This window comes from Paraburkholderia sp. SECH2 (assembly GCF_030464795.1).
GTDB lineage: Bacteria > Pseudomonadota > Gammaproteobacteria > Burkholderiales > Burkholderiaceae > Paraburkholderia > Paraburkholderia aspalathi.
In genome coordinates, this window is record NZ_JALPRH010000039.1 from 1 (window position 1) to 48,908 (window position 48,908).

General features: G+C 61.0%; 43 protein-coding genes and 1 tRNA gene. 25 read left to right on the forward strand and 19 right to left on the reverse strand.

What is annotated here, in order from left to right:
• Window positions 1-564: 564 nt before the first annotated feature.
• The 3 genes from imuA to M0D66_RS35475 are packed head-to-tail and all read left to right on the forward strand — an operon-like array spanning window position 565 to window position 6,723.
• A complete protein-coding gene (gene imuA, locus M0D66_RS35465) occupies window positions 565-1,404 on the forward strand; it encodes a translesion DNA synthesis-associated protein ImuA (protein WP_200620831.1) in 840 nt (279 codons plus the stop codon).
• Window positions 1,304-3,088 (forward strand): DNA polymerase Y family protein, encoded by a 1,785-nt coding sequence (locus tag M0D66_RS35470; protein ID WP_200653537.1) that lies wholly within the window; start codon window positions 1,304-1,306, stop codon window positions 3,086-3,088. The genes imuA and M0D66_RS35470 overlap by 101 nt, the downstream gene beginning before the upstream one ends.
• Window positions 3,089-3,093: 5 nt before the next feature.
• Complete coding sequence (locus tag M0D66_RS35475) at window positions 3,094-6,723, forward strand: error-prone DNA polymerase (protein ID WP_200653538.1); 3,630 nt, start codon at window positions 3,094-3,096, stop codon at window positions 6,721-6,723.
• On the opposite strand, the gene M0D66_RS35480 is transcribed toward M0D66_RS35475, so the two are convergent.
• Window positions 6,717-7,649, reverse strand: coding sequence for an SDR family oxidoreductase (locus tag M0D66_RS35480; RefSeq protein WP_093646577.1), 933 nt, complete (start codon window positions 7,647-7,649; stop codon window positions 6,717-6,719). The two genes, M0D66_RS35475 and M0D66_RS35480, sit on opposite strands and share 7 nt — an antisense overlap.
• Before the next feature lie 13 nt (window positions 7,650-7,662).
• Window positions 7,663-7,881 (reverse strand): heavy-metal-associated domain-containing protein, encoded by a 219-nt coding sequence (locus M0D66_RS35485; RefSeq protein ID WP_200567737.1) that lies wholly within the window; start codon window positions 7,879-7,881, stop codon window positions 7,663-7,665.
• A 123-nt stretch (window positions 7,882-8,004) separates the two neighbouring features.
• Between M0D66_RS35485 and cueR the strand changes: the two genes are divergently transcribed.
• The 4 genes from cueR to M0D66_RS35505 all read left to right on the forward strand — a co-directional run bounded on the left by cueR (window position 8,005) and on the right by M0D66_RS35505 (window position 10,780).
• Entirely contained in the window at window positions 8,005-8,427 is a 423-nt protein-coding gene (gene cueR / locus M0D66_RS35490; protein ID WP_054042147.1) for a Cu(I)-responsive transcriptional regulator, read from the forward strand.
• 294 nt (window positions 8,428-8,721) lie between these two features.
• Complete coding sequence (locus M0D66_RS35495; protein ID WP_012432419.1) at window positions 8,722-8,868, forward strand: DUF3563 family protein; 147 nt, start codon at window positions 8,722-8,724, stop codon at window positions 8,866-8,868.
• Between the two features lie 228 nt (window positions 8,869-9,096).
• Window positions 9,097-9,450 (forward strand): hypothetical protein, encoded by a 354-nt coding sequence (locus tag M0D66_RS35500; protein ID WP_093646582.1) that lies wholly within the window; start codon window positions 9,097-9,099, stop codon window positions 9,448-9,450.
• A 280-nt stretch (window positions 9,451-9,730) separates the two neighbouring features.
• Window positions 9,731-10,780, forward strand: a complete 1,050-nt coding sequence (locus M0D66_RS35505; RefSeq protein ID WP_200653539.1) for an ABC transporter substrate-binding protein — start codon at window positions 9,731-9,733, stop codon at window positions 10,778-10,780.
• 81 nt (window positions 10,781-10,861) lie between these two features.
• On the opposite strand, the gene M0D66_RS35510 is transcribed toward M0D66_RS35505, so the two are convergent.
• Both M0D66_RS35510 and M0D66_RS35515 read right to left on the reverse strand, forming a co-directional pair.
• Window positions 10,862-11,707: a 23S rRNA (adenine(2030)-N(6))-methyltransferase RlmJ gene (locus tag M0D66_RS35510; RefSeq protein ID WP_054042170.1), complete on the reverse strand. Its 846-nt coding sequence runs from the start codon at window positions 11,705-11,707 to the stop codon at window positions 10,862-10,864.
• 222 nt (window positions 11,708-11,929) lie between these two features.
• The gene (locus M0D66_RS35515; protein ID WP_200653540.1) at window positions 11,930-12,901 is read right to left on the reverse strand and encodes an aldo/keto reductase; all 972 of its coding nucleotides are present in this window, start codon (window positions 12,899-12,901) and stop codon (window positions 11,930-11,932) included.
• A gap of 222 nt (window positions 12,902-13,123) precedes the next feature.
• Between M0D66_RS35515 and M0D66_RS35520 the strand changes: the two genes are divergently transcribed.
• Both M0D66_RS35520 and M0D66_RS35525 read left to right on the forward strand, forming a co-directional pair.
• Window positions 13,124-13,921: a 3-hydroxybutyrate dehydrogenase gene (locus M0D66_RS35520; protein WP_093646589.1), complete on the forward strand. Its 798-nt coding sequence runs from the start codon at window positions 13,124-13,126 to the stop codon at window positions 13,919-13,921.
• A gap of 10 nt (window positions 13,922-13,931) precedes the next feature.
• The gene (locus M0D66_RS35525; protein ID WP_200653541.1) at window positions 13,932-15,170 is read left to right on the forward strand and encodes a patatin-like phospholipase family protein; all 1,239 of its coding nucleotides are present in this window, start codon (window positions 13,932-13,934) and stop codon (window positions 15,168-15,170) included.
• 182 nt (window positions 15,171-15,352) lie between these two features.
• Here M0D66_RS35525 and M0D66_RS35530 read toward each other — a convergent pair whose 3' ends face one another.
• Window positions 15,353-16,552, reverse strand: coding sequence for an amino acid aminotransferase (locus M0D66_RS35530; protein ID WP_200653542.1), 1,200 nt, complete (start codon window positions 16,550-16,552; stop codon window positions 15,353-15,355).
• Window positions 16,553-16,956: 404 nt separating this feature from the next.
• Between M0D66_RS35530 and uvrB the strand changes: the two genes are divergently transcribed.
• The 5 genes from uvrB to M0D66_RS35555 all read left to right on the forward strand — a co-directional run bounded on the left by uvrB (window position 16,957) and on the right by M0D66_RS35555 (window position 22,730).
• Window positions 16,957-19,050, forward strand: coding sequence for an excinuclease ABC subunit UvrB (uvrB, locus tag M0D66_RS35535; protein WP_093646596.1), 2,094 nt, complete (start codon window positions 16,957-16,959; stop codon window positions 19,048-19,050).
• Between the two features lie 340 nt (window positions 19,051-19,390).
• Complete coding sequence (locus tag M0D66_RS35540) at window positions 19,391-19,939, forward strand: iron transporter (protein ID WP_054042141.1); 549 nt, start codon at window positions 19,391-19,393, stop codon at window positions 19,937-19,939.
• A 121-nt stretch (window positions 19,940-20,060) separates the two neighbouring features.
• Window positions 20,061-20,393 (forward strand): cupredoxin domain-containing protein, encoded by a 333-nt coding sequence (locus M0D66_RS35545; protein ID WP_200653543.1) that lies wholly within the window; start codon window positions 20,061-20,063, stop codon window positions 20,391-20,393.
• A gap of 88 nt (window positions 20,394-20,481) precedes the next feature.
• Complete coding sequence (locus tag M0D66_RS35550) at window positions 20,482-21,327, forward strand: FTR1 family protein (RefSeq protein ID WP_200653544.1); 846 nt, start codon at window positions 20,482-20,484, stop codon at window positions 21,325-21,327.
• Window positions 21,324-22,730 carry a 4Fe-4S binding protein gene (locus tag M0D66_RS35555; protein WP_093646604.1) on the forward strand — a complete coding sequence of 469 codons (1,407 nt, stop codon included), beginning with the start codon at window positions 21,324-21,326 and terminating at the stop codon, window positions 22,728-22,730. The genes M0D66_RS35550 and M0D66_RS35555 overlap by 4 nt, the downstream gene beginning before the upstream one ends.
• 301 nt (window positions 22,731-23,031) lie before the next feature.
• On the opposite strand, the gene hemP is transcribed toward M0D66_RS35555, so the two are convergent.
• From hemP to M0D66_RS35575, 4 genes are all read right to left on the reverse strand, one after another.
• Complete coding sequence (gene hemP / locus M0D66_RS35560) at window positions 23,032-23,292, reverse strand: hemin uptake protein HemP (RefSeq protein WP_200620857.1); 261 nt, start codon at window positions 23,290-23,292, stop codon at window positions 23,032-23,034.
• Between the two features lie 129 nt (window positions 23,293-23,421).
• Window positions 23,422-23,904 carry an SRPBCC family protein gene (locus M0D66_RS35565; RefSeq protein WP_200620843.1) on the reverse strand — a complete coding sequence of 161 codons (483 nt, stop codon included), beginning with the start codon at window positions 23,902-23,904 and terminating at the stop codon, window positions 23,422-23,424.
• A gap of 125 nt (window positions 23,905-24,029) precedes the next feature.
• Window positions 24,030-24,428 carry an OsmC family protein gene (locus M0D66_RS35570; RefSeq protein WP_054042165.1) on the reverse strand — a complete coding sequence of 133 codons (399 nt, stop codon included), beginning with the start codon at window positions 24,426-24,428 and terminating at the stop codon, window positions 24,030-24,032.
• A gap of 193 nt (window positions 24,429-24,621) precedes the next feature.
• Complete coding sequence (locus tag M0D66_RS35575; protein WP_200620844.1) at window positions 24,622-25,500, reverse strand: pirin family protein; 879 nt, start codon at window positions 25,498-25,500, stop codon at window positions 24,622-24,624.
• A 123-nt stretch (window positions 25,501-25,623) separates the two neighbouring features.
• Between M0D66_RS35575 and M0D66_RS35580 the strand changes: the two genes are divergently transcribed.
• Complete coding sequence (locus M0D66_RS35580; protein ID WP_093646614.1) at window positions 25,624-26,613, forward strand: LysR family transcriptional regulator; 990 nt, start codon at window positions 25,624-25,626, stop codon at window positions 26,611-26,613.
• A gap of 403 nt (window positions 26,614-27,016) precedes the next feature.
• Here the strand turns inward: M0D66_RS35580 and M0D66_RS35585 are convergent, their stop codons facing one another.
• From M0D66_RS35585 to M0D66_RS35620, 8 genes are all read right to left on the reverse strand, one after another.
• Window positions 27,017-27,436, reverse strand: coding sequence for a biopolymer transporter ExbD (locus M0D66_RS35585; RefSeq protein ID WP_093646616.1), 420 nt, complete (start codon window positions 27,434-27,436; stop codon window positions 27,017-27,019).
• A gap of 16 nt (window positions 27,437-27,452) precedes the next feature.
• Window positions 27,453-28,181 carry a MotA/TolQ/ExbB proton channel family protein gene (locus M0D66_RS35590; protein ID WP_093646618.1) on the reverse strand — a complete coding sequence of 243 codons (729 nt, stop codon included), beginning with the start codon at window positions 28,179-28,181 and terminating at the stop codon, window positions 27,453-27,455.
• 27 nt (window positions 28,182-28,208) lie between these two features.
• Window positions 28,209-28,934: an energy transducer TonB gene (locus M0D66_RS35595; protein ID WP_200653545.1), complete on the reverse strand. Its 726-nt coding sequence runs from the start codon at window positions 28,932-28,934 to the stop codon at window positions 28,209-28,211.
• A 288-nt stretch (window positions 28,935-29,222) separates the two neighbouring features.
• On the reverse strand, window positions 29,223-29,459 hold the full coding sequence (locus M0D66_RS35600; RefSeq protein ID WP_054042125.1) for a bacterioferritin-associated ferredoxin: 237 nt from the start codon (window positions 29,457-29,459) through the stop codon (window positions 29,223-29,225).
• Between the two features lie 216 nt (window positions 29,460-29,675).
• Window positions 29,676-30,563 carry a glutamate racemase gene (gene murI, locus M0D66_RS35605; RefSeq protein WP_200653546.1) on the reverse strand — a complete coding sequence of 296 codons (888 nt, stop codon included), beginning with the start codon at window positions 30,561-30,563 and terminating at the stop codon, window positions 29,676-29,678.
• A gap of 101 nt (window positions 30,564-30,664) precedes the next feature.
• A complete protein-coding gene (bfr, locus tag M0D66_RS35610) occupies window positions 30,665-31,144 on the reverse strand; it encodes a bacterioferritin (RefSeq protein WP_054042121.1) in 480 nt (159 codons plus the stop codon).
• A gap of 198 nt (window positions 31,145-31,342) precedes the next feature.
• Window positions 31,343-32,866 carry a fumarate hydratase gene (locus M0D66_RS35615; RefSeq protein WP_154565531.1) on the reverse strand — a complete coding sequence of 508 codons (1,524 nt, stop codon included), beginning with the start codon at window positions 32,864-32,866 and terminating at the stop codon, window positions 31,343-31,345.
• 57 nt (window positions 32,867-32,923) lie between these two features.
• Window positions 32,924-33,532, reverse strand: coding sequence for a TIGR00645 family protein (locus M0D66_RS35620; protein WP_200620848.1), 609 nt, complete (start codon window positions 33,530-33,532; stop codon window positions 32,924-32,926).
• An 803-nt stretch (window positions 33,533-34,335) separates the two neighbouring features.
• Between M0D66_RS35620 and acs the strand changes: the two genes are divergently transcribed.
• The 8 genes from acs (at window position 34,336) to M0D66_RS35660 (ending at window position 44,622) form a co-directional block, all read left to right on the forward strand.
• Window positions 34,336-36,318, forward strand: coding sequence for an acetate--CoA ligase (gene acs / locus M0D66_RS35625; protein WP_200653549.1), 1,983 nt, complete (start codon window positions 34,336-34,338; stop codon window positions 36,316-36,318).
• Between the two features lie 148 nt (window positions 36,319-36,466).
• Window positions 36,467-36,859, forward strand: a complete 393-nt coding sequence (locus M0D66_RS35630) for a DUF4212 domain-containing protein (RefSeq protein WP_200653547.1) — start codon at window positions 36,467-36,469, stop codon at window positions 36,857-36,859.
• 4 nt (window positions 36,860-36,863) lie between these two features.
• The gene (locus M0D66_RS35635; protein ID WP_200653548.1) at window positions 36,864-38,882 is read left to right on the forward strand and encodes a sodium:solute symporter family protein; all 2,019 of its coding nucleotides are present in this window, start codon (window positions 36,864-36,866) and stop codon (window positions 38,880-38,882) included.
• 60 nt (window positions 38,883-38,942) lie between these two features.
• Window positions 38,943-39,033 (forward strand) — tRNA-Ser (locus tag M0D66_RS35640).
• A gap of 450 nt (window positions 39,034-39,483) precedes the next feature.
• Window positions 39,484-40,746 (forward strand): MFS transporter, encoded by a 1,263-nt coding sequence (locus tag M0D66_RS35645; RefSeq protein ID WP_200655058.1) that lies wholly within the window; start codon window positions 39,484-39,486, stop codon window positions 40,744-40,746.
• A gap of 109 nt (window positions 40,747-40,855) precedes the next feature.
• Window positions 40,856-41,800, forward strand: coding sequence for a LysR substrate-binding domain-containing protein (locus M0D66_RS35650; protein WP_200655059.1), 945 nt, complete (start codon window positions 40,856-40,858; stop codon window positions 41,798-41,800).
• A 204-nt stretch (window positions 41,801-42,004) separates the two neighbouring features.
• A complete protein-coding gene (locus M0D66_RS35655) occupies window positions 42,005-43,312 on the forward strand; it encodes an MFS transporter (RefSeq protein WP_266212720.1) in 1,308 nt (435 codons plus the stop codon).
• 62 nt (window positions 43,313-43,374) lie between these two features.
• Window positions 43,375-44,622 carry an amidohydrolase family protein gene (locus tag M0D66_RS35660; protein ID WP_200655061.1) on the forward strand — a complete coding sequence of 416 codons (1,248 nt, stop codon included), beginning with the start codon at window positions 43,375-43,377 and terminating at the stop codon, window positions 44,620-44,622.
• A 45-nt stretch (window positions 44,623-44,667) separates the two neighbouring features.
• On the opposite strand, the gene M0D66_RS35665 is transcribed toward M0D66_RS35660, so the two are convergent.
• Entirely contained in the window at window positions 44,668-45,579 is a 912-nt protein-coding gene (locus M0D66_RS35665) for a DMT family transporter (RefSeq protein WP_200655062.1), read from the reverse strand.
• Between the two features lie 124 nt (window positions 45,580-45,703).
• Between M0D66_RS35665 and M0D66_RS35670 the strand changes: the two genes are divergently transcribed.
• Together M0D66_RS35670 and M0D66_RS35675 are read left to right on the forward strand one after the other, a co-directional pair.
• Window positions 45,704-46,624: a LysR family transcriptional regulator gene (locus M0D66_RS35670; RefSeq protein WP_200655063.1), complete on the forward strand. Its 921-nt coding sequence runs from the start codon at window positions 45,704-45,706 to the stop codon at window positions 46,622-46,624.
• A gap of 148 nt (window positions 46,625-46,772) precedes the next feature.
• Window positions 46,773-47,882: an asparaginase gene (locus M0D66_RS35675; protein WP_266212721.1), complete on the forward strand. Its 1,110-nt coding sequence runs from the start codon at window positions 46,773-46,775 to the stop codon at window positions 47,880-47,882.
• 24 nt (window positions 47,883-47,906) lie between these two features.
• Here M0D66_RS35675 and M0D66_RS35680 read toward each other — a convergent pair whose 3' ends face one another.
• Window positions 47,907-48,686, reverse strand: a complete 780-nt coding sequence (locus M0D66_RS35680) for a hypothetical protein (RefSeq protein ID WP_200655065.1) — start codon at window positions 48,684-48,686, stop codon at window positions 47,907-47,909.
• Window positions 48,687-48,908 lie beyond the last annotated feature (222 nt).

A 48,908-nucleotide genomic window follows, 5' to 3' on the forward strand; every position in this document is an offset into this window, starting at 1 on the left:
CCAGCAGCATCAGAAACCCCACCCCGCAAAGGTGGGGTTTCTGCGTTTACGGCGCAGAACGCAGAGGCAGAAAGAGCCTTCGCCTCCAGTCGAGTCATCACGACGACGATGGCATGCTCACGCCGGGACTTAGTCCGGGCGTCTGTCCGTCCATCACAATGGTCGGATCTGAAAACATCATTCCGCGCAGCTTTGCCCAATGCGCCTCAGTTCTCCTTGCCTTACTTCTCCCCGATCCGCAGCACGATCGCGTAACCGTTGGCTCTTATCAATTCCGCGACATACATGCGCAGGCTCTCTGCTCTTCTCATTCCTCCCAGAGCACGTGAGATTACCCTGCTTGCTGAGCGACAGCGCCAAAAAGTAGCTCTCGCGCAGGCGAAAAATCTGCAACAAAAACAGCTTCACCGCCCCTTTTTATTTCCTTCCTGCGCGCGCTTCGTCGCATCGCGTTGCCTTAACATCCACTACAAAATACTGTATAAACATACAGTGAAAACTCGTCGCCCCATGCGCGTCCGATGCCGGGCAGGGTGGAGTATTCCCTATTGAACGAGCGTGTCTATGGCAGCAGCGATTCATCTGGCGACGACAGCGTTGTCGTCGAGATTGCGGCGTCAGGTGTGGCAGGGCAATGAGCTTGCCGAGGCGGACTCGCGGGTGATTTCCAGCGGCTATGCTGCGCTGGATCAACTGCTGCCTGGGCAGGGCTGGTCGGCCGGCGGCCTGACAGAGTTATTGATTGAGCACGAAGGAGTCGGCGAACTGCGCCTGCTGGCCCGCGCGCTTCGGCATCTTACGACACAAGCCGAACGGCACGTCATGCTTGTGGCGCCCCCTTGCCAGCCCTGTGCTTCGGCATTGAGGTCGTGGGGTATCGATGTCGAACGCGTCTTATGGGTGCGTTCGAGTGAAGACCAGTCTCTGTGGGCTGCTGCTCAGGCATTGAAGCAGGATGGCATCGGCGCTGTGCTGGTATGGCTACCGAATGCGCGCGCCGATAAGGTTCGGCGTCTGCAGGTGGCGGCTCAGGAATCGGGATCGCTGGCATTTTTGATCCGGCCTGTCGAGGCAGCCACGCAATCTTCACCGGCGCCATTACGAATGATCTGCGAGCCGCTCTTGCCGGCCAATGCGCAGACGATCAACCGTCGTGAATGGTTGCAGGAGATTGGTATTTCGATCGACATCTTCAAGCGTCGCGGCCCGCCGTTAGCGGAGCCTCTGCGTCTCATTTTGCCGTTACAAAGCGTCTTGTTGCCGGAAAGCGGAGTCGGTAGCAATCAAGGACGAGAGATCAAACATGTTGTGGATCGCAGTCACATTGCCACTCTTATCGCTGGAAGCGGTGAAGCCTCTCGAGCCGCTTCCGGATGGTTCGCTCGCGAAGCCGAATCGGTGTGAGTCCGGCGAGACAAGCCAACCTCCGGGTGCCGACAGCGTTACCGAGGCGCGCTGCTATGCGTTGGCCGATCACGCGCACATCGTGATGCCGGATTTCGACGCATTGCGTGCCGGGGTGTACGTGGGGCAATCGCGCTCGTACGCATTGGCCTTGGCGCCCGGTCTCAAGATGCTTGCCGCAGACACAGTCCGCGAAACGCAGGCGTTCGAAGCGATGGCGCTCGCTTTGCTGACGTACACCCCGAAGGTGTCGCTCGGGCACGCGCATACCTTGTTGCTGGAAGTCGGCTCCGGCTTGCGGTTGTTTGGCGGCTTGCGGGCGTTGTTGTCGCAGGTGTCCACGACGGTGGCTGAATTCGGCTATACGGCGCGCATCGCGTGTGCACCGACAGCCTGGGGCGCGTGGTTGTTGGCTCAGGCGCACGCCGATCGGCAGGGGCATCGTTGGCATGTGATAAAGGAGACGTCGCTTGCTCGGGTCCTCGACCGCTTATCCGTGTTGTTGTTGCCGGTTTCGCAGGCGGATCGCGATGCGTTTACGCATGTTGGTTGCGCGACACTGGCCGATTTGCGTCAGTTGCCAAGGTCGGGTGTCGTGCGGCGTTTCGGCAGCGGAATTCTGGATCTGCTGGCGCAGGCATATGGTGCGCGTCCGGATCCGCGCGAATCGTTTCGCGCGCCGGCATCGTTTCATGCTCAGTTGGAGTTGCCGTCGCGGGTCGACAATGCCGATGCATTACTGTTCGCCGCGCGTCGGCTGATTGTGCAACTGGCCGGATGGTTGAGCGCGCATCATGCAGCGCTCAGTGGTTATACGTTGTTGCTCGAACATGAATTGGCATCCCGTCATGCGCCGAAAACGTCGAGTCTGAAGGTCGCTTGGGCCATACCGTCGCGCGATGCCGAGCATCTGATCTGGCTGTTGCGTGAGAAGTTGAATCAGACGGTTCTGGTGGCGCCCGTGATCGAGTTGAAGCTGGTCGCGGATCAGATCGGCGACCATGCAGGGCGGTCGGACACTTTGTTTCCAATGCCCGAATCAGACGGCGATTCGATCGCACGTCTGCTCGAACGCTTGAGCGCGCGTTTGGGGCCGGAGAACGTGTTGCAGATGTCGGTGCAGGACGATCATCGGCCCGAGCGGGCAATGCGCGTCGAGGCCTATCAGGCGCAAGCGTTTTCGCGCAAGAAGCGCTCATCTGCGAAGACTAAGACAAAAATCAAAGCGGATAAAACCTGGCTGACCGATGAGTTGCAGCACGCTGCATTGGAGAGCGTGGGTGCAGACGACGATGGGGCGAGACACGCGGAACGCACAGCACACCCAGAGCACATATCCCGAGAGCCCGAAGAAGCGAGCGACGCTAAAAGCAGCCACCTATTCGTAACACAAGCGGCCGATGCTCAAGCCTCACTCGATCTGCCCGACAGTGCATTGCCATCACAGCCTCGCCCCGTCTGGATGCTCGACAAACCGCTGCACCTGATGATGCGCGACCAGCGGCCGATCTATCGTCGGCCACTGAAAATGCTCACGCGTACCGAACGGATTGAAGCAGGGTGGTGGGACGGTAACCTCGTCGAGCGGGATTACTACGTTGCGGCAGACGATCGTGGGCATATGTTCTGGGTGTACCGGGAACGCCTTGGCGGCGAGTGGTATCTGCAGGGTTTATTCGGCTGAGCATCATGGCAGATTCCCAAGTCTCAGGTTCATTGGAGCAGGCGCTTGTGCCCCAATTGCCTCCGTATGCGGAGTTGCACTGCCTGACTAATTTTTCGTTTCTGCGTGGCGCTTCGCACCCGCATGAACTGGTCGAGCAGGCGATGTCGTGCGGTTATAGCGCGCTCGCGATCACCGATGAATGCTCGCTGGCGGGCGTCGTGCGCGCGCACACGGCGGTGAAAGAAATCGAACAGGAGCGGGAGCGCCAACGGAAGGAGCGCGATGACAAGGCGAAAACCGCGCAGGCAGGAGCGGCTTTGGAAGAAGCAGTAGAGCCGGCGGCCGCGAAGCCAACGTGCACCCCACAAGCAACCACCCAACAAGCAACCACCCAACAAGCAACCACCGAGCCAGAAACCCCTGACCAAGAGAAGCTAAAACCCATCCCCCACCTCATCATCGGCAGCGAACTCAATCTAACCGACGATGCAGGCGAGCCATTCTGCACACTGGTTGCGCTCGCAACCAATCGCAATGGTTACGGCAACCTTTCCGAACTGATCACGCTGGCCCGTTCGCGTGCAGACAAAGGCAGCTATCGCCTCGGTCCATCCGACTTCACCGACTCGCTACCGCATCTCGAGCATCTCAAAGCCTTGCCCGATTGCCTCCTGATCCTCGTGCCGCAGCGCACGGCGACGCTCTCGCACACATTGCGTTGTGTGCACTGGCTGGCATCGTTCGCGCCGCAACGCTCATGGATCGCACTCGAACTTTGGCAAACCGGTAGCGACGATCTTCAGATCGACGCATTGCGAATGATTTCAAAAGCGAGTGGTTTGCCTTTGGTAGCAGCAGGAGGCGTCCTGATGCATGTGCGATCGCGCAAGCCGTTGCAGGACACCCTAACCGCGATTGGCCTCGTCACACCGCTATCGGCATGTGGTCACGCGCTCGAGGCCAATGCCGAACGGCATATGCGTACTCGCGTGCGGCTCGGCAAACTGTATCCACGCGACACGCTCGAGGAAACGCTGCGTATCGCCGCCCTGTGTCGCTTCTCGCTCGACGAACTCAAGTACGAGTATCCGGAAGAACTGGTGCCCGCCGGTGAATCGCCATCAAGCTATCTGCGCAAACTGGTCATGGCCGGCGCGATGGAGCGCTGGCCGAAGGGAATAGATCTCAAACGAATCGATCAGATCGAGAAAGAGCTGCAACTGATCGCCGACCTGAAATACGAAAAGTACTTCCTGACGGTACAGGATATCGTGAGCTTCGCGCGCTCCAGAAACATTCTCTGTCAGGGACGAGGCTCAGCGGCCAATTCGATCGTGTGCTACTGCCTGCACGTGACGGAAATTGATCCGGTGCACATGAACATGCTAATCGAACGGTTCATCTCGCGTGCGCGTAACGAACCGCCTGATATTGACATCGATTTCGAACATCAGCGTCGGGAGGAGGTGATTCAATATATTTATGGGAAGTACGGCCGTCATCGCGCGGCGCTCACTGCAACGCTGATCACCTATCACGCCCGCAGTGCGCTGAAGGACGTCGGCAAGGCGTTAGGGCTCGAAGCGTCGTTGATCGAGCGAATCAGTAAATCGCAGCAGTGGTGGGACGGCACGGATGCGGTCGCCAAATATCTGGCCGAAGCGGGCTTCGCTGCCAACTCGCACATCACGCAGAATCTGATTCGCCTCACCAAAGAGTTGCGCAACTTTCCGCGTCATCTGTCGCAACACGTCGGCGGCTTTGTGATCGCGAAAGACAAGTTGTCACGGCTAGTACCTATCGAGAACGCGACGATGAAAGACCGCAGCGTAATTGAGTGGGATAAGGACGACATCGATGCGCTCGATCTATTGAAAGTCGACGTGCTGGCGCTCGGCATGTTGTCGGCGATTCGTCGTGCGCTGGAATTCGTCGCCTTGCGGCGCGGTTTGCTGAAATTCAGGATGCAGGATATTCCGCGCGAAGATCGCGGTGTCTACGAAATGTGCGGTCATGCCGATACGATCGGCGTATTCCAGATCGAATCGCGTGCGCAGCAAAGCATGCTGCCGCGGCTGAAACCGAACAAGTACTACGATCTTGTGATCGAAGTTGCGATCGTGCGGCCCGGACCGATCCAGGGCGGCATGGTGCATCCGTACCTGCGTCGCAAGCAGGGTCTGGAGGCGGTGGACTACGCTAAAGATGAGTTACGCCCCGTGCTCGAGCGCACGCTCGGCGTACCGATTTTCCAGGAGCAGGTGATGCACCTCGCGATGGTTGCCGCGCTCTACACCGGCGAGCAGGCCGATCAATTGCGGCGCGCGATGGCCGCGTGGCGGCGCACCGGCAATCTGGCGAAGTATCAGCAGGATCTGACTGACCGCATGTCGGCGCGCGGCTACGAAAAGGAGTTCATCGCGCGCATCTGCAAACAGATCGAAGGCTTCGGCGAATATGGTTTTCCTGAAAGCCATGCGGCGAGCTTTGCCTTGCTCGTCTATCTCAGCGCGTGGTTGAAACGTTATGAGCCGGCCGCCTTTCTGGCGGGGTTGCTGAACAGCCAGCCGTTGGGATTTTATTCGCCGTCGCAACTCGTGCAGGATGCCAGGCGTCACGGCGTCCAGGTGTTGCCGCCGGACGTAACCTTGAGCGATTGGGAGTCGACCTTCGAAAGACGCGGCCATGAAGGGCAGCGGATTTCATCGAGCGAGACCTGTTTGCGTCGTCAGCAGGGCGCATTGTCTGCACAGCAATTCCGTGACATGTCGTTGCGGCGCTTCACATTGGCCCGGACGATCCGGCGTGCGGCAAAACAGCTGACCGCCCGCGTATTTCAATCGTCGAAAACCTATGGTGCACGCGGTCCGGCAGTACGCATCGGCATGCATCTGATCAAAGGTCTTTCGCAGGTAGCGGCCGAACGCATCATGGCGGCTCGCAGCGACGCGCAGTTTACCGACGTCGACGATCTGGCGCGTCGCGCGGCATTGACGCGGCGCGATCTCGAAGCGCTGGCCGCGGCGAACGCGCTGGTCAGCATTGCGGGCCATCGGCGCGAAGCGTGGTGGCAGGTGACCGCGCAGCACACGGTACCCAAGCTGCTGCGCGATGCGCCGATCGCCGAAGCGCCGTTGACATTGCCACAGGCAACAGAAAGTCGCGAGATCGTCGACGACTACGCGAGCATCGGCCTCACGCTCAATCGTCATCCGCTCGCGCTATTGCGCGAGCGTCTTGCCAAGCAGCGTTTTCGCACGGCGGCAGAACTTGCCGCGTGCGGACACGGCACGCTGGCGCGCGCCTGCGGCATCGTCACCGTGCGGCAGCGGCCGGGCACGGCAAACGGCACCGTGTTCGTTTCCATCGAAGACGAAACCGGTTCGATCAATGTGATCGTCTGGCCGGCGCTGGTGGAAAAGCAGCGCAAGGTGTTGCTGGGTTCATCCTTGCTGGCGGTGTATGGCGTCTTGCAGCGTGATGACGGTGTTTCCACCGGCGGTGACAGCGCCGGCAATGCGATGAACGCAAGTAAAACGGGCAACGCGAAACGGAAACAGAAGGGCGAGGTGATCCATCTCGTCGCGCATCGACTTGAAGATCACAGCGACTGGCTCGGCGAACTGGCTACGGCGAGCCGTGATTTTCATTGAGGCTGATCTGCCGCCGGCTCGCCCCGCCATGGAAATGCGGCCAGCACTTGCCGGATCGCAACGTCGAACGGCGTGCGGCGACCAATGCCGAGCGCCTCGAGCCGGTCCGACGCCAGGTGGCAGTTATGCGGACGCGGCGTCGCGTCGGTGGGCGTATGTTGTGGCGTCAGTTGCGCATCCAGTTGCAGTGCTTCGGCCAGCCGCACGGCGATTTCATACTTGTTCATCGGCTCATCCCCCGACCATTGCACGATGCCGCCGATCGCATCGCCACGCGCATGTCGTTCGAGCATCTGCCGGATCACGAACGCGACGTCCGGCGTAAAGGTCGGGTAGCGAATCGCCCATGCATCCATGATCGCGGCTTTGCCCTCGCGTGAAGCCGACGCGGCAATCGCCGGCACGAGACTCGTCACCGCCGATTCTGCCCAATCGACGATCGGCCCATAGAGCAGCGGCAAACGCAGCACGCAGCCGAGATCGGTAGATTCCGTCAGCGCGCGCTCGCCTTCGAGTTTGCTGCGCCCATAGGCATTGAGCGGCGCGGGCGCGGAATCGTGCTGATAGGGCGGGCGGGTGCCGTCGAACACATAATCGGTTGAGATCGAGAGCGTCCACGCGCCGCGCCGCGTTGCCGCCGTGGCCAGGGTGCGCACCGCATCGACGTTCAACGCCCGGGCGAGCGCCGGATCGTGCTCGCACACATCCGGCCGACGCTCTGCTGCGGCAATCACGAGCGCGTCCGGCGCTTCACGCTCGACAAATTGCTCGACCGCCCGCGCATCGCGAATATCCAGCGCGACCGTGTTCGGCCCCGGCCGGCTGAACGCCGTGGCGACAACTTGCCAATCAGCCTGCTGCGCCAGTTCGTCGACGAGAGCCCGGCCGAGCAGTCCGGAAGCACCAATGACGGCAACTTTGAACATAACGGTCGCTCGCTTAGCGGGCTGGGCCGCTGGTCACGCCGGTCACCGTGTAACCGGCCTCGTCGATTGCGGCTTTGAGCGTGTCGACCGGTTGTGCCGATTCGACTGCCACGCGGCCGGATGCCAGATCGACCTGGACCTGAGCGGCGCCATCGTGTTCACGGATCGCGTTCGTGACCGCAGCCACGCAATGCTGGCAGCTCATGCCTTCTACCTGGAATTCGATCGTCATCGGGATTGCCTCAAAAAAATGAATATTGCGATGCTTGAATTATGCCTGCCGATGCGCAATTGAGTGGCTGACCTTCCCACTATGGGAAGGTGTACGATCGACGCACACACTGGGGAAACAGTCATGAACATCGGTGAAGCGGCCCGCGCCTCGGGCGTCACGGCGAAGATGATTCGCTACTACGAAAGCGTGGGCCTGTTGGCGGCGAAGGCGCGTACGAGCGCTGGCTATCGCGTATACGGGCCGCAAGAGGTTCATTCGCTGCGTTTTATTCGGCAGGCGCGCCGTCTTGGTTTTCTGGTCGAAGACATCCGCCGCTTGCTGGCGCTGTGGCACGACCGGTCGCGCGCCAGCGCCGAAGTGAAGGCGATTGCGCTAGAGCACGTTGCGGAGCTCGATCGCCGTATCAACGAACTGACCGACATGCGCGACACATTGGCGCATCTGGCGGACCATTGTCACGGCGACGAGCGCCCGGATTGCCCGATTATCGAGCGGCTCGCCGATACCGATCTGGTGTCGGGGAAGGGTTGTCATCCGATCTGAAAGCGCGGAGTGCAACCTGTCGAGGACGTTATCGCAACCGAGCCTCAAAAAGCACCTAAATGGTGCAATTTAATGTGGGGCAGCATCAATCGCCGCAAGAAAATCGTCTTGAATTCAGATAAATCAACAGCTTAAGTGCACCACGGGCGTGCACCATTCCAAAACGGAATGCACGTCATGCGGGCATTTCACTAGCAAGGTTGCACCATAGGGCTATAATCCGGGTTAACCCTTTTACGGGAAATCCCTGATGCCGAACTCACCGGGGATTCAATCTGATCCTTGGAGAACATCATGTTTGCATACGTACTTGAAAAGCTGAGCACCTGGTTTGAAACTGCAGAACGCACTCGTCGTGAAGCCTATCTGGCGTCGTCGTCGGATATCGTTCAGCTCGAACAGCGCATCCGCTCGCTCGAAACCAACGGCTACTCGCTGTAAGTTTCAACTGCATCAAGTTTGACCCGGCAGCGCTCATGCGCGGCCATTGCAGTAAAGCGTTGAGCCCCGTATAGACGGGGCTTTGTCACATCTGGACCACGAAAATCCACAGCAACTGGCGCTTCTTGGCGACTCATGGCTAATAACGACTAGCCTGAAGGATGCCGCCGCGGTAAGGTAAAGCGTTTTCTGCGCAATCCGGCATTCTCAAACTCAACCGGTCCGCCCATGCGTCCTGTCCGCTTGCTCAAATCCGTCCTGGCCATGACCGCCGCAGCTTCGCTGACAACGGTTTTTGCCGTATCGGCAACGTTCGCCGCGTCGAGCACTACCGCCCGCAAGCCCGTGATACTCGACTCGCAGAGCGGTATCAGCGATGGTCAGAGCGGTACCGTGCTTCAGACCGCGCCGCTCTCGCGGCAGCCGATCGTAGGGGCGCAGCCTATCGCAACGCCCACGGAGCTGGCGCCGAATTCGTCGGTACCGTTCGTTGTCGCGCCTTACATTCCGGTGCCTGTTGGCGGCGGCACGCCGTCGACACAACCGCAGCCGCAGACTCGTCCTGTACTTCGCGCGCAATAAGTCGCAAGAAGCGACTCCGCCGCGCCATCTCCTGGTAGTTCTTTCCAATCCATCCGTTGATGGTTCGAGCGGCAGGCCCTCTGCCGTGCTGCCGCATGTGCACGCGCGTCTTTATCTTCAGCTAACGCGCGAGACACTGCATACGCTATTCGGGTTTCGATGCATGGCGTGCGCGACACCGTCCGACGACAATCGTTGCGCGCTCTCTCGCCAACGATGTGGACCATGCATCGTACGTAGCGCCATCGCATCGAATGAAAACAGAACAAGGAGACATCACATGCCTATTCACTGGATGCGGCGTGCCGCCAGCACCTGCGCCACGTTGCTCGCGCTGAGCGTACCCGCGACGCTGCCCAGCGTCGCGCTGGCCAAAGACACTCCGGAAAAGCCCACGCTCACGATGGCCGTTGGCGGTTTGCCGGGCCTTTACTATTTGCCGGTACTCGCCGCCCAGCAGTTGGGCTACTTCAAGGACGAAGGGCTCGACGTCACGCTCGAAGATTTCGCGGGCGGCTCGAAGGCGTTGGAAGCGGTCGTAGGGGGCAGTGCTGACGTGGGAGCCGGCGCATTCGAGCACACGCTGTTCATGCAGGCAAAAGGGCAACACTACCGCGCGTTCGTACTGATGGGCCGCGCGCCGCAGATCGTTGTCGCGGTGCTGAAGTCGAAGGCGGATCAGATCAAGACATTGGCGGACTTCAAGGGCGCCAAAGTCGGTGTGAGCGCACCGGGTTCGTCGACGGATCTGGTGCTCACCGTGGCTTTGCGCAAGGCAGGCGTGCAGCGTAACGAGATTTCGGCGATCGGCGTGGGCAGTGGCGCCACGGTACTGGCCGCGGTGAGCGGCGGTCAGCTCGACGCGCTGTCCAATGTGGATCCGATGATGACCAAGCTGGCGCGTAGCGGCGCGATCAAAGTGCTGGTCGATACACGTACTGTGCAGGGTACGCAGGAGGTATTCGGCGGGACGATGCCGGCAGCGACGCTCTACGCATCGGAGACTTTCATCCAGAAGTATCCGAAGACGACACAGGCGCTCGCCAACGCGATCGTGCGCGCGGACCACTGGTTGCAGACCGCGAGCGACGCCGACTTGCTGAAGATGGTGCCGCCGGCCTATTTGCTCAACGATTCGGCGCTCTACGTGGAGGCCTTCCACAACGTGCGCGACGCGTATTCACCGGATGGCTTGATGCCCGCGGATGGCCCGGCGACTTCATTGCGTGCTTTGTCGTCGTTCGATAACCGCCTCGATCCGAAAAAGATCGATCTGAACGCGACCTACACCAACGATTTCGCCCGCAAGGCAGCGGCGCAACTCAAGTAAGTGGACTGATGGCGGGTGATTTACCCGGCCACGCGCGCGTCATACCTCTGGTAAGGCGCCCACGTGCGGCCCGGGGCGTGCTCAATCCCCGCGATATTCGACCTTGAACTGCGCGGCCTTGTCCTCGCCGAGCGCCTCGACCAGCCAGGGCATCTGGTCTTTCAGCGTTTTTGCCAGCGTATACGGCGGATTCAGGATGAACATGCCACTGCCGAACAACCCGAAGCCGTCGGTCGGCGGATTGCTGACGGTCAGGCTCACATGCAGCCAGTTGCGCTCCTGCAGCTTCTTCAACTGATCGGGGAAGCGCTGCGATTCAAGGCGTCTTACCTGCGGATACCAGACCGCATAGGTGCCGGTCGGAAAGCGCTTCAGGCTTTCTTCGACGCAGCGCAGTGTGCGCGTGTAGTCGCGCTTGTCTTCGTACGACGGATCGAGCAGTACCAGCGCGCGGCGCGGCGCCGGCGGCAGCAACGCGAGAATGCCGTCGAAGCCATCGCCTGCATAAAGCATCGCGCGGCGGCCTGCGTCGCGGAAGTTATGGCGCAGCACGTCGATTTCAGTGGTATGCAGCTCGAACAGGCGCATGCGGTCCTGCTCGCGCATTTGCCGCCACGCGATATACGGCGAGCCCGGGTAGAAGCGCAACTGGCCGTCTGGATTCAGCGCGCTCACTTCGTCGACGTACTCCGCGAAGACCGACGGCAGGTCGTTACGCTCCCACAGTTTGGCGATGCCGGTCTGGAACTCGCCAGTTTTCGTCGCGTAGCCTTCCTTCAGCGAATAGACGCCGGCGCCCGCGTGCGTGTCGATATACCAGTAGGCTTTGTCCTTCTGGCCGAGGTAGCGCAGTAGCTGCAACACGACGGCGTGTTTCAGAACGTCGGCGTGATTGCCTGCATGAAAGGCGTGGCGGTAGCTGAGCATGATGAGGAGACACTGAAAGAGGGCGTGCCGGTCCACGGCGGATTCGGCGATGCGAGTGCAATGCGGCAGCACAACTGAAGTGCAGCGCGGTCGCGTATTGTACGCGACGCCGCGCTGCACTCCGCAGTGCGTTGCGCGTGACACAGTCTCGATGGTGCGCAGGCCATGCTCCGCGGACCGGTCCGCGGTCCGATCGGGTCTGGACCAGTCCGGCGCGGCCGATCAGTCGTAGGCGTCGCCGATGACCGCCTCGATCCGCACTTTGATCTCCGGCGTGATCCGTTCCGCCACCTCGGCGGATTTCATGTTCTCACCGATCTGTTCGACGCGCGACGCGCCGGTGATCACGGTGCTCACATTCGGATTCTTCAGAATCCATGCAATCGCCAACTGGCCGATCGTGCAACCCAGCTCGTCGGCCACTTCGCCCAGCTTGCCGACCACGTTGTTCTTGCCGGCGTCGGTGACCTGCTTGCGTAGCCAGTCGTAGCCTTGCAGTTGCGCGCGGCTATCGGCAGGCACGCCGTTGCGGTACTTGCCGGTGAGCAGGCCGGACGCGAGCGGGCTCCAGGTGGTCAGCCCAAGGCCGATATCCTCGTAAAGCCGTTTGTATTCCTGCTCGACGCGCTTGCGGTGGAACAGGTTGTACTGCGGCTGCTCCATGACCGGTTTGTGCAGATGATGCCGTTCAGCGATCTCGTAAGCGGCGCGGATTTCGTCGGCGCTCCATTCAGACGTGCCCCAGTACAGGGCTTTGCCGCGCGTGATCATGTCGCTCATGGCCCAGACGGTTTCTTCGACCGGCGTGTTTGGGTCAGGGCGATGACAGAACACGAGATCGACATAATCGAGTTGCAGGCGTTTGAGCGACGTGTCGATGGCGTTCAGCAAATATTTACGGTTCAGCGTGTGGTACTGGTTCGGCGCTTCGTTGAGGCCCCAGAAAAATTTCGTCGAGACCACGTAGCTCACACGCGGCCATGCCAGTTCCTTGAGCGCCTGACCCATGATTTCTTCGGATTGGCCGGCGGCGTACACCTCGGCATTGTCGAAGAAGTTGACTCCCGCATCGCGCGCGGCCGCGAGCGACTCGCGCGCCGCACGATGATCCACCTGATTGCCGTAGGTGACCCATGAGCCGATGGACAATTCGCTGACTTGCAGGCCCGAACGGCCTAGACGTCGATAATTCATGCATTCCTCCTTGGTAGTGATGCCGCCGGAATCCCGCTGAAACGTCCAGTTTAAAGAGATAAAGCGCGATGTGCAGTTTACGGATGCAGTTCACACGGTTCATGCACAATAGCAGCGTTGGCCGCAGTGCAGCATTCAGCCAAATGGTCTATGCCGTTTGGCTAACTTCACGCCGCCTGCGGTCCGTGGTCTCATTGCTCATCAACTGCATGGAGGTTCTGGATGTCGTCACTGAACACGAATCTGAATGGCAAGGTTGCGGTGGTTACGGGTGCCGCGAGCGGCATCGGCAAGCAGATTGCGCTCACGCTTTCCGCTGCGGGCGCAGCGGTCGCGATTGCCGACCTGAACCAGGACGGCGCGAACGCCGTCGCTGAAGAAATCAAAAAGGGCGGCGGCAAGGCAATCGGCGTGGCAATGGACGTCACGAACGAAGATGCCGTCAACCAGGGCATAGATAAAGTCGCGGCCGAATTCGGCTCGATCGATATTCTGATTTCCAACGCCGGCATCCAGATCGTCAACCCGATCGAAAACTATTCGTTTTCCGACTGGAAAAAGATGCAGGCTATCCATGTGGACGGCGCCTTCCTCACCACCAAGGCCGCGCTCAAGCACATGTACAAAGACGATCGCGGTGGCATCGTGATCTACATGGGCTCGGTCCATTCGCACGAAGCGTCGCCGCTGAAGTCCGCCTATGTGACGGCCAAGCATGCGCTGCTGGGTCTTTCACGCGTACTGGCCAAGGAAGGTGCGAAACATAACGTGCGCTCGCATGTGGTGTGTCCGGGTTTCGTGCGTACGCCACTGGTCGACAAGCAGATTCCCGAGCAGGCCAAGGAGCTCGGCATCAGCGAAGAAGACGTGATCAAACGCGTGATGCTGGGCGGCACGGTCGACGGCATCTTCACCACGGTGGAAGACGTCGCACAGACGGTGCTGTTCCTCTCCACGTTCCCGACTGCGGCGCTGACCGGCCAGTCCTTTATTGTGAGCCACGGCTGGTACATGCAATAAGGAGGCGCCCATGGCGCAACGCAATCTCAAGCGGGCACGCGTCGGCGCACCCGGCGGCGGGGAAGGCGAGGGCGCCGGTCCGGCGCCCGCCGCGCATCCCGGCAAGCATCTCCAATTGCCGAACTACGAAACCGTCGCGTTGATGCTGCAAGGCGGCGGTGCGCTGGGCGCCTATCAGGCCGGTGTCTTTCAGGGGCTTCACGAAGCCGGTATCGAGCCGAACTGGCTCGCTGGCATTTCGATCGGCGCGCTGAATACGGCCATCATTGCCGGCAATCCGCCGGAGAAACGCGTCGAGCGGCTGCTGCAATTCTGGGAGACGATCTGCCAACCGGCGTTCGGACCGCCGTTGCCGGCCTTTATCGAGCACGCGCTGTTTAATTCCAGTGAAGCCGTACGCAAGGCTTTTACGGCGACCCAGGCGATGGGCGCGATCGTGGAAGGGCAAAAGGGCTTTTTCGTGCCGCGTTTCCCGCCGCCGTTGCCTACCGTCTCAGGGCCGCCGCAACTCGCGAGCTACTACGACACCACGCCGCTCAAGGCCACGCTGGAAGCGCTCTGCGATTTCGAGCGGATCAATTCCGGTGAGATGCGTGTGTCAGTGGGGGCGGTGAATTGCGGTACCGGCAATTTCGCCTACTTCGATAACAAGCATACGAAACTGAGGCCTGAGCATTTCATGGCGTCAGGTGCGTTGCCGCCGGGTTTCGCGGCGGTCGAAATCGACGGTCAGTTCTACTGGGACGGCGGCTTGATGTCGAACACGCCGCTCTACGAGGTGATTCAGACCACGCCGCGTCGCGATACGCTTGCGTTCCAGGTTGATCTCTGGAGCGCGGTCGGGCCGGTGCCGGACAACATCACCGATGTTCAGGGGCGCATGAAGGACATCCAGTACTCGAGCCGCACACGTCTCGTGACCGATATGCTGCAACGCTCGCAGCGTTTCCGGCATGTGCTGCGCGAGGTGCTCGATCGTGTGCCGGCTGACCAGCGCGACGATCCGTGGTGCAAGCTGGCGGATGATCTGTCGTGTTCGAAACGCTACAACGTGATCCACCTCATCTATCGGCAGAAGGAATACGAAGGGCATTTCAAAGACTTCCAGTTCGGCCTTTCTACAATGCGCGAACATTGGAGCAGCGGCCTGGAAGATATCCGCCAGTCGCTCGCGCAACCGGACTGGCTCGACATGCCTGATAACGACGCAGGTTTTGTCACGCACGATATCCATCGGGATTCGCGCTGAAACGGCCGTAGGTGACAGAAGGAGTGCCGGCAGCGGGGCTTATCGGCGGGTCACACTCACACGTCCGGCAACAACAGCCGGCCAATAAAAAACGGCGCCCGAAAGGGCGCCGTTTTTACATGCAGCTTAAGCAGCAACAGCAAAGTAAAGCGCGTGCGACTAACGCCCGCGCCCTGAAAGCCTTACTTCAGCACATGAGCGATCGCGCTAGCCACCACGTCGAGGTTGCGCGTATTCAGCGCAGCCACGCAGATGCGGCCCGTACCCACTGCATAGATGCCGAACTCTTCACGCAGGCGGTCCACTTGCGGAGCCGTCAGACCCGAGTACGAGAACATGCCGCGTTGTGCGTTCACGAAGCTGAAATCACGATCCACGCCACTGGCCTTCAGACGTTCGACCAGACCGTTGCGCATTGCGCGGATACGGTCACGCATTTCGGCGAGTTCGCTTTCCCACGTGGCGCGCAGTTCAGCCGATGCGAGCACCGCAGCAACCACCGAGCCGCCGTGCGTGGGCGGGTTCGAGTAGTTCGTGCGGATCACGCGCTTCAGTTGCGACAGCACGCGAGCCGACTCTTCCTTGCTTGCCGTGATGATCGACAGGGCGCCGATGCGCTCGCCGTACAGCGAGAACGACTTCGAGAACGACGACGACACGAACACGTTCAGTTCCGATGCCGCGAACAGGCGGACTGCTGCAGCGTCGGATTCGATGTTGTCGCCGAAACCCTGGTAAGCGATGTCGAGGAACGGCACCAGATTGCGCGCCTTGACGACTTCGACGATCTGCTTCCATTGGTCAACGGTCAGGTCGACGCCGGTCGGGTTGTGGCAGCACGCGTGCAAAACGACAACCGTGCCGGCAGCGTAGCTGTTCAGCGCGCTCAGCATGCCGTCGAAGTTCACGCCGTGCGTGTGCGCGTCGTAGTACGGATAGTTCACGACTTCGAAGCCGGCGCTTTCGAACAGCGCGCGGTGGTTTTCCCAGCTCGGATCGCTGATCGCGACCTTGGCGTTCGGGTTCACTCGCTTCAGGAAATCGGCGCCGATTTTCAACGCGCCCGTGCCGCCCAGTGCTTGCGCCGTCACGACGCGACCTGCGGCGATCAGCGGCGAGTCGTTGCCGAGCAGCAGCGTTTGCACGGCAGCGTCGTAGGCAGCGATGCCTTCGATCGGCAGATAACCACGCGGCAGCGCGGCTTCGACGCGAGCCTTTTCCGCGTCGCGCACGGCGCGCAGCAGCGGAATCTTGCCTTCTTCATTGAAGTACACGCCAACGCCAAGGTTGACCTTGGTGGTGCGCGCATCGGCGTTGAAAGCTTCGTTCAGGCCCAGAATCGGGTCGCGGGGAGCAAGTTCGACGGCGGAGAACAGAGACATGATGGATGGGCAGCAGTTGTGAAAAGAGGGCGGCTTCAAGCCCGGGCGGGCCGGCCAACGGTGTCTGACGGACAACAACGGACAATTCAGACGGCGGGCGGGCATCGACAGGCGAGCGCGACTTGCCATTGTAGCGAATTCACGGGCGTTTTTCGGGCGACAAAGCCCGCTGGACTGAATTATTTGCTTGAAAAACAGGCACTCCGGCGTCATGTCGTCATAGCGGATTTGCCTGGAGCGAAGCCGGCGAAGGCCGAACAGCGGCCTCGAGCCGTCGGGAAATCGCCTCCGCATCGGCCAGCTGGCCTGCATCGTCCACCCCGCAATCCCTACGCAGACCCGCTCAGCCCGGGTTCCCGCAACCCGTTAGAATAGTTCTTTGCCCAAGGCCCGGTGCCGCCCCCATGTCCGAACAACATCTGACTGAAGTCGACGAGACGCTTGATGAATCCAAATTCATCACGTTCGAAGGCTCGCCGTTCCAGCTTTACCAGCCGTATCCGCCCGCGGGCGACCAGCCGACGGCAATCGACACGCTTGTCGAAGGCATCGAGGACGGTTTGTCGTTCCAGACGCTGCTCGGCGTGACCGGCTCCGGCAAAACCTTCACGATGGCCAACACCATCGCGCGGCTCGGCCGGCCGGCGATCGTGTTCGCGCCGAACAAGACGCTCGCCGCGCAGCTTTATTCCGAGTTTCGCGAGTTCTTTCCGCGCAATGCGGTCGAGTACTTCGTCTCGTACTACGACTACTACCAGCCGGAAGCGTACGTGCCGCAGCGCGACCTGTTCATCGAGAAAGATTCGTCGATCAACGAGCACATCGAGCAGATGCGGCTGTCGGCCACCAAGAGCCTGATGGAGCGGCGCGACGTGATCATCGTCGGCACGGTGTCGGCGATTTACGGTATCGGTAACCCCTCCGAATACCACAAGATGATTCTGACGCTGCGTACCGGCGACAAGCTCGGCCAGCGCGACATCATCGCCCGCCTGATCGCGATGCAGTACAACCGCAATGAAGCCGACTTCCAGCGCGGTTCGTTCCGCGTGCGCGGCGACACGATCGATATTTTCCCGGCCGAGCACGCCGAAATGGCGGTGCGCATCGAGTTATTCGACGACGAGGTCGAGACGCTGCAACTGTTCGATCCGCTCACCGGCCGCGTGCGGCAGAAGATTTCGCGCTTCACCGTCTATCCGTCGTCACACTATGTGACGCCTCGCGACACCGTGGTGCGCGCGGTCGAAACGATCAAGACCGAACTGCGCGACCGGCTCGAGTTCTTCTACAGCAACGGAAAGCTTGTCGAAGCGCAGCGGCTCGAGCAGCGCACCCGCTTTGATCTGGAAATGCTGCAGGAATTGGGCTTCTGCAAGGGCATCGAGAACTACTCGCGGCACTTCTCGGGCGCCGCACCCGGCGAGCCGCCGCCGACGCTGGTCGACTATCTGCCGTCCGACGCGCTGATGCTGCTCGACGAGTCGCACGTGCTGATCGGCCAGTTGAACGGCATGTATAACGGCGACCGGGCGCGTAAAGAGAATCTGGTCGACTACGGTTTTCGCTTGCCGTCGGCGCTCGACAATCGCCCGCTCAAGTTCAATGAGTTCGAGCGCAAGATGCGCCAGGTGGTGTTCGTGTCGGCCACGCCGGCTGACTACGAAAAGAAAACGGCCGGGCAGGTGGCCGAGCAACTGGTGCGTCCTACCGGCCTCGTCGATCCGGAAATCGAGGTGCGTCCGGCGCGCACCCAGGTCGACGACGTGCTGGCCGAGATCAACGAGCGCGTCAAAGTGGGCGACCGTGTGCTGGTCACGGTGCTGACCAAGCGGATGGCCGAGCAACTGACCGAGTTCCTGGCCGACCACGGCGTCAAGGTGCGCTACCTGCACAGCGATATCGACACGGTGGAGCGGGTGGAAATCATCCGCGATCTGCGGTTGGGCACGTTCGACGTGCTGGTCGGGATCAACCTGCTGCGCGAGGGGCTGGATATCCCTGAAGTATCGCTGGTCGCGATTCTCGACGCGGACAAGGAAGGCTTCCTGCGCGCTGAGCGCTCGCTGATCCAGACCATCGGCCGGGCGGCGCGTAACGTGAACGGCAAAGCGATTCTCTATGCGGACCGGGTGACAGACTCGATGCGCCGCGCCATCGACGAAACCGAGCGGCGGCGCGCCAAGCAGATCGCCTACAATCTGGAGCACGGCATTACGCCGCGCGGCGTGGTCAAACGGATTCGCGACATTATAGACGGGGTGTACAACGTCGACGACGCTCGCGCTGAGCTGAAGGAACAGCAGACTCGGGCGAAATTCGAGGACATGTCCGAGAAGCAACTCGCCAAGGAACTCAAGCGCCTCGAAAAGCAGATGATGGAGCACGCCAAGAATCTCGAGTTCGAAAAGGCCGCACAGACCCGCGACCAGCTGGCGCTGCTGCGGCAGCGCGTATTTGGCGCGAACGTCGGCGACCACGTGCCCGGCGTCGAATAAATTTCTCCTGCGTATCAAGCAAGGTGCGAAGAAAGGCGCGGCAATGTGCCGCGCCTTGTCTTTCCTGCGCTTTACACCCGCCAACACCTTCGCCCGCGCTTTCCTTAACACCGCCTTAAGTCCCTGCTGCCGTAAGGCTTTGCGAGCGTCCTCGTTTGTTCTCCCTGCCGATCAATGATAAACTCGACCAATATTGAGAATGGTTCGCATTAACGTTCGTAATGCGATTGTCTGTGGTCTGTCGCCCCTGTCGGTGGATGTGGGGCCGCGGCTTAAAACGCACGCGCACCGCACTGTTCCAATGAGTTCGATTCCAGTCTGATAAAAACAAGGAGTTTCAATGCGGATTTCTTCATTTGTGCGCGGTGGCGCAGCAGCGGTGGCCGCAGTAGCGGCGCTTTCCGCAACGGCAGCGGAATACCCGATCGGGAAGCACCAGATTCAGGGCGGGATGGAAATCGGCGCGGTCTATCTGCAGCCGATCACGATGGAACCCGAAGGCATGATGCGCAAGGCGTCGGACTCGGACGTCCACCTCGAAGCCGACATCCACGCGGTCAAGAACAACCCGACCGGTTTCGCCGAAGGCGACTGGATGCCGTATCTGCAAGTTCGTTATGAATTGACCAAAGCCGGTTCGAATCAGACCCAGAAGGGCGACATGATGGCGATGGTCGCCAACGACGGTCCGCATTACGGCGACAACGTCAAGCTGCAGGGCCCCGGCAAGTACCACCTGAAGCTGGTGGTCGAAGCGCCGATGCAAACCGGCCACATGGCGTTCGGCCGTCACGTCGACAAGGAAACCGGCGTGGGCCCGTGGTTCAAGCCGATCACGCTCGAATACGACTTCACGTACGCAGGCATCGGCAAGAAGGGCGGTTACTGATCAACGCGGATCAACGCGGATCAACGCGGTTCGCCGCGCCAAACGCGGGGCGGACCGCATGAATGAATGCAGCAGACGGCGCCGGGCATAAACTCCAGCGCCGCGTTTTCCGGAAAGGCTAATGAGAATTGACCGAAAGATCGCGATCCTCGCCATGACCGTTTTGACGGTGGGGGCCGCGCACGCAGTGGATCTGCCGACCTTCAACCTGGAAATGAACGACGGCAAGCTCAATCCCGCGCGCATCGAAGTGCCGGCAGGGCAGCGCATCAAGATCGCGATACGCAACACCGGCAAGGGCGCGGCCGAATTCGAAAGCGTGCAATTGCGTAAGGAAAAAGTGCTGGCGCCGGGCGGCGATTCGTTCGTCGTCATCGCACCGCTCTCGCCGGGCGAGTACAAGTTCTTCGACGATTTCCATCAGCAGGCGCAGGGCGTAATCGTCGCGAAGTAAGAGTGGTGGCTTGGGGTGCAAGCGCATGCCTTGAACAACCGGGTTACGCGTTCGCCGAAGCAGTGGAAGGGTAGAGGGGAGAGCTTGGATGGGTCAGATTCTGTTCATCGTGTGGCGGGAAAGCGTTGAGGCCTTGCTGGTCGTCGGTATCCTGTACGCGTGGTTGAAAAATGGCGACGACGATGCGCGCCGCGGTTTGCCGTACCTGTGGGGCGGCGTCGCGGCCGGTGTGATCGCGGCGGTCGCGCTCGGCGCGGCGCTGGTTGGTTTCACCGAAGTGCTCTCCGGTGATGCGCAGGATTATTTCCAGACCGGCATGGTGCTGGTCGCGTGTGTGCTGATCGTGCAGATGGTGCTGTGGATGAAGCAGCACGGCCGGTCGCTCAAGCGCGACATGGAACAGTCGCTGCAAAAGAGCAAGCGCGATTCGAACTGGTGGGGTGTCGCATTGCTGGTCGCGTTGGCTATCGCGCGCGAAGGCAGTGAAACGGTGATCTTCCTGTACGGTCTCGGCTTTGGCCAATCGGGTCACGTGGATGGCAGCCAGATGCTCGCTGTGCTCATCGGCCTCGGTCTCGCATTCCTGACCTTCTATGTGCTGCAGTTGGGCGGCAAGTACTTCTCGTGGCGGCTCTTTTTCCGCGTCACTGAAATCATGCTGCTGTTCCTCGGCGCGGGCCTGTTCCAGACCGGTGTCGACAAGCTGATCGACAAGGAAATCCTGCCGACGATCATCGACCAGATGTGGAACTCGTCAGCCATCCTCGACGATTCGAGTACCTTCGGTTCGCTGGTTGCGACGCTCACCGGCTATCGCGCCCACCCTGCGCTGATGAATCTGGTCGCCTACGCCGCGTACTGGGCGGTCGTCTATCTGCTGGTGCGTCGCGCGAATCGCAAGCCGGCGCAGCAGGCTGCAGGGCGCGCGGCATGAGCACCGTCATGACCCGTCCGGGCCGCCTTGCCGCGGCCGGGCAGTGGATGCAGCGTCACGGCGGTTTGATCCGCGGCATTCAGTGGGTTGTGGTGGCGGTGTATGCGTTCCTGATTCTCGTACCGGCGGTGACACCGCTGCCGGACGACACCGCGCATCTGTGGAACAACCTGACGCTTGCCGCGCAGTTCGTGTTCTGGGGCATCTGGTGGCCGTTCGTGCTGCTGTCGATGGTGATGCTCGGCCGGGTCTGGTGCGGCGTGCTGTGTCCGGAAGGCGCGCTCGCCGAATTCGCCAGCAAATATGGCCGCGGCTGGGCGATTCCGCGTTGGATGCGCTGGGGCGGCTGGCCGTTCGTCGCGTTCGGCATCACCACGATCTACGGGCAGATGGTCAGCGTCTACCAGTATCCGAAAGCGGTGCTGCTGGTGCTCGGCGGCTCGACCTTCGCGGCGATGATCATCGGCTTGCTGTACGGACGCGAGAAGCGCGTCTGGTGCAAGTACCTGTGTCCCGTGAACGGGGTTTTTTCGCTACTGGCGCGTCTCGCGCCGTTTCACTACAAAGTCGATGAAGAAGCGTGGCGCCGTTCGTACAAGAACGGCGAACATGGGCATCGCGTGATTCCGATCAACTGCGCACCGCTGGTGCCGCTGCGCAATATGAAGGGCGCGTCGGACTGTCATATGTGCGGCCGTTGCAGCGGACACCGCGACGCGATCGCGCTGACGTGGCGCGCGCCGTCGTCGGAAGTCGTGCAGCTCGGCGACAAACAGGCGAACCCGTGGGACACCGCGTTGATCCTGTACGGCCTGCTCGGCATCGCGATCGGCGCATTCCACTGGACCGCTTCGCGCTGGTTCGTGGACCTGAAGATGTTCTTTGCAACCTGGCTGGTCGATCACGACATCACCTGGCCGCTCGACACCAACGCGCCGTGGTTCCTGTTCACGCATTACCCCGAGCAGAACGACGTGTTCTCTTGGCTCGACGGCACGATGGTGATCGGCTACATCCTCGCCACGGCGCTGGTGTACGGCACGGTGCTGCTCGTACTGCTGATGGGGGCGTCGCGCATGCTGGGACGCTTCAGTTTCGTGCGTCTGCATCATTTGACGCAAGGCCTGATTCCGATTGCCGGCGCAGGCGTGTTTCTCGGCTTGTCGGCGACCACCCTGTCGCTGCTGCGCGCGGAGCATTTGTCGTTGTGGTGGGCGTCGGATATGCGTATCGCGATTCTGGCGATTGCCAACCTGTGGAGCGCGTGGCTCGCCTGGCTCGTCACACGTCGCTATAGTGAGCGCTTCGTTCAGCGCGGCCTTGCGATGGTGTGGTTCGCAGCGGCGCTGGCGGTGGTCGATAGCGCATGGTGGCTGATGTTCTGGGGCTGGGCCTCGAAGTAAGTCTCAAAGAAAGCTTCGACGCGCTGCCGCGACCGGATCGGCACCGTGTAAAACAAAAGCCGTGGAGATGACAGCATCCCACGGCTTTTTCATTTTCTGCATGTGCGACCCACGTCATTCCGTGTGTCCGCATTGGGTGAGAACCAAAAAAGCGGCCTGGCTGGCTGCGACGACTGGCTTGGTGTCTGCACGAAGGGGTCTAGTTCTCACGTGCAAGCCGTCGTGGCTGGCTAATGCCTAACACCTCTCGAGGAGGTGGTCCCCACAATACCCGGTACGTACTGCTATTCGGTGTTGCCTGTTACTTGGTCAGGATCAGCTTGCCCAAGCGCGTTGCACGCAGCTGGTAGGTCTCGCCGTTATGCAGGATGCTGACGTGGCTATGTCCTTGCAGCAGCGCGTCGCTACGCACAACCCGATCCGACTTCTCGCTCGCACCGCTGGCTTGATCCGCTGCGGGCTTCGCGGCGGTTGCCGTCGCCGTCGATGCTTTCGGGCGGCTGGTCAGCGCGGCCGCCGGGCGGCGCAGGCTGAGTGTGGAAGAGCGGTTGAGATCGGTCATTCGTTTTTGCTGTTGGTCGATTCGATGGATTAATTCTAAATGATAACTATTCCCATTTACAAGAAAGAGAAATTCATCGGATTCGACTTTCGATAGTTGAATGACGCGGGCGGAATGCCCGCGCATGCATCAATGCAACGAACCGGGTTCCTGCTTGGCCTGCACGTACTGGCGGATCAGCCGCACGGTATCGATATCGTTCTCGCGATACGCCGACTTCACGATTTCCTGCGTCTGCACGGCGTCCTGGTCGTCGGACACGGGCAGGGTGGTCGTGTATTCGAAGCGCAGGAACAACTGCAGTTCGTCAGGCTGCTCGATCGTCATGGTCAGCGAGCCGCCGACATAGTCTGCCGTCGGCAGAATGTCGTAGCGCACGCTCTGGCGATCCTCCAGCGTGACACGGTCGCGCACGGTGGCCTGGCCGTAGTGCAACTCCCGTTCGAGCGTGTCGCCTTCTCGCGAAAGGATGGTGCAGCTGTCGAGTCCGATCACGAACAGTTGCGGCTGTTCGGCGCGCAGCACGAGACCCTCCCACAACTGCTCGCGGGTCATCGAGTCGACAAACGGATTCAACGGATCGTTGATCTGGATAAGGTGTTCGAAATTCAAAACGGCGGCTTCCTATGAAAGCGTTGCATAACGTTCAGCCCGGTTGAGCCGATCACGCCATTGTCGCGCTCCGCGAGCTATCGCGCCAATGTGCCGGCAACGAGGCCCGAATGGCCCGCACGACTTCAGACGACGGCAAGACCCGAGCGGATCGTGATCGAATGCGTGAGGATCTTGTGAACCGGGCACGCATTGGCAATTTGCAAGAGCCGTTCCCGCTGCTCGTCGGATAGATCGCCTTCCAGCATGATCTTGCGGTCGATGGTCGAGCCCGCGTCGCCGGTTTCGAGCGACAGCGCCACGCGCACGTCGGCGAGCGGCCAGCCCTTGCGCTGAGCGTACATCTTCAGCGTGATCGACGTACAGGCACCGAGGCTCGACAGCAACAGCGAGACGGGCGTCGGCCCGCGATCGCCGCCGCCAAGCGACTCGGGTTCGTCGGCGAGCCATGTGTGCTTGCCGTCGTCGAAAAGGACCTGGAAATTCGTCGAACCGATGTGGGCGGTGACGGTGGACTCTGCCATGCGCGCTCCTGAACAGGGACGGAAATCGCCGCGTGCCACGACCCGCCAAGTTTGGACGGTGTGGTGCGCGGCATGAATTGCTATTGTGAACGAATTCACCGGCCTTCGCGCCCATGCGCGGCGGCGGCGCGGGCGGCGTGGTGAGCGCCGCGCCACCGCAATCGTGCGCGGCGGCACGTGCCGGCGTGGCAGATCAGTGGGTGATCGCGCCCATGCGCCCGGCTTGGTAATCGGTCACAGCCTGACGGATTTCGTCTTCCGTGTTCATCACGAACGGACCGTAGCGCACCACCGGTTCTTTCAGCGGCACGCCACCCAGCAGCAACACTTCAAGCGGCTCGGCGCCGGCCGTCAGCGTGATCGAGTCGCCGTCGTTCCCAAACACCACCATCTTCTGCGCGTCGATTTCCTGGCGTGCTTCCCCTTCGCCGTAGAAGCCCTTGCCGGACAGGCTGTAAGCAAACACGCGATAGTCGGCCGGCACCGGTTGCTGGATCGTCGCGCCCGGTTGCAGCGAGAAATGCTGATACAGAATCGGCGTGCGCGTTTCGATCGCCGCCTTCACGCCGAGCGCTTCGCCCGCGATTACCTTGACGCGGACCTTGCCATCCGCGGACGTTGCGACCGGAATGCTGGCCGACGGTATCTCCTGATAGCGCGGCGCGATCATCTTGTCGCGGCGCGGCAGATTCACCCACAGTTGCACGCCATGCACGCGCCCACCGTCGCGCACGAACGACGGGTCCGGCATTTCACTGTGCACGACGCCTGCGCCCGCAGTCATCCATTGCACGTCGCCGGCACGCAGCGTGCCCGAATGGCCCGCCGAGTCCTTGTGGCCGAACTGACCCTCGAGCGCGTACGTGACCGTTTCGAAGCCGCGATGCGGATGATCCGGCGCGCCTTTGGCCTCGCCTGGCGCGTAGTCGATCGGCCCCATTTCGTCGAGCAGCAGGAACGGATCGAAATCCATCAGCAAGCGGGTCGGAAACGGACGGTGGACGATAAACCCGCCGCCTTCGGTCGTGCGAACGGCGGGAAACGTGCGTTCGATCGTGCGTGTCGTGCTCATCAAAAGTCACCTTAAAAAATGGGGAATAGCGTTATTTTTGAAACATAGAGCTATTATAGGGACCGTTTTCCTAGGCGCCAGCCACCCTCACGCAATGGATTGTTCTATTACTGGAACGATGAGATGAAGATCGATTCACACAATCTGAATGACCTGATGTATTTTTCGCAGGTCGTCGAACATGGCGGTTTTTCTGCCGCCGAGCGCGTGCTGGGCATTTCCAAGTCGCGCCTGTCGCGCCGGCTCACCGAGCTGGAGGCGTCGTTAGGCGTACGTTTGTTGCAGCGTTCCACCCGCAAGCTGGCGCTCACTGAAGCCGGCCAGCTCTTCTACCAGCACTGTCAGGCGATGCTGAGCGAGGCTCAGGCGGCGGTCAATGTCGTGCAGCAACTTCGCTCTTCGCCGCGTGGCACGGTGCGCGTGAGCGTGCCGGTGACGATTTCGCAGACCATCCTGTCGCAGATCCTGCCGGAATTCATGCATCGCTACCCGGAAGTGCGGGTGGTGATGCGCGTGACGAACCGTGTGGTTGATCTGTTCGAGGATTCGATCGATATCGCGTTGCGTGTGCGCTCCGCTCCGCCTGAGAACGCCAACATCGTCGTGCGGCCGTTGTGGCGCACGCAGCAGATGCTGGTCGGCGCGCCGAGCCTGTTGCAGCAGAATGCGCCGCCGCTATTGCCTGCCGATCTGAGCCGCTTTGAAACGCTCGACGTGCCGACGGGCGACGGACGCCACGTCTTCGATCTGATCGCCCCCGACGGCACGCGCCACGCGCACGAACACGAGCCGCGCCTCGTCACCGCCGATCTGATGACGATTCGTGAAGCCGTGCTGTCCGGCGTGGGTATCGCGGCATTGCCGGAGATGATGTACGGCAGCGCGCTGCGCGCGGGGCAATTGTCGCCGGTGATGCCCGGCTGGACCCTTCCGACGCCGCAGTTGTACGCGGTATTCGTGTCGCGGCAGGGAATGGTGCCGGCTGTGCGCGCGTTCGTCGATTATCTGGTCGAAATGCTCGATCCGGACGAAGGTAAGCACATTACGGGCGAGTGCCCGACGCGTGCGGCGGCGCAAGACGCAGCGCAGCCTGTTCTTGCAGTCGCGTCATAGCACTTATTAGACACGGCAACATCGCTTTTAGCATTTAAGCGCCGCCTGTCATGAGTACTTTCAATGGCCGTTTGCTTGAATGCGCGCGCTCGCGGGCCTATAGTGAAATCCCTTCGCTAAGGAGTCTCTTATGCGAAAACTCATGGCCTCTATGATAGTGGGCCTGATAGGGCTGACCGCGCTGTCCGTGTCGATCACGGCTGTCGCATGCGGTGACTCGAGCTATCAGTCATCTTCTGATGGTAAATGATCCCGCCGCCCGAAGGCGCCGAGTGCGCAAAAAAAAGGCCTTCATCTGACGATGAAGGCCTTTTACTTTTAGCCCTTGTTTCAAGGGCTTTTCTGTTTTTTCGGCAGGCGCTGCGTAACAAGGGCAGCATTGCTGCGCTCAGATCACTTGCGCTTATTTGCCTTTGGGCTGCGTGACGAAACCGATCTTCGTGAGACCGCCGGCCTGCGCCGCCGACATCACTTCCGCCACTTTCTCGTACGCGACCTTGCGGTCCGCATCCAGATGCAGCTCCGGCTGCGGATTCGCTTGCGCAGCCTCTGCAATCTTCGCGCGCAGCGCTGCGTCGTCAACCTTCTTGTCGTCCCACAAGACGTTGCCGTCAGCATCGACGGAGACCGTGACTTGCGCGGGCTTGGTGTCTTCCTTCTGACTGCTCGCATGCGGCAGATCGATTTTGACTGCGTGACGAATCACCGGAATCGTCACCATGAAGACGATCAGGAGAACCAACATCACGTCGACGAGCGGCGTCATGTTGATTTCGTTCATCAGGCCGTCGTCATCGTCGCTGGCGAAAGGGCTCATTGCCATCGGAGTGCCTCGTCGATCAGTTGGCGCGCGCGAGGCGCAAACCGTCGCCGCGCTTGGATGACGACAGGCGGGCGCCCGTCACGAAGAACGCATGCAGACCGTGTGCAAAGCGGCTCAGCTTGGCGACGATCGCCTTATTGGCGCGCGTCAGTGCGTTATAGCCGAGCACGGCCGGAATTGCGACGAAGAGGCCAAACGCGGTCATGATCAGTGCTTCACCCACCGGGCCCGCGACCTGATCGATCGACGACTGGCCGCTCGCGCCGATCGCCAGCAGTGCGTGATAGATGCCCCACACCGTGCCGAACAGGCCGACGAACGGCGCCGTACTGCCGATCGAGGCGAGAATCGCCAGACCGCTTTGCATGCGCGCAACGCTTTCGTCCATCGTGTCCTTCAGGCAGCGCGTCACCCAATCCGACACGTCCATGCGATCGTGCAGATGCGGCTGCGTCTGATGATGGTGATCGGCAGCTTCCTGGCCCGACAGCGCGAGTGCGAGGAACGGGTTGTCGTGCGGCGTCGACGCTCCGGCGCCGAGCTTCTTCACCCCGTCGGCGAGATCGTCCGAATGCCAGAACTGCTGCTCGGCATTCTTCGTGAGACGCTTCAGGCGCATCACATTCCAGCCTTTGATGACGATCACGCTCCACGACATAACCGACATGATCAACAGCGCGAGCGCGATACCGCGCGTCACGAAATCCCCTTGCGCCCACACGTGCGCCAGTCCGTAGTTTTGCATTGCAATTCCTTGTTTTTAAAATCTGCCTCAATCGTTCAGATTGAAGTTATAAGGCTGGGTGGCCGTGGCCCGAATGGCCTGACCGTTCTCGAGATAGGGCTTGCACGAGCTCGCATGCGCGGCGGCGATGGCGGCGTCGTCCAGGCGGCTGAAGCCGCTGCTCTTTTTGAGCGAGATGCTTTCAACCTTTCCTGTCGGTCCGATGACAAACGTCACATAGGCCGTACCGGTTTCGCCGCGGCGCTTCGACAGCGCGGGGTAGTCCGGCGTGATCATGCTGCACTCGATATGCGAGACGTTCTTCGGCGCGGTGATGTCCATGGTCGGGCGGCCGATCGCCGGCGCGGCCTGAGCGGCAGGCGCCGCCGGTGCCGCAGGCGCGGGCGTCGGTTCGGGCGCGGCGACAGGCGTCGGCGACGGAGCCGCGGCGACCGGCAGCGGCGTGGGTGTCGGCGTAGGAGTCGGTTTGGGCTGGACCTTCGGCTTGGTGTGAACCGGCGGTGTCGGCTTGGGCGGCGGCGGGGCGATCGATTGCACCGCGACGGGCGCGGCGACCGGCGCCGGCGCCAGCAGCTGCGCGGTCATCACCTTCGCTTCGATCACGGGTTGCAGCGGTTCATGACGCAGCGTCAGGATCACCGCAAGCAAAGCGATGTGAATTGCCGCGACCGCAGCAGTCGCGGTCAGCGCACGGGAATTCATTCGGGGGGACGAAGCCGACGTGGCGGCTGAAATGGTATGCGAGGCCTGCATGTTAGCGTGGCGGCGTGCCGTCGATGCGGCACGTCAGACAAGACATCGTCATGTTCGAAAGATCAGCAGCGAAATGAACAAAGTAGTCACGAAACCAATCAGCAATTCCATCTCGAACTCCTTTTAACGGGTGAGCGGGTAGCTGGCTGGTACGGATACTGGCTTGCTGACGGCAGTGGGATAACGCGTGAAGCAGCGCGTGAAACCGCGCTTAGAAACTGAGCATGAGGCAGTGAGGCAGTGAACATCCAAGGCGCGCCGCGTGGCGCCGCGCCCTCAAGCCGCGATTCAGGCGGCCTTGCGTTCGTAGAACGTCAGCGGGATAGCCTGCGAGTGATGATCGAAGCCGCAGCGGCTCGCGCACACGCCGCTTTCCATCATGACGCCGCGCACGGAATCCGCGCACTTGCCACAGCAGGAAGCGACGCCGAGTTCGAACTGGAGTTCGTCGAACGAGTCGACGCCATCCGCGATCGAGGCACGGATCTTTCGGTCAGAAACAGACTTGCAGACACAGACAATCATGGCAGGGCGTCATAGCTAACGTTAATGCGAACTATTATCATTTTGATTGGCCAGTTTGGCAAGCGTCCTGCATGATTTTTTGTAACAAAACCAGACTCTTAGAAGGGTTTCGACTAGGGAGTGGGGACCCGGTCAAGCGCCGGAGAAGGGGCGAAAACGCCTAAAAAGCGCGCAAAAAGGCTGCGCGGCGGCGCGAAAACGCGCTGGCGAGAGGTTTTATGCGGCTTGGGAATCCGGCGCTGCCGTGCGGCGCGACGGGATTACAACCTGGTCGACTGCGGCGTCGATTTGCAGAAGGGTCGCGGCGAGCTGTTGCTGATGGGTGCCGTCGCTGGTCGAATAAAAGCGGGGCAGAACAGCGGCGGCGCTTTCGGGGGCGGCGCGCAATCCGTGCTGGTCGAGTACCCGCTCCAGCTGACGCGCAATGGCCACGCTCGTATCGATCAGCATGAGCCGGTCGCCGACGATGTCGCGGATCGCCGCATCGAGAAACGGGTAGTGAGTGCAGCCGAGCACCAGGGTGTCGGCGCCGGCATCGAGCATGGGCTGCAGATAGCTGCGCAGCAGCGCGCGCAGTTCGGCGGAACCTACGTCGCAGCGTTCCACTGCCTGCACGAGCCCGTGGCCCGGCTGGCAAAGAAAACGGCAATCGGCGGCGTAGCGCTCCAGCAGCCCCTGAAAGCGGGCGCTGCGCAAGGTGACCTGGGTGGCGAGCACGCCGGCTACGCGTGTTTTCGACTGCAGCGCGGCCGGTTTGATGCCGGGCTCGACTCCCACCAGCGGAATCGCCAGCTTTTCGCGGACCAGTGCGATCGACTGCGCGGTCGCCGTGTTGCATGCGACCACCAGCGCCTTCGCGCCCTGGCTGGCGAGCCATTGTCCGATTGCGAGGGTACGGTCGGCGATGAAGTCGTCGTCGCGTTCGCCGTAGGGGGCGTAGAGCGAGTCGGCGGCATAGATGAGCGCCTCGCCGGGCAGTTGCGCCCGGACCGCCCGCAGCACCGACAAACCGCCCAGACCCGAGTCGAATATGCCGACCGGCGCTCGCGAACCGTCACCTGAGGTGGCAATCGTGGCACTTGAGGACGGCGATTCTGCGGTCATAGGCGATGAGGACACGCGCGGCACAGCGGTCACGGCAAACTCACGAAAACGGGGAAGTGCGCAAGTATACCGCTCGCGCGGGCCGTTCCAACGTGGTCCGATCAGGACTCGATCGAACCCATTGCGGTTTGCTGGTAGTTCTGGATACCGACCTTGTCGATCAGGTCCAGCTGCGTTTCAAGCCAGTCAATGTGTTCTTCGGTGTCGTCGAGAATCTTCACGAAGATTTCGCGCGAGATGAAATCACGAACGGATTCGCAATACGCGATTGCTTCCTTGCAGGTGCTTTGCGAAATCTGTTCGAGCTTCAGATCGCACTCGAGGATTTCTTTGGTTTCTTCGCCGATCAGCAGCTTGTGCAGGTCTTGCAGGTTCGGCAGGCCGTCGAGCATGAAAATGCGTTCGATCAACCAGTCGGCGTGCTTCATTTCGCCGATCGATTCGTCGTATTCATGCTTGCCGAGTTTCTCGAGTCCCCAGTGCTTGTACATCCGCGCGTGCAGGAAGTACTGATTGATGGCGGTGAGCTCGTTCTTGAGCTGGGAGTTCAGATACTCGATAACTTTCTTGTCGCCTTGCATGGGGTTTCCTTATTAGAGACTTGAATTTCCCAGAACAATAAACGCCGAAGGGCAAAAAGCCAAGGCAAAAAAACAGTTTTTTGCCTTGATTTGCAAGGTTTTGTGCGTGATGCGTACCGTTCTCATTTCATCATAAAAAAGCCGGGGTTCGAGGCCCCGGCTTCTACTTTCCAGCTGTTACCGCCGATCAAACGCTGATCAAACCGTCGCGACTGGAATCTTGCCAATCTTGGCTTGCCATTCCTTCGGGCCAGTCTGGTGCACCGAGGTGCCGTTCGAATCGACGGCGACTGTCACCGGCATATCCTGCACGTCGAACTCGTAGATGGCTTCCATGCCGAGGTCTTCGAACGCGAGAACCTTCGCGCTGCGAATTGCTTTCGACACGAGGTAAGCGGCGCCGCCCACGGCCATCAGATACGCGGCCTTGTGCTTCTTGATCGCCTCGATCGCAACCGGGCCACGCTCGGCTTTGCCGATCATCGAAATAAGACCGGTTTGCGACAACATCGTCTCGGTGAACTTGTCCATCCGCGTGGCGGTGGTCGGGCCTGCCGGGCCGACGGCTTCGTCGCGCACCGGATCGACCGGGCCGACGTAATAGATCACGCGATTCGTGAAGTCGACCGGCAGCTTTTCGCCCTTCGCGAGCATGTCGGCGATGCGCTTATGTGCCGCGTCGCGGCCCGTCAACATCTTGCCCGACAGCAGCAGCGTCTGGCCCGGCTTCCATGCTGCGACTTCTTCCGGCGTCAGCGTGTTCAGATCGACGCGCTGGCTCTTTTCCGTGTCCGGTTCCCACTGCACTTTCGGCCATGCGTCGAGCGACGGCGCTTCGAGCTTGGCCACGCCGGAACCATCCAGTGTGAAGTGCGCGTGACGGGTCGCTGCGCAGTTCGGGATGATTGCGATCGGCTTGCTCGCCGCGTGCGTCGGCGCGGCCATGATCTTGACGTCGAGGACCGTCGCCAGACCGCCGAGACCTTGTGCGCCGATACCGAGCGCGTTGACCTTCTCGTGCAGTTCGACGCGCAGTTCTTCGATCCAGTCCTGCGGGCCGCGTGCGATCACGTCCTGAATGTCGATCGGATCCATCAGCGATTCCTTCGCCATCACCATCGCTTTCTCAGCGGTGCCGCCGATGCCGATGCCGAGCATGCCCGGCGGGCACCAGCCTGCGCCCATGGTCGGCACGGTCTTCAGAATCCAGTCGACGATCGAATCCGACGGGTTCAGCATCGCGAACTTCGACTTGTTTTCCGAGCCGCCGCCCTTCGCTGCAACCTGCACGTCGACCTTGTCGCCCGGCACGATCTCGTAGTGGATCACGGCCGGCGTGTTGTCCTTCGTGTTCTTGCGCGCGCCTTCCGGCGGGCTCACGATCGATGCGCGCAGCACGTTGTCCGGGTTCAGATAACCGCGGCGCACGCCTTCGTTGATCATCTCGGTGACGCCCATCGTCGCACCGTCCCAACGCACGTCCATGCCGACCTTCACGAACACCGTGACGATGCCGGTGTCCTGGCAGATCGGGCGTTTGCCTTCGGCGCACATGCGGCTGTTGGTGAGAATCTGCGCGATCGCGTCCTTCGCGGCGGGGCTCTCTTCGAGCTCGTAAGCGCGGCCCAAGGCCTGGATGTAATCGAGCGGGTGGTAATAGCTGATGTACTGAAGCGAATCAGCAATGCTCTGAATCAGATCTTCCTGTTTGATGACGGTCATGATGGCTAGCTCAGTGGGGACAATGGCGCTTGTTATCAGACTCGCAGGGCAGTGCGGTCAGTCGTGCGCCTTCAGGGGAGTGGAACCGTTAGAACCCAGCGGCTGTATGCCGACGGGTTCCTGAAAATGTTTTGGATGCGTATGCGTGGTCAGGCGGTCGACCAGCGCCATCACCACCGCCGAGAGAAGGAACGCGACGTGGATGATGACCTGCCACATGATGGTATGCGTCGAATTCTGGTCGGGGCTGATGAAGGTCTTCAACAGATGGATCGACGAGATGCTGATCAGCGCCATCGACAGTTTGACCTTCAGTACGCCGGCGTTCACGTGGTCGAGCCATTCCGGTTCGTCCGGATGACCCTCAACGCCCAGGCGCGACACGAAGGTTTCATACCCGCCGATGATCACCATGATCAGCAGGTTCGAGATCATCACCACGTCGATCAGGCCGAGCACCACCAGCATGATGTTGGTTTCGTCGAGCGTCATGGACGCGCTGACCAGATGCCAGACTTCTTTCAGGAACAGGACGACGTACACGCCTTGCGCGACGATCAGGCCGAGGTAGAGCGGCACTTGCAGCCAGCGGCTCATGAAGATGAGGGCGGGGAGCGGGCGCAGCGGGCGGCGCTGACGGGCTGAGTCGGGGCGCGGAGCAGACATAGGCAAGAGTCAGATGAAACGCAGGTGACGGAACACGAACCAAATGCGCTGACCCGAAGCGCAAACCAGACGCGCGGATCAAGCACGCAAACGAGGCGCAGACGGCGCGGTACGCGGCCAGGGGAGGCCGGAAAAGCTCGCGTCAGGCGCGCTATTGTACAGCGTCGGGTGAATTTGCTGCGCCGCGGCGGGCAGTGCGGTGCTCACGAGGCCACCGGCGGCATCGCTTGACCTTCAGGCTCGCCGGCCGATCCCTGCCGTCGCGCATCACACAGGCGAGGTAATGAGACGCAGGGAGTAGCGATTCAAGCTGGAATCCACACGGCTAGTTCAGTTAGCATTGTAAGAGGGCGTGTGAGCCAGCATAAAGGCGAAGTGCCGGTGGGGCGCAAGTGATGCTCCCCGTGGACCCGATTTCGGCATGGATCGCTTGTATCGGCATGTCGATCAGCACGCATGAACGGACCGTAACGCGTAGCATGCCGTGCGTGACCAGTCTGAACCGCGTAAGGGTTTTCGCCCGTCACGCGATGCACCGCGCGTAAGTGGCCGGTAAGTTGCAAAGTTTATGTTTAAGCATGAGAGCGGAACGCCAGCCATTCATTTATGTTGCGGTGCGGCATAGATGAAAGTGAAAGGTGAACGGGCCGCGGCGCAGCGATCGGTGATTGTTGCGCGAGGGATGGAGACAGCGCGCGGCCTATCGATCACGAATGATCACGAATGGCGGCGGCATCATGACATGGCGAGCCACAGGCGCGCCGGCACAGGTTTTACGTTTCATCTTCACCAAGGGGTTGTCGATGTCTGCGATTGAATCGGTTCTTCAGGAACACCGTGTTTTCCCGCCCTCCGCTGAAGCAGCGGCTGGCGCGTCGATCTCCGGTATGGATGCGTACCGGGCGCTTGCCGCCGAAGCGGAGCGCGATTACGAAGGTTTCTGGGGGCGCCTCGCTCGCGAGACGCTTAGCTGGAACAAGCCTTTCAGCAAAGTGCTCGACGAATCGAATGCGCCTTTCTACACATGGTTCGAAGACGGCCAGCTGAACGCGTCGTATAACAGCATCGACCGTCACGTCGAAGCCGGCAATGGCGAGCGCGTCGCGATCATCTTCGAAGCCGACGACGGCACCGTCACCAACGTCACCTATCAGGATCTGCTGCAACGTGTGTCGCGCTTTGCGAACGCGCTGAAAAAACGCGGCGTGAAGAAGGGAGATCGCGTCGTGATCTATATGCCGATGTCGATCGAAGGCATTGTCGCGATGCAAGCGTGTGCGCGGATCGGTGCAACGCATTCGGTCGTGTTCGGCGGCTTTTCGTCGAAGTCGCTCAATGAACGGCTGGTGGATGTGGGCGCCGTCGCGCTCGTCACGTCCGACGAACAGATGCGCGGCGGTAAAGCATTGCCGCTGAAGAACATCGCTGACGAAGCCATCGCCATGGGCGGCTGCGACGCAGTGAAGAGCGTGATCGTCTACAAGCGGACCGGCGGCAAGATCGCATGGGACGAAAGCCGCGATCTGTGGATGCACGAACTCACGCAGGCAGAATCGGATCAATGCGCGCCCGAGTGGGTCGGCGCCGAGCATCCGCTTTTCATCCTGTACACATCGGGTTCGACCGGCAAGCCGAAGGGCGTGCAGCACAGCACCGGCGGCTATCTGCTGTGGGCCGCGCAGACCATGAAGTGGACGTTCGACTGGAGGCCCACGGATGTGTTCTGGTGTACCGCCGACATCGGCTGGATCACCGGCCATAGCTACATCACGTATGGTCCGTTGACGCTTGGCGGCACGCAGGTCGTGTTCGAAGGCGTGCCGACCTATCCGAACGCCGGCCGCTTCTGGGACATGATCGCCAAGCACAAGGTCACGTTGTTCTATACCGCGCCGACTGCGATCCGCTCGCTGATCAAGGCCGCCGAAGCGGACGCGAAAGTGCATCCGAAGAGCTACGACCTGTCGACGCTGCGCATCATCGGCACGGTCGGCGAGCCGATCAATCCGGAAGCGTGGGTGTGGTATCACGAGAACGTCGGCGGCGGCCGTTGCCCGATCGTCGATACGTGGTGGCAAACCGAAACCGGCGGCCACATGATCACGCCGCTGCCGGGTGCCACACCTCTGGTGCCGGGTTCGTGCACGCTGCCGTTGCCGGGCATCATGGCGGCCGTGGTCGATGAAACCGGTCAGGACGTGCCGAACGGACAGGGCGGCATTCTGGTGGTGAAGCGTCCATGGCCATCGATGCTGCGCAACGTGTGGGGCGATCCGGACCGCTACAAGAAGAGCTACTTCCCTGAAGAACTCGGTGGCACGCTGTATCTCGCCGGCGATGGCGCGGTGCGCGACAAGGAAACCGGCTACTTCACGATCATGGGTCGCATCGACGATGTGCTCAACGTGTCTGGTCACCGCCTCGGTACGATGGAGATCGAATCGGCGCTCGTGTCGAACCCGATCGTGGCGGAAGCGGCCGTGGTGGGCCGTCCTGATGCGACCACCGGCGAAGCTGTGTGCGCATTCGTGGTGCTCAAGCGCGCGCGTCCTGAAGGCGAAGAAGCAGTGAAGCTCGCCAACGAACTGCGCGCCTGGGTCGCCAAGGAGATCGGTCCGATCGCCAAGCCGAAGGACATCCGCTTCGGTGAGAACCTGCCGAAGACGCGTTCGGGCAAAATCATGCGCCGCTTGTTGCGCTCGCTCGCGAAGGGCGAGGAAATCACCCAGGACGTCTCGACGCTGGAGAACCCGGCGATTCTCGATCAACTCGGCGAGTCGCTCTGAGCTTAGGTTTGCCTGGGTTTGCAGCAAGGGTGTGTCGAACGATATGCCCTTCGCTGGACCCAGGTATCGATCACTTAGGTCAGGCAGTTAAAGCCACCGCGCGGACAATCCCGATTGCCTGCCCGGTGGCTTTTTGATACATAGGCGCATGGCTGCGCCACACCACACCTCTCACGCTACGCTCAATCCCGCACCCGAACCCCCTCCGGTCTCGGCAGCGATGGCGCGCGCGCATCGGAAATACTGGCGCTTCAATCTCGCGTTGATCGCGACGTTGATGACCTTGGGCTTCGTGGTGTCGTTCGTTTTGCCGCTGGTGGCGCCGGCGTTGGACCAGGTGCGCTTCATCGGCTTCCGGTTGCCGTTCTACTTCGGTGCGCAAGGGGCGATTCTGATCTACGTGGCGTTGATCGTCGTTTATATCCTGCTGATGCAGCGCGCCGACCGCCGTCTGCAACGCGCTTTCGATGCGGATGCCAGTGCTGGTGACGGTGCCAACGCCAGTGCCGATTCCACCGCGCCCGCTGCGCGCGGAAGCTGAGCCGATGAAGCTCACGAACCGGCTGATCCGCTCATACGCGCTCTATACGCTCGGTTTCCTGCTTTTCATCTATGTGATGTGGCGCATCGAGCGGACCACCGGTCCCGGCGTATGGATCGGCTATGTGTTCCTGTTCGTACCGATCGCGGTGTATGCAGTCATCGGGTTGCTGTCGCGCACGTCTGACCTCGTCGAATACTACGTAGCCGGACGGCGCGTGCCGTCCGTCTTCAACGGCATGGCGACTGCGGCCGACTGGTTGTCCGCCGCATCGTTCATCGGCCTCGCCGGATCGATCTATGCGACCGGATATGACGGTCTCGCGTATCTGATGGGGTGGACCGGCGGCTATTGCCTCGTCGCGTTCCTGCTGGCGCCATATGTGCGTAAACTCGCGCGCTATACGATCCCCGACTTTCTCGGCACGCGCTTTTCGAGCAACGCGGTGCGGGGACTCGCTGCGTTAGCGGCGATTCTCTGTTCGTTCGTTTATCTGGTCGCGCAGATTCAGGGCGTCGGCTTGATCGCGACGCGGTTTATCGGCGTGGATTTCGCTGTCGGCATTTTCTGCGGACTCGCGGGCATTCTTGTGTGTTCGTTTCTGGGCGGCATGCGTGCGGTGACGTGGACCCAGGTCGCGCAATACATCATCCTGATCGCGGCGATTCTGATTCCCGTGTCGATGATCGCGCATAAGGATGGTCTCGGCTGGGTGCCGCAGTTTAACTACGGGCGCTTGATGGAGCGCGTCGAAGGACTGGAGAAGCAGGTGCGCGACGCGCCGCTCGAGCAGACCGTACGCGACGACTATCGGCGGCGCGCCAAGTTGATGCAGATGCGGCTCGACACGTTGCCGCAATCGTTCGTCGACGAGAAGCTGCGCCTCATGCAGGAAGTCGCGGACTTGCGACGCCACAATGGTCCACTTCGCGAGATCAAGGAACGCGAGCGGGCGCTCGAACAATTCCCTCGCGATGCCGCGGCCGCGCAGATCGTCTGGACTCAGCGCCGCGATGAGATGCTGATGCGCGCGGCTGCACCGGTGCCGATGCACGAGCCGTTTCCCGTCACGACCGAAGAAGACAGGCGTACCCACGAGCGCAATTTTCTGTCGCTGCTGCTGTGTCTCTCGCTTGGTACCGCGAGCCTGCCGCATATCCTGACGCGCTACAACACGACGACCTCGGTGGCGTCCGCACGACGCTCGGTCGGCTGGACGCTGTTCTTCGTCGCGTTGTTCTATTTGACGGTGCCTGTGCTGGCAGTGCTGATCAAGTACGAGATGCTAACCAACCTGGTGGGCCATCACTTTTCCGATTTACCGCAGTGGCTTACGCAGTGGCGTAGGGTCGAGCCGAGTCTGATCAGTCTTGCTGACACGAACGGCGACGGTATCGTGCGCTGGAGCGAGATCCAGATGCAGCCGGATATGGTGGTGCTCGCCGCGCCCGAGATCGCGGGGCTGCCGTATGTGATGTCCGGACTGATCGCGGCCGGTGCGTTGGCCGCGGCGCTCTCGACTGCGGACGGTTTGCTGCTGACCATCGCCAACGCGTTATCGCACGACGTCTACTACCACATGGTCGATCCGACGGCATCGAGCCAGCGGCGCGTGACGATCTCCAAGATTTTGTTGCTGGGGGTGGCGTTGTTCGCCTCGTATGTGGCTTCCCTGAATACGGGGAATATTCTGTTTCTGGTGGGCGCGGCGTTTTCGCTGGCGGCTTCTAGTCTGTTCCCTGTGCTGGTGCTGGGGGTGTTCTGGAAGCGCACGACCCGGCTTGGGGCGGTGGCGGGCATGGTGGCGGGGCTGGTGGTTTGCATCTACTACATCGTGTCGACGTATCCGTTCTTCACGCAGATGACGGGTTTTGCTGGCGCACGGTGGTTCGGGATCGAGCCGATCAGTTCGGGCGTGTTCGGCGTGCCGGCGGGGTTTCTGGTAGCGATCGGGGTGAGCCTCGTGGACCGGAAACCGGATGCCTATACGAGGGCGCTGGTGGACTACATCCGGCATCCTTAGGCTGGTTTGCGCATGGGTCTGGCGCAGGGCCCGAAGTTTGCTATAATTCGGCTCCCCGCCGGAGAGATGGATGAGCGGTTTAAGTCGCACGCCTGGAAAGCGTGTATAGGTTAATAACCTATCCGGGGTTCGAATCCCCGTCTCTCCGCCACGAATTGAATGAGAAGCCGTTGAATCTAGAGAGATTCGGCGGCTTTTTGTTTTGTCGACTCACAAAATCGACTATCAGGCGATTTTCTTCATTCGCTGAGTACGCGACAGAAAGCTCCTTACGACCGCACGCGGGCATCGTTCAGATTGGCCGGCATGAGAACATGCTTAGCCTGACCGACCGGCGATGTACTCGCATGCTCCACAAGCGCTCATTGAGTTTGACTTGCTATCAATCGGCCACGAAACTAGGCCCGTGAACTGAGCGTGGTAGCGCACCCCACCATCTACAGATGAGCCTCGACCAGGCTCGCTCCCGAATGCCGAATGCCGAATGCCGAATGCCGAACGCCGCACCTAAAAATCCCCCGCATACCCATAAAAACAAAATAAACAAACTTGCTCTAAACTACCTGCCGCCCCAGCCAGCCTAGTCGAGAGCAAGACACCAATGCCCATACCCCCAGCCGACCCCGCCGGCGACCCTAACTTCAGTCTGCCAAAACACCCCGCATTCCAGCGTTTCTGGTGTACCCGTATCCTCTCATCGCTGTCGTTCCAGATGCTCGCCGTGGCCATGGGCTGGCACATCTACGCACTCACGCATAGCGCCTTCGCACTGGGCCTCGTCGGCCTCGCCCAATTTCTGCCGATGTTCGTGCTGACGCTCGTGGTCGGCCACGTCGCTGATCGTTACGACCGTCGCCGGATTGCGGCCATCTGTCAAAGCCTCGAAAGCGTCGCTGCATTGTTATTCGCCTTCGGCACCTTCGGCGGCTGGATCAGCGCGCCGGTCATCTATGTGCTGGCCGCATGCGTGGGCGCGGCGCGCGCCTTCGAATCGCCCGCGGTTGCATCGCTGTTGCCGGGCGTCGTGCCACGCGGACAATTGCCCAAAGCGACGGCATGGGCCACCTCCGCAAATCAAACCGCCCAGATCGCAGGTCCAGCATTGGGCGGCCTGCTGTACGGTGTCGGTCCGGGCGTGGCCTACCTCGCGTGCACGCTGTCATTCGCGGCCGCCGCTGCCACTGTGTGGGCCATTCCGTTGCAGGCCAAGCTGGCGAGCCGCGCGCCGGTGACGCTCGAATCGGTGTTCTCGGGCATCGCCTTCATTCGCAAAGAGCCCGTGATACTCGGTGCACTATCGCTTGATCTGTTCGCCGTGCTGTTCGGTGGCGCGACAGCGCTGCTGCCGGTTTTTGCGCGTGACATCCTGCATACCGGACCGCTCGGTCTCGGCCTGTTGCGCTCAGGCACCGCCATCGGCGCGCTCGCGGGCACCATCTGGCTCGCGCATTTCCCGCTACGCAACCGGCCCGGCGCTGCGATGTTCGGCGGTGTGATTGCGTTCGGCGCGGCGACTGTGGTGTTCGGTTTGTCGCATCAATTCTTGCTGTCGCTCTTCGCGCTCATGGTGCTGGGCGCATCGGACACCATCAGCGTGGTGGTGCGTCTGTCGCTCGTGCAATTGCGTACGCCGGACGAAATGCTCGGTCGCGTCAGCGCGGTCAATTCGCTTTTCATCGGGACGTCGAATCAACTGGGTGAATTCGAATCCGGTGTGACGGCAGGGTGGTGGGGCGCGCAACCGGCCGTGCTGGTGGGCGGCATCGCAACGATTGCCGTCGCCCTGCTGTGGATGCGATTTTTTCCGGAACTCAAGCACACGCGTTCGCTGGAGCGGGAAGAGGCGTTGGCGCCCAGTCATTGATCGCAACGTTGGAGGCGAAACCCTGCAATTGCGCGCTGCATCGCACGCGTGATTCGACGTGTGCTTCGACCCGCTATGATGGTGGCAACCTCACTCGGCCACCTTCATCATGCGGATCGCCCCTTTACCCCCGCTTCAATGCCTGATCGCGTTCGAGTCGGCCGTACGCCATGCCAGCTTCACTAAAGCGGCCGTAGAACTGCATCTGACGCAAAGCGCGGTCAGCCGCCAGATTGCGCAGCTCGAAGACTTCCTCGGCCGCTCGCTCTTCGTGCGCGAACATCGCGCCCTACGGTTGACGATCGCCGGCGAACGTTACGCGAAGCATGTGCAGTGGCTGCTTGCCAATTGCTCGGAAGCCACACTCGACGTGATGAAGCGATACGGCGATCTGGAGTTGACGATCGCGTGTTCGTCGGGCGTGGCGGTGTTGTGGCTTACACCTCGCCTCGGTGCGTTTCGCGCCGCCCATCCTAACGTGAAGATCCGGATGATCGTGCGCGACGGGCTCGCATCTTTGTCGCCCGCGGAATTCGACGTAGGTCTGTACTACATCCGCCAGCACGCTGAGCCGCATTTCACCGCCCGCCGCATTTTCGACGAAGACGTGTACCCGGTATGTTCACCCGGATATCTCGCCGGCCGCGTGCTGGAGCCCGCCGATCTCGCGCATGAAACATTGCTGATGCAGGAAGACGGCCAGCGGCAATGGATGTCGTGGCCCGAATGGTTCCGGCTTAACAATGTGCAGATGCCTGGCTCGCCACAGTCGGTCGTCATTAATCACTATCCGCAACTCGTGCAGATGGCGATTCTCGGCCAGGGTGTCGCGCTCGGCTGGCGTCACATGATCGACGGGTGTCTAAACGAGGGGCTGCTGGTGCGCGCCACGCGAGCATCGGCGAGCCACGGTGGCGGCTACTACGTCGTATCGCCGAACGACCGCGCGGAGAACCAGGCGGCGCGCCTCTTTACGCGCTGGCTTTTCGAGCAGGCAGAGGCGCAGGCAAGTGGGCAAACACTCGCGGAGACGAGCAACGCGCCCAGCGCTTGACTACTTTTCGCATGCGCTACGCGCATGCGTGCATGCGAATCTTTCGTTTCGAAAACAAATCAGGTCTCTCTACGATCGGCTTTATGCATGCAGAGGCGCCGTTCGATTCCGACACGCCGCCTTGCTGGCAAACGCTCGCCCGACCCGTAGCCACGCAGCAGCCGCATCAATAGCGGCACAAGCAGCCTGATAAGGAAAGAGACCATGCAAGGAACGCTTTCATCCAACGTCGCGATATCCGTGGATTCGCTCGCGCAGCAGCGGCGCCGCGCGATTATCGCCACTGTGCTCGGCAACGGGCTCGAGTGGTTCGACTTCACCGTCTATAGTTTTTTCGCGGTGATCATCGCCAAGCTGTTCTTTCCGACCGGCAATGAATTGACCTCGTTGCTACTCGCTGTCGCGACGTTCGGCGTGGGTTTTTTCATGCGACCGGTAGGCGGCATCGTGCTCGGCGTGTACGCGGATAAAGTCGGACGAAAGGCGGCGCTCTCGCTGACCATTCTGCTGATGGCGGCCGGCACAGCACTCATCGGCCTTGCGCCGACCTATGACCAGATCGGTCTGTGGGCGCCGGTGCTGATCGTGGTCGCCCGCTTGCTGCAAGGCTTTTCGGCCGGCGGCGAAATGGGCACCGCCACCGCGTTTCTTACCGAATATGCGCCGGCGGGCAAGCGCGCATTCTATTCGAGCTGGATTCAGTCGAGCATCGGCTTTGCCGTGCTGCTGGGTGCAGGGGTCGGCACCTTTGTAACGTCGAGTCTGAGCGCCGATGCGCTGCATTCGTGGGGCTGGAGAATGCCGTTCCTGATCGGCATTCTGATCGGACCGGTCGGCTATTTCATTCGCAGCCGCATGGACGAAACACCGGCGTTCAGCGCCGTAACGGAAGAGGCCAAAAGCGATTCACCTCTCGCGGAAGTGTTCCGCCGCTTTCCGCGTGAGACGTTCGCGAGTTTCTCAATGGTGATTCTGTGGACGGTGTGCACCTACGTGCTGCTGTTCTATATGCCGACGTATTCGGTGCGCACGCTGCATCTGCCCCAATCGATGGGCTTTCGTGCCGGCATGTTCGGTGGCCTGATGATCATGTGTTTCTCGCCAGTGGTCGGCAAGCTCGCTGACCGCTTCGGCCGCCGCCGCTTCCTTTCTGGTGCCGCGGCATTGATCCTGGTGCTCGCATGGCCGATGTTCGCTTACATCAACAGCGCGCCTGGGCTGGTTTCGTTGATGGTGTTTCAGGGTGTGTTCGGCTTGCTGATCGCCGCCTACACCGGCCCGATTCTCGCGGCCTTCTCCGAGCTGTTTCCGACCAAGGTGTTATCGACGGGTCTTTCCGTTGCGTACAACTTCGCGGTGACGATTTTCGGCGGCTTCGCACTGTTCTTCATCACGTGGCTGATCGCGTCAACGGGCAGCAATATGGCGCCCGCGATCTACGTGATGATCGCTGCGACCATCAGCCTCGTCGGCACATTCTATGTGCGCGATCCGCGCCGTAGCCACGCCTGAAAGGCAGCGCGTCCGGCGAACAAAAGCCGGACGGATTCCTTCATCCAGTCAGGAAGATATCAATGAGCATTACGGTAATCAGCGGCGGCAACGTACTCGATCTGGTCCAGGGTGTGTTGCTCGAACATCATCACGTCGTGATCGAAAACGGCTATATCGTCGAAGTCACCGATCGTCCTGTCGATCTGCCGAATGCGCGCGCAATCGATGCACGCGGCAAGACGGTGATGCCCGGTCTGATCGATTGTCACGTGCACGTGCTGGCTTCGCGCGCCAATCTTGGTGTGAATGCGACGCAGCCGAATATCCTCACCGCTATTCGCGCACTGCCGATCCTGAAGGCGATGCTCGGCCGCGGCTTTACGACGGTGCGTGATGCGGGCGGCGCGGATTGGGGTTTGACGCAGGCGCTGGAGAGCGGATTGATTCCGGGGCCGCGTATTTTTCCGTCGGGCAAGGCGTTGTCGCAAACCGGCGGTCACGGCGATTTCCGTCCGCGTGGCGATGTACTCGAGCCCTGTTCATGCGCCTTTCGCGCCGGGGCAATTGCGCGAGTGGTTGACGGTGTCGATGCGGTGCGGCTTGCCGTGCGTGAAGAGATTCAGAAGGGCGCGACGCAGATCAAGATCATGGCATCCGGCGGTGTCGCTTCGCCGACCGATCCGATCAGCAACACGCAATATTCCGAGGACGAAATCCGCGCGATCGTCGCCGAAGCGGAAGCAGCCAACACATACGTGATGGCGCATGCTTACACTGGCCGCGCGATTTCGCGTGCGATTCGCTGCGGCGTGCGCACGATCGAGCACGGCAACCTGGTCGACGAAGCCGCTGCAAAACTGATGCGCGAGCACGGCGCGTTCGTCGTGCCCACGCTGGTCACCTACGACGCGTTGGCCAAACACGGCGCCGATTACGGCTTGCCTGCCGATTCGATTGCCAAGGTTGAGACCGTGCGGCAAGCGGGGCGCGACTCGCTGCAGATTTATGCAAATGCCGGTGTGCCGATGGGATTCGGTTCGGACCTGCTCGGCGAAATGCATACGTTCCAGAGCGACGAATTGCGCATTCGCGCCGAGGTGCTCGGAAATCTGGAAGCATTGCGTTCGGCCACCACGATTGCGGCCGATATCGTCGATCGGAGCGGCAAGCTCGGCGTCATCAGAGCGGGGGCAATCGCCGACGTGCTGGTGGTCGACGGTAATCCGCTCAAGGATATCGGCGTGTTGACCGGGCAGGGCGAGCACCTCGAGTATGTCTTGCAGCACGGCGAGGTGGTGAGCGAGCGGGGCACGGTCGCGTCGCGCTAATCGGCAGATGCGTGTGCAGCGATCGGCGCAGGCCTCGGAAAATCTCTAAGCCCCCGCCGCGCTCACACGTAAAGCGGTCCATCGAACCGTCGCGAGAATCGATGCCGTAACGATCAACGCACCGCCGATCCATGCCGCCGTCGAAATGCGTTCACCTAACCAGATGCACGCGAACAGCGCACCGAAGGCGGGCTCGCTGCCCATCAGCAACGACACGCGCGTCGGGCTGCTGCGTTTGATTGCGAAGTTCTGTGCGAAGAACGCGAACAACGTACACGCGACCACCAGATAGCCGATGTAGCCCCAGAACACAGCATGCCCGGCAAGCGACGGCAGCGGTTGCCACTGTTGCGGCACAAACAGTACCGCCACCGCCGCGCTGCCAAATGCCACCACGCCTGACTGAACCGCCGTCACCGACAAAGGCGGCAACGCGGAGTCGCGCATCACACGTTTAGTCACGCACACGTTCAGCGCGCGCAGCAGCGCGGCGAGCAGAATCAGCGCGTCGCCGGGATTGAAACTCAGCGCGCCATCCCCCGCTAGCAGCCAGGCGCCGAATAGCGAAAGCGCGACCGCCGCCCATTCGATGCGAGTCGGCTTGCGCTTGAGCAGCCACCATTCGACGAGCGGCGTCAGCACCACACATAAGCTGATCAGAAACGCTGCATTGGCCGCGCGCGTCAGCAGAATGCCGAACGTCTCGCAGAGAAAGATACCGAGCAGCAAGGCGCCCGCGATCAGCACGCCGCGCAGCGTGCGGGCATCGGCGGCGCGCAAATGACGCAAGGCGGGCGACAGGATCAAGAAGGTGATGCCGAAGCGGATCGCGAGCAAACCCAAAACTGGATAGAACACCAGGGCGCTTTTGACGACGCCGTAACTGGTGCCCCACACCACGGCAACCGCTAGCAGCATCAGATCGGAGAGCAGAAGCAGGCGTTCTTGTTTCGACATGGCGGACCTCGTGCAGATGAGCGCATATTGTCGAACTTTGCCTGTAAGGCGATAATCGGGTCGCTGCGCATAGCATTTATGTTTCAGATGCATCAATCGGCTCAAACCCCGCGAGCGCCCGACGATGAACCCAACCGATCTTTTTGCGTTGCTGCCGGATATGGCGGTTTTCGCGCGCGTCGTCGATGCCGGCAATTTTTCGGTCGCCGCACGTCAGCTCGGCAGTACGCCGTCCACGGTCAGCCGTCAGATCAAACGGCTCGAGGACGCGTTGGCGACACGCCTGCTCGAACGGTCCACGCGCACGGTGCGGGTCACGGAATCCGGTGCACAGGTGGCGCGTTTCTGCCGCGACATGTTGAGCGCGGCATCGGGCGCGGTGGATGCCGCCGGGCAACTGGCGGCGCGGCCGCAAGGCAAAGTCCGCGTGAGCGCGCCCACCGCGTTCGCGAAGACCGTGATTCATCCGCTGATCCCCGGCTTTCTGCGCGCCTACGACGAAGTCGACCTGCAATTGCTGTTCACCGATCACGACGTAGATCCGCTTGCCGACGATGTCGATCTGGTGATCCGCCTGACCGAGCATCCTCCGCAAGGGCTCGCGGGACGCAGGCTGGGGGCCGTGCGCTGGTTGCTGGTTGCATCGCCGGCTTATTTGCGTGAGCACGGCACGCCGGCGCAACCGCGCGATCTCCTCAAGCACGATTGCATCTACCTTGGCGAAACCGCCGACGACAACCGCTGGCGCTTTCGTCGTGGCACGGAGACGCAAACCGTCGACGTGAAAGGGCGTTACATCGCCAATCATGCGGGCGCGCGACTCGAAGCCGCGCAGCAGGATTTCGGCATCGCGAACCTGCCCGAGTTTGCCGCCACGGATGCATTGCTCAGCGGCGAACTCGTGCAGGTGCTGCCGGATTGGAATCTCGAAGCGCGCGCTTACGTGGGGTCGGTGTGGCTGCTGTATCCGCCGAACCGCTTCTTGCCGCCGAAGGTGAGGGCGCTCATCGACTATCTTGTCCAGCATATTCACGAAGCGGCTTAAGCAGCGGTCCAACGCGTCGTGCAACTCGCTTGCATACTATGGCCAGCCAACGGAGATTTGGATTGAGCGAAAGACGAACGTAGAATCGCTCGCGTCACCATGATTGATAACGATCGCGACGGTCGACGCGATCAGGAGGAGAGCAAACATGACTTTGCGTGAAACCGGGCCGATTGCGGCGACTGTCTATCGCGGCGAAGCGATAGAGAATACACATATCGCCCATGTCGCGGTGGTTCAGGCCGACGGCCGCCTGCTGTATTCATTCGGCGATCCGTCGCGTATCACGCTGGCACGCTCAGCGGCAAAACCGGCACAAGCTTTGGCGGTAGTCGAGACGGGCGCGCTCGAGCGTTTCGGTTTCGACGAAACGGATCTTGCACTCATGTGCGCCTCGCATAGCAGCGAGCCGCGCCACATCGAACGCACGAGACAGATGTTGACCAAGGCACAGGTCAGCGAAGCCGATCTGCGTTGCGGCGGCCATCCCCCGCTGTCCGACGCGGTGTACGTCGACTGGCTGAAGCGCGACTTCAAGCCGGATGCCGTGTGCAGCAATTGTTCGGGCAAGCACGCCGGCATGCTGGCCGGGGCGCGTTCGATCGGCGCGGCAGTAAGGGGTTATGAACTGCCGGAGCACCCGCTACAGGTGCGCGTGAAGCATACCGTCGCCGAGGTATGCGACTTGCCGGACGATGCGGTGCAATGGTCGATCGACGGGTGCAATCTGCCGACGCCGGCGTTCCCCCTCGACCGACTCGCCCGACTGTTCGCGAAGCTCGCTGCCGCGGAGGATGAGGTTTCGGCTTCGTCCGCGGCTTCTTCGTCCATTCCTTCTTCCATATCGCCACGCACCGCTGCGCTCGCACGCATCTATCGTGCGATGGCTGCGCATCCGGAGTGGGTAGCAGGCGAGGGGCGTTTCTGTACCGCCTTGATGCGCGCGTTCGATGGCGCGCTGATTGGCAAGGTCGGCGCCGACGGCAGCTATGCAATCGGCGTGCGTGCGTCGCGGCAAACTGAGCAGCTCGGCGCGGACGGTGCACTCGGCATTGCGGTGAAGGTGGAGGACGGCAACATTGGCGTGCTGTATGCAACCGTTGCTGAACTGCTCGCGCGACTTGATATCGGCAGCCCTGAGCAACGTGCGCAATTAGCCGCGTTTCATAAGCCGCGCATGATCAATACCATGGGCATCGAAATCGGCCACATGGCTTTTTCGCTTGCGCTTGAAGCGCATTCACACCGCGAGGCGTGAAGCTATGCGGGGCGCTGCAGCGGGTTACGCGTCATCTTTCTTGAAGCGATCTTGTATGGCGATCAGTTGATCATCGCTGGTGGCCACGATCCACAGACGGGCGCGCTCAGCCATCAGGCGATTGTGATCTTTTAGCACGCCCATCGACACGGCCGTTTTCCACGCGACGGGTGCTGCGCGACTGGTTCTTCCGGACGGCGTGCCGACCAGCAATGCATAGGGTCCGAGGGGCAGCGAGACGAACGGCATAGCGGGTTTGACGCGCACTCGCCAGTCGATGAAGGGTGAATCGCTGAAGAGAAGCGGCGTGGGCAGACCGTGCAGCACGGTGAAGTCGTAGAGCGCCAGTTGTTCGCGCATGGGCGTGTAGACCCGTCGAATATCGTCGACGAGGGCCGCACGGATTTCGTCGTCGAACATTGCTTCTTGGGTGTAGTGGTCGACTGCTTGCAGCGCGTCGTGCTGATAGGCGCTGAAGATTGCCAGGTCGAGACAATCATGAACGGCGCGTTGGACTTCGGCGGCGGAGCCGGCTTCTTCGGGTTTGCCGAGTTGCGCGGCGCGGAGGAAGCGGGCGAGGGCGGCGTCCTGGGTTGCGGGGCCGGTGGCTAGTGGGTCGTCGGTGGCGTCTTTGTCGAGCGGGACGTAGAGGTATTTTTCTGCTGCGAAGCGGGATTTTTTGCCATCATCGAAGCTGATTTCGCCGGTGGCGCAGTTGAGGTAGCGAGTGCCGATGTGGCCGTGTTCCCACACGAAGTTTTTCAGGAAGGGGCGAAGGGGATGGAGTGGGTCAGGGTGTTGCATTTTTTTGTTGCACTCCGTGCGGGTTCTAGTTTGGGTATGGTCACATAGAAATTGGGGTTTATGGTTTTTTTCCCTGCGGGGCGGTTGTTTGTCAGTGTTCTTAGGGCTTTGGGCTTTCCTTGTTCTGGCTTTGGTGCCTTTCCTTGTATTGTTAGTGGTCTATTAGCGTTGCCCCTGTGCGGGGCGGCACTGTAGTGGTTCAATGAACCTGGACACCTCTAA

Excerpts from the sequence above, each read along its gene's own strand:
- imuA (WP_200620831.1), top strand. The coding sequence starts at position 565 with ATGGCAGCAGCGATTCATCTGGCGACGACAGCGTTGTCGTCGAGATTG.
- M0D66_RS35470 (WP_200653537.1), top strand. The coding sequence starts at position 1,304 with ATGTTGTGGATCGCAGTCACATTGCCACTCTTATCGCTGGAAGCGGTG.
- M0D66_RS35475 (WP_200653538.1), top strand. The coding sequence starts at position 3,094 with ATGGCAGATTCCCAAGTCTCAGGTTCATTGGAGCAGGCGCTTGTGCCC.
- M0D66_RS35480 (WP_093646577.1), bottom strand. The coding sequence starts at position 7,649 with ATGTTCAAAGTTGCCGTCATTGGTGCTTCCGGACTGCTCGGCCGGGCT.
- M0D66_RS35485 (WP_200567737.1), bottom strand. The coding sequence starts at position 7,881 with ATGACGATCGAATTCCAGGTAGAAGGCATGAGCTGCCAGCATTGCGTG.
- cueR (WP_054042147.1), top strand. The coding sequence starts at position 8,005 with ATGAACATCGGTGAAGCGGCCCGCGCCTCGGGCGTCACGGCGAAGATG.
- M0D66_RS35495 (WP_012432419.1), top strand. The coding sequence starts at position 8,722 with ATGTTTGCATACGTACTTGAAAAGCTGAGCACCTGGTTTGAAACTGCA.
- M0D66_RS35500 (WP_093646582.1), top strand. The coding sequence starts at position 9,097 with ATGCGTCCTGTCCGCTTGCTCAAATCCGTCCTGGCCATGACCGCCGCA.
- M0D66_RS35505 (WP_200653539.1), top strand. The coding sequence starts at position 9,731 with ATGCCTATTCACTGGATGCGGCGTGCCGCCAGCACCTGCGCCACGTTG.
- M0D66_RS35510 (WP_054042170.1), bottom strand. The coding sequence starts at position 11,707 with ATGCTCAGCTACCGCCACGCCTTTCATGCAGGCAATCACGCCGACGTT.
- M0D66_RS35515 (WP_200653540.1), bottom strand. The coding sequence starts at position 12,901 with ATGAATTATCGACGTCTAGGCCGTTCGGGCCTGCAAGTCAGCGAATTG.
- M0D66_RS35520 (WP_093646589.1), top strand. The coding sequence starts at position 13,124 with ATGTCGTCACTGAACACGAATCTGAATGGCAAGGTTGCGGTGGTTACG.
- M0D66_RS35525 (WP_200653541.1), top strand. The coding sequence starts at position 13,932 with ATGGCGCAACGCAATCTCAAGCGGGCACGCGTCGGCGCACCCGGCGGC.
- M0D66_RS35530 (WP_200653542.1), bottom strand. The coding sequence starts at position 16,552 with ATGTCTCTGTTCTCCGCCGTCGAACTTGCTCCCCGCGACCCGATTCTG.
- uvrB (WP_093646596.1), top strand. The coding sequence starts at position 16,957 with ATGTCCGAACAACATCTGACTGAAGTCGACGAGACGCTTGATGAATCC.
- M0D66_RS35540 (WP_054042141.1), top strand. The coding sequence starts at position 19,391 with ATGCGGATTTCTTCATTTGTGCGCGGTGGCGCAGCAGCGGTGGCCGCA.
- M0D66_RS35545 (WP_200653543.1), top strand. The coding sequence starts at position 20,061 with ATGAGAATTGACCGAAAGATCGCGATCCTCGCCATGACCGTTTTGACG.
- M0D66_RS35550 (WP_200653544.1), top strand. The coding sequence starts at position 20,482 with ATGGGTCAGATTCTGTTCATCGTGTGGCGGGAAAGCGTTGAGGCCTTG.
- M0D66_RS35555 (WP_093646604.1), top strand. The coding sequence starts at position 21,324 with ATGAGCACCGTCATGACCCGTCCGGGCCGCCTTGCCGCGGCCGGGCAG.
- hemP (WP_200620857.1), bottom strand. The coding sequence starts at position 23,292 with ATGACCGATCTCAACCGCTCTTCCACACTCAGCCTGCGCCGCCCGGCG.
- M0D66_RS35570 (WP_054042165.1), bottom strand. The coding sequence starts at position 24,428 with ATGGCAGAGTCCACCGTCACCGCCCACATCGGTTCGACGAATTTCCAG.
- M0D66_RS35575 (WP_200620844.1), bottom strand. The coding sequence starts at position 25,500 with ATGAGCACGACACGCACGATCGAACGCACGTTTCCCGCCGTTCGCACG.
- M0D66_RS35580 (WP_093646614.1), top strand. The coding sequence starts at position 25,624 with ATGAAGATCGATTCACACAATCTGAATGACCTGATGTATTTTTCGCAG.
- M0D66_RS35585 (WP_093646616.1), bottom strand. The coding sequence starts at position 27,436 with ATGGCAATGAGCCCTTTCGCCAGCGACGATGACGACGGCCTGATGAAC.
- M0D66_RS35590 (WP_093646618.1), bottom strand. The coding sequence starts at position 28,181 with ATGCAAAACTACGGACTGGCGCACGTGTGGGCGCAAGGGGATTTCGTG.
- M0D66_RS35595 (WP_200653545.1), bottom strand. The coding sequence starts at position 28,934 with ATGCAGGCCTCGCATACCATTTCAGCCGCCACGTCGGCTTCGTCCCCC.
- M0D66_RS35600 (WP_054042125.1), bottom strand. The coding sequence starts at position 29,459 with ATGATTGTCTGTGTCTGCAAGTCTGTTTCTGACCGAAAGATCCGTGCC.
- murI (WP_200653546.1), bottom strand. The coding sequence starts at position 30,563 with ATGACCGCAGAATCGCCGTCCTCAAGTGCCACGATTGCCACCTCAGGT.
- bfr (WP_054042121.1), bottom strand. The coding sequence starts at position 31,144 with ATGCAAGGCGACAAGAAAGTTATCGAGTATCTGAACTCCCAGCTCAAG.
- M0D66_RS35615 (WP_154565531.1), bottom strand. The coding sequence starts at position 32,866 with ATGACCGTCATCAAACAGGAAGATCTGATTCAGAGCATTGCTGATTCG.
- M0D66_RS35620 (WP_200620848.1), bottom strand. The coding sequence starts at position 33,532 with ATGTCTGCTCCGCGCCCCGACTCAGCCCGTCAGCGCCGCCCGCTGCGC.
- acs (WP_200653549.1), top strand. The coding sequence starts at position 34,336 with ATGTCTGCGATTGAATCGGTTCTTCAGGAACACCGTGTTTTCCCGCCC.
- M0D66_RS35630 (WP_200653547.1), top strand. The coding sequence starts at position 36,467 with ATGGCTGCGCCACACCACACCTCTCACGCTACGCTCAATCCCGCACCC.
- M0D66_RS35635 (WP_200653548.1), top strand. The coding sequence starts at position 36,864 with ATGAAGCTCACGAACCGGCTGATCCGCTCATACGCGCTCTATACGCTC.
- M0D66_RS35645 (WP_200655058.1), top strand. The coding sequence starts at position 39,484 with ATGCCCATACCCCCAGCCGACCCCGCCGGCGACCCTAACTTCAGTCTG.
- M0D66_RS35650 (WP_200655059.1), top strand. The coding sequence starts at position 40,856 with ATGCGGATCGCCCCTTTACCCCCGCTTCAATGCCTGATCGCGTTCGAG.
- M0D66_RS35655 (WP_266212720.1), top strand. The coding sequence starts at position 42,005 with ATGCAAGGAACGCTTTCATCCAACGTCGCGATATCCGTGGATTCGCTC.
- M0D66_RS35660 (WP_200655061.1), top strand. The coding sequence starts at position 43,375 with ATGAGCATTACGGTAATCAGCGGCGGCAACGTACTCGATCTGGTCCAG.
- M0D66_RS35665 (WP_200655062.1), bottom strand. The coding sequence starts at position 45,579 with ATGTCGAAACAAGAACGCCTGCTTCTGCTCTCCGATCTGATGCTGCTA.
- M0D66_RS35670 (WP_200655063.1), top strand. The coding sequence starts at position 45,704 with ATGAACCCAACCGATCTTTTTGCGTTGCTGCCGGATATGGCGGTTTTC.
- M0D66_RS35675 (WP_266212721.1), top strand. The coding sequence starts at position 46,773 with ATGACTTTGCGTGAAACCGGGCCGATTGCGGCGACTGTCTATCGCGGC.
- M0D66_RS35680 (WP_200655065.1), bottom strand. The coding sequence starts at position 48,686 with ATGCAACACCCTGACCCACTCCATCCCCTTCGCCCCTTCCTGAAAAAC.